This window comes from Roseovarius spongiae, from assembly GCF_003651245.1.
Lineage (GTDB): Bacteria > Pseudomonadota > Alphaproteobacteria > Rhodobacterales > Rhodobacteraceae > Roseovarius > Roseovarius spongiae.
In genome coordinates, this window is sequence record NZ_RAPE01000001.1 from 337,946 (window position 1) to 394,250 (window position 56,305).

Annotated in this window: 52 protein-coding genes and 1 tRNA gene (2 of these 53 cut by a window edge); 25 read left to right on the forward strand and 28 right to left on the reverse strand. The window is 67.7% G+C overall.

Translation table 11 applies throughout. From position 1 onward, the window contains the following. The 4 genes from D6850_RS01565 to argH all read right to left on the reverse strand — a co-directional run. Positions 1–2,481, reverse strand: the 5' portion of a protein-coding gene (locus tag D6850_RS01565) for a TIGR02302 family protein (protein ID WP_121163270.1). The gene continues 99 nt to the left of window position 1, outside the view; only the first 2,481 of its 2,580 coding nucleotides appear in the window; the start codon lies at positions 2,479–2,481; its stop codon lies beyond the left edge, outside the window. Between the two features lie 45 nt (positions 2,482–2,526). Beyond that, positions 2,527–3,792 (reverse strand): diaminopimelate decarboxylase, encoded by a 1,266-nt coding sequence (gene lysA, locus D6850_RS01570; RefSeq protein WP_121163271.1) that lies wholly within the window; start codon positions 3,790–3,792, stop codon positions 2,527–2,529. A 79-nt stretch (positions 3,793–3,871) separates the two neighbouring features. After that, complete coding sequence (locus D6850_RS01575; protein ID WP_121163273.1) at positions 3,872–4,051, reverse strand: argininosuccinate lyase; 180 nt, start codon at positions 4,049–4,051, stop codon at positions 3,872–3,874. Beyond that, complete coding sequence (argH, locus tag D6850_RS01580; protein ID WP_121163274.1) at positions 4,048–5,439, reverse strand: argininosuccinate lyase; 1,392 nt, start codon at positions 5,437–5,439, stop codon at positions 4,048–4,050. Before argH ends, D6850_RS01575 begins: the two co-directional genes overlap by 4 nt. Positions 5,440–5,534: 95 nt before the next feature. On the opposite strand from argH, the gene D6850_RS01585 reads away from it, so the two are divergent. Continuing rightward, positions 5,535–6,077, forward strand: a complete 543-nt coding sequence (locus D6850_RS01585; protein WP_245964113.1) for a TlpA disulfide reductase family protein — start codon at positions 5,535–5,537, stop codon at positions 6,075–6,077. A gap of 34 nt (positions 6,078–6,111) precedes the next feature. Here D6850_RS01585 and D6850_RS01590 read toward each other — a convergent pair whose 3' ends face one another. Together D6850_RS01590 and D6850_RS01595 are read right to left on the reverse strand one after the other, a co-directional pair. Then, positions 6,112–6,549, reverse strand: coding sequence for a MaoC family dehydratase (locus D6850_RS01590; RefSeq protein WP_121163277.1), 438 nt, complete (start codon positions 6,547–6,549; stop codon positions 6,112–6,114). Continuing rightward, the gene (locus D6850_RS01595; protein WP_217510699.1) at positions 6,539–7,735 is read right to left on the reverse strand and encodes an amidohydrolase; all 1,197 of its coding nucleotides are present in this window, start codon (positions 7,733–7,735) and stop codon (positions 6,539–6,541) included. The genes D6850_RS01590 and D6850_RS01595 overlap by 11 nt, the downstream gene beginning before the upstream one ends. 104 nt (positions 7,736–7,839) lie before the next feature. Here D6850_RS01595 and D6850_RS01600 point away from each other — a divergent pair, with 104 nt between their 5' ends. Then, positions 7,840–9,003, forward strand: a complete 1,164-nt coding sequence (locus D6850_RS01600; protein WP_121163278.1) for an alpha-hydroxy acid oxidase — start codon at positions 7,840–7,842, stop codon at positions 9,001–9,003. 100 nt (positions 9,004–9,103) lie between these two features. On the opposite strand, the gene D6850_RS01605 is transcribed toward D6850_RS01600, so the two are convergent. Continuing rightward, entirely contained in the window at positions 9,104–10,144 is a 1,041-nt protein-coding gene (locus D6850_RS01605) for a PLP-dependent cysteine synthase family protein (RefSeq protein ID WP_121163279.1), read from the reverse strand. 60 nt (positions 10,145–10,204) lie between these two features. Then, positions 10,205–10,879: a transcriptional regulator BetI gene (gene betI, locus D6850_RS01610; protein ID WP_121163280.1), complete on the reverse strand. Its 675-nt coding sequence runs from the start codon at positions 10,877–10,879 to the stop codon at positions 10,205–10,207. 127 nt (positions 10,880–11,006) lie between these two features. Here betI and betA point away from each other — a divergent pair, with 127 nt between their 5' ends. From betA to D6850_RS01645, 7 genes are all read left to right on the forward strand, one after another. Next, positions 11,007–12,686 (forward strand): choline dehydrogenase, encoded by a 1,680-nt coding sequence (betA, locus tag D6850_RS01615; protein WP_121163281.1) that lies wholly within the window; start codon positions 11,007–11,009, stop codon positions 12,684–12,686. Positions 12,687–12,737: 51 nt separating this feature from the next. Next, positions 12,738–13,670, forward strand: a complete 933-nt coding sequence (locus tag D6850_RS01620) for a LysR substrate-binding domain-containing protein (protein ID WP_121163282.1) — start codon at positions 12,738–12,740, stop codon at positions 13,668–13,670. Positions 13,671–14,048: 378 nt separating this feature from the next. After that, positions 14,049–15,683 (forward strand): ABC transporter substrate-binding protein, encoded by a 1,635-nt coding sequence (locus tag D6850_RS01625; protein ID WP_121163283.1) that lies wholly within the window; start codon positions 14,049–14,051, stop codon positions 15,681–15,683. Positions 15,684–15,768: 85 nt separating this feature from the next. Then, positions 15,769–16,719, forward strand: coding sequence for an ABC transporter permease (locus tag D6850_RS01630; protein WP_121163285.1), 951 nt, complete (start codon positions 15,769–15,771; stop codon positions 16,717–16,719). After that, positions 16,716–17,639, forward strand: a complete 924-nt coding sequence (locus D6850_RS01635; RefSeq protein ID WP_121163287.1) for an ABC transporter permease — start codon at positions 16,716–16,718, stop codon at positions 17,637–17,639. Before D6850_RS01630 ends, D6850_RS01635 begins: the two co-directional genes overlap by 4 nt. Before the next feature lie 3 nt (positions 17,640–17,642). Continuing rightward, positions 17,643–19,475: an ABC transporter ATP-binding protein gene (locus D6850_RS01640; RefSeq protein WP_121163288.1), complete on the forward strand. Its 1,833-nt coding sequence runs from the start codon at positions 17,643–17,645 to the stop codon at positions 19,473–19,475. A 152-nt stretch (positions 19,476–19,627) separates the two neighbouring features. Further along, on the forward strand, positions 19,628–20,092 hold the full coding sequence (locus tag D6850_RS01645; RefSeq protein WP_121163289.1) for a DUF1772 domain-containing protein: 465 nt from the start codon (positions 19,628–19,630) through the stop codon (positions 20,090–20,092). 361 nt (positions 20,093–20,453) lie between these two features. Here the strand turns inward: D6850_RS01645 and D6850_RS01650 are convergent, their stop codons facing one another. Next, positions 20,454–21,140: a response regulator transcription factor gene (locus D6850_RS01650; RefSeq protein WP_121163291.1), complete on the reverse strand. Its 687-nt coding sequence runs from the start codon at positions 21,138–21,140 to the stop codon at positions 20,454–20,456. A 162-nt stretch (positions 21,141–21,302) separates the two neighbouring features. Here D6850_RS01650 and ribA point away from each other — a divergent pair, with 162 nt between their 5' ends. Further along, positions 21,303–22,394 carry a GTP cyclohydrolase II gene (ribA, locus tag D6850_RS01655; RefSeq protein WP_121163292.1) on the forward strand — a complete coding sequence of 364 codons (1,092 nt, stop codon included), beginning with the start codon at positions 21,303–21,305 and terminating at the stop codon, positions 22,392–22,394. A 14-nt stretch (positions 22,395–22,408) separates the two neighbouring features. On the opposite strand, the gene D6850_RS01660 is transcribed toward ribA, so the two are convergent. From D6850_RS01660 to D6850_RS01675, 4 genes are read right to left on the reverse strand one after another with little or no spacing between them, the layout of a single operon-like run. Next, entirely contained in the window at positions 22,409–23,455 is a 1,047-nt protein-coding gene (locus D6850_RS01660; protein WP_121163294.1) for a serine/threonine protein kinase, read from the reverse strand. Between the two features lie 39 nt (positions 23,456–23,494). Continuing rightward, entirely contained in the window at positions 23,495–24,367 is an 873-nt protein-coding gene (locus D6850_RS01665; RefSeq protein ID WP_121163295.1) for an alpha-1,2-fucosyltransferase, read from the reverse strand. Continuing rightward, on the reverse strand, positions 24,360–25,094 hold the full coding sequence (locus D6850_RS01670; RefSeq protein ID WP_245964065.1) for a glycosyltransferase family 25 protein: 735 nt from the start codon (positions 25,092–25,094) through the stop codon (positions 24,360–24,362). Before D6850_RS01670 ends, D6850_RS01665 begins: the two co-directional genes overlap by 8 nt. Positions 25,095–25,102: 8 nt before the next feature. Next, entirely contained in the window at positions 25,103–26,545 is a 1,443-nt protein-coding gene (locus D6850_RS01675) for an aldehyde dehydrogenase family protein (protein WP_121165009.1), read from the reverse strand. Positions 26,546–26,718: 173 nt separating this feature from the next. Here D6850_RS01675 and D6850_RS01680 point away from each other — a divergent pair, with 173 nt between their 5' ends. After that, the gene (locus D6850_RS01680) at positions 26,719–27,372 is read left to right on the forward strand and encodes a peroxiredoxin (RefSeq protein ID WP_121163296.1); all 654 of its coding nucleotides are present in this window, start codon (positions 26,719–26,721) and stop codon (positions 27,370–27,372) included. Positions 27,373–27,635: 263 nt separating this feature from the next. On the opposite strand, the gene D6850_RS01685 is transcribed toward D6850_RS01680, so the two are convergent. Genes D6850_RS01685 through tsaD form a run of 4 tightly spaced genes read right to left on the reverse strand, consistent with a single transcriptional unit; the run spans position 27,636 to position 30,385 of the window. Continuing rightward, on the reverse strand, positions 27,636–28,058 hold the full coding sequence (locus D6850_RS01685; protein ID WP_121163298.1) for an EVE domain-containing protein: 423 nt from the start codon (positions 28,056–28,058) through the stop codon (positions 27,636–27,638). 1 nt (position 28,059) lies between these two features. Beyond that, complete coding sequence (locus D6850_RS01690; RefSeq protein WP_121165011.1) at positions 28,060–28,329, reverse strand: YciI family protein; 270 nt, start codon at positions 28,327–28,329, stop codon at positions 28,060–28,062. Next, complete coding sequence (locus D6850_RS01695) at positions 28,329–29,288, reverse strand: NAD(P)H-dependent glycerol-3-phosphate dehydrogenase (RefSeq protein WP_121163299.1); 960 nt, start codon at positions 29,286–29,288, stop codon at positions 28,329–28,331. The genes D6850_RS01690 and D6850_RS01695 overlap by 1 nt, the downstream gene beginning before the upstream one ends. Further along, positions 29,285–30,385, reverse strand: a complete 1,101-nt coding sequence (gene tsaD, locus D6850_RS01700; protein WP_121163301.1) for a tRNA (adenosine(37)-N6)-threonylcarbamoyltransferase complex transferase subunit TsaD — start codon at positions 30,383–30,385, stop codon at positions 29,285–29,287. The genes D6850_RS01695 and tsaD overlap by 4 nt, the downstream gene beginning before the upstream one ends. A gap of 49 nt (positions 30,386–30,434) precedes the next feature. On the opposite strand from tsaD, the gene D6850_RS01705 reads away from it, so the two are divergent. The 6 genes from D6850_RS01705 (at position 30,435) to D6850_RS01735 (ending at position 38,823) form a co-directional block, all read left to right on the forward strand. Beyond that, positions 30,435–31,190 carry a uroporphyrinogen-III synthase gene (locus tag D6850_RS01705; protein ID WP_121163302.1) on the forward strand — a complete coding sequence of 252 codons (756 nt, stop codon included), beginning with the start codon at positions 30,435–30,437 and terminating at the stop codon, positions 31,188–31,190. A gap of 46 nt (positions 31,191–31,236) precedes the next feature. Continuing rightward, positions 31,237–32,730 (forward strand): COG4223 family protein, encoded by a 1,494-nt coding sequence (locus D6850_RS19205; protein ID WP_147438841.1) that lies wholly within the window; start codon positions 31,237–31,239, stop codon positions 32,728–32,730. A 21-nt stretch (positions 32,731–32,751) separates the two neighbouring features. Continuing rightward, positions 32,752–34,242, forward strand: coding sequence for a heme biosynthesis protein HemY (locus D6850_RS01720; RefSeq protein ID WP_121163308.1), 1,491 nt, complete (start codon positions 32,752–32,754; stop codon positions 34,240–34,242). Positions 34,243–34,286: 44 nt separating this feature from the next. Continuing rightward, positions 34,287–34,362 (forward strand) — tRNA-Thr (locus tag D6850_RS01725). A 233-nt stretch (positions 34,363–34,595) separates the two neighbouring features. Beyond that, positions 34,596–37,553: an isoleucine--tRNA ligase gene (ileS, locus tag D6850_RS01730; RefSeq protein WP_121163309.1), complete on the forward strand. Its 2,958-nt coding sequence runs from the start codon at positions 34,596–34,598 to the stop codon at positions 37,551–37,553. 118 nt (positions 37,554–37,671) lie between these two features. Beyond that, positions 37,672–38,823, forward strand: a complete 1,152-nt coding sequence (locus D6850_RS01735) for a trans-sulfuration enzyme family protein (protein ID WP_121163311.1) — start codon at positions 37,672–37,674, stop codon at positions 38,821–38,823. 6 nt (positions 38,824–38,829) lie between these two features. Here D6850_RS01735 and D6850_RS01740 read toward each other — a convergent pair whose 3' ends face one another. The 4 genes from D6850_RS01740 to D6850_RS01755 form a co-directional block, all read right to left on the reverse strand. Next, positions 38,830–39,678 carry a class I SAM-dependent methyltransferase gene (locus D6850_RS01740; protein WP_121163313.1) on the reverse strand — a complete coding sequence of 283 codons (849 nt, stop codon included), beginning with the start codon at positions 39,676–39,678 and terminating at the stop codon, positions 38,830–38,832. A gap of 76 nt (positions 39,679–39,754) precedes the next feature. After that, positions 39,755–40,621 carry a C40 family peptidase gene (locus D6850_RS01745; protein WP_121163314.1) on the reverse strand — a complete coding sequence of 289 codons (867 nt, stop codon included), beginning with the start codon at positions 40,619–40,621 and terminating at the stop codon, positions 39,755–39,757. Next, positions 40,618–42,024, reverse strand: a complete 1,407-nt coding sequence (locus D6850_RS01750; RefSeq protein WP_245964066.1) for a leucyl aminopeptidase family protein — start codon at positions 42,022–42,024, stop codon at positions 40,618–40,620. Before D6850_RS01750 ends, D6850_RS01745 begins: the two co-directional genes overlap by 4 nt. A 90-nt stretch (positions 42,025–42,114) precedes the next feature. Next, a complete protein-coding gene (locus D6850_RS01755) occupies positions 42,115–42,495 on the reverse strand; it encodes a hypothetical protein (RefSeq protein ID WP_121165015.1) in 381 nt (126 codons plus the stop codon). A 171-nt stretch (positions 42,496–42,666) separates the two neighbouring features. Between D6850_RS01755 and D6850_RS01760 the strand changes: the two genes are divergently transcribed. Then, a complete protein-coding gene (locus D6850_RS01760) occupies positions 42,667–43,317 on the forward strand; it encodes a carbonic anhydrase (RefSeq protein ID WP_121163315.1) in 651 nt (216 codons plus the stop codon). 158 nt (positions 43,318–43,475) lie between these two features. On the opposite strand, the gene D6850_RS01765 is transcribed toward D6850_RS01760, so the two are convergent. Further along, entirely contained in the window at positions 43,476–45,110 is a 1,635-nt protein-coding gene (locus D6850_RS01765) for a DUF4139 domain-containing protein (RefSeq protein ID WP_121163316.1), read from the reverse strand. Positions 45,111–45,228: 118 nt separating this feature from the next. Here D6850_RS01765 and D6850_RS01770 point away from each other — a divergent pair, with 118 nt between their 5' ends. Beyond that, on the forward strand, positions 45,229–45,714 hold the full coding sequence (locus D6850_RS01770) for a hypothetical protein (RefSeq protein ID WP_121163318.1): 486 nt from the start codon (positions 45,229–45,231) through the stop codon (positions 45,712–45,714). 3 nt (positions 45,715–45,717) lie between these two features. Here the strand turns inward: D6850_RS01770 and D6850_RS01775 are convergent, their stop codons facing one another. The 3 genes from D6850_RS01775 to D6850_RS01785 all read right to left on the reverse strand — a co-directional run bounded on the left by D6850_RS01775 (position 45,718) and on the right by D6850_RS01785 (position 48,919). Next, positions 45,718–46,740 (reverse strand): aspartate-semialdehyde dehydrogenase, encoded by a 1,023-nt coding sequence (locus tag D6850_RS01775; RefSeq protein ID WP_121163319.1) that lies wholly within the window; start codon positions 46,738–46,740, stop codon positions 45,718–45,720. 68 nt (positions 46,741–46,808) lie between these two features. Then, positions 46,809–47,984: an MFS transporter gene (locus tag D6850_RS01780; protein WP_121163320.1), complete on the reverse strand. Its 1,176-nt coding sequence runs from the start codon at positions 47,982–47,984 to the stop codon at positions 46,809–46,811. A gap of 5 nt (positions 47,985–47,989) precedes the next feature. Continuing rightward, a complete protein-coding gene (locus D6850_RS01785) occupies positions 47,990–48,919 on the reverse strand; it encodes a histone deacetylase family protein (RefSeq protein ID WP_121165017.1) in 930 nt (309 codons plus the stop codon). 103 nt (positions 48,920–49,022) lie between these two features. On the opposite strand from D6850_RS01785, the gene D6850_RS01790 reads away from it, so the two are divergent. The 3 genes from D6850_RS01790 (at position 49,023) to rlmH (ending at position 51,465) form a co-directional block, all read left to right on the forward strand. Then, complete coding sequence (locus tag D6850_RS01790; RefSeq protein WP_121163321.1) at positions 49,023–50,387, forward strand: mechanosensitive ion channel family protein; 1,365 nt, start codon at positions 49,023–49,025, stop codon at positions 50,385–50,387. 250 nt (positions 50,388–50,637) lie between these two features. Further along, complete coding sequence (rsfS, locus tag D6850_RS19660; RefSeq protein WP_245964114.1) at positions 50,638–50,994, forward strand: ribosome silencing factor; 357 nt, start codon at positions 50,638–50,640, stop codon at positions 50,992–50,994. Then, positions 50,995–51,465 (forward strand): 23S rRNA (pseudouridine(1915)-N(3))-methyltransferase RlmH, encoded by a 471-nt coding sequence (rlmH, locus tag D6850_RS01800; protein WP_121163325.1) that lies wholly within the window; start codon positions 50,995–50,997, stop codon positions 51,463–51,465. It abuts the gene before it with no gap. An 18-nt stretch (positions 51,466–51,483) separates the two neighbouring features. On the opposite strand, the gene D6850_RS01805 is transcribed toward rlmH, so the two are convergent. Together D6850_RS01805 and D6850_RS01810 are read right to left on the reverse strand one after the other, a co-directional pair. Beyond that, positions 51,484–51,828, reverse strand: a complete 345-nt coding sequence (locus D6850_RS01805; RefSeq protein WP_121163326.1) for a DUF2794 domain-containing protein — start codon at positions 51,826–51,828, stop codon at positions 51,484–51,486. Between the two features lie 54 nt (positions 51,829–51,882). Continuing rightward, the gene (locus D6850_RS01810) at positions 51,883–52,167 is read right to left on the reverse strand and encodes an I78 family peptidase inhibitor (RefSeq protein WP_121163328.1); all 285 of its coding nucleotides are present in this window, start codon (positions 52,165–52,167) and stop codon (positions 51,883–51,885) included. A 139-nt stretch (positions 52,168–52,306) separates the two neighbouring features. On the opposite strand from D6850_RS01810, the gene D6850_RS01815 reads away from it, so the two are divergent. From D6850_RS01815 to D6850_RS01825, 3 genes are all read left to right on the forward strand, one after another. After that, positions 52,307–53,419: an S-(hydroxymethyl)glutathione dehydrogenase/class III alcohol dehydrogenase gene (locus tag D6850_RS01815; protein ID WP_121163329.1), complete on the forward strand. Its 1,113-nt coding sequence runs from the start codon at positions 52,307–52,309 to the stop codon at positions 53,417–53,419. A 152-nt stretch (positions 53,420–53,571) separates the two neighbouring features. Further along, on the forward strand, positions 53,572–54,447 hold the full coding sequence (gene yghU / locus D6850_RS01820) for a glutathione-dependent disulfide-bond oxidoreductase (protein ID WP_121163331.1): 876 nt from the start codon (positions 53,572–53,574) through the stop codon (positions 54,445–54,447). 53 nt (positions 54,448–54,500) lie between these two features. Beyond that, the gene (locus D6850_RS01825) at positions 54,501–55,199 is read left to right on the forward strand and encodes an NYN domain-containing protein (RefSeq protein ID WP_121163332.1); all 699 of its coding nucleotides are present in this window, start codon (positions 54,501–54,503) and stop codon (positions 55,197–55,199) included. Positions 55,200–55,484: 285 nt separating this feature from the next. Here the strand turns inward: D6850_RS01825 and dapA are convergent, their stop codons facing one another. Next, positions 55,485–56,305: the 3' portion of a 4-hydroxy-tetrahydrodipicolinate synthase gene (gene dapA / locus D6850_RS01830; RefSeq protein WP_121163334.1), read on the reverse strand. The gene runs 55 nt beyond the window's last position; only the last 821 of its 876 coding nucleotides appear in the window; its start codon lies off the right edge, out of view — the gene reads right to left on this strand; its stop codon occupies positions 55,485–55,487.

Sequence of the window (56,305 nt, forward strand, 5' to 3'; positions counted from 1 at the left end):
GCGGCGATAGACGTCCTCGCCCTGGAGCAGGCTGTCGCGGGTGCCGGCGCGGTCGCCCTGGCCGGGGGTGCGGCCCAGAGGGTCGCTCTGCTGGCCGCCATCCATGCCGCGCGCCTGTCCCTGGCCTTCGCCGGGGTCGCGGTTGGCCAGCGCCTCGCCGAGGCTGCGCATGCCGTCGCGCAGCGCGTCCATCGCCTCGGCCTGCCGGTCGATCGCCTCGGCGAGATCGTCGTCGCGCAGCGCCTCCTCGGCGCCGTCCATCGCGCGCCCGGCCCGGTCGAGCGCGTCGCGCGCCGCATCGCCCGCCTCGGTCCCGGCGCCGGGCAGGGCGCCGCGCTGGCGGTCGAGTTCGCGGCGCAGCGCCTGTTGGCGGTCGGCAAGCGCGCCGGCCTGACCCTGGCCGTCCTGCCGGGCGCTCTCATCGCCCCCGCCGCCCTGGCCCGGCCGACCCTCGCCGCCCTGGCCCTCGTGACTCTGGCCGCGGCCCTCACCGCCGCTGCGGCCCTCGTTCTGCTGGCTCTGGCCCGACTGGGCGTTCGGGTTGAACTGTTCCTGCAAGTCGCGGAACGCCTGGTCCGACAGGCCCTGCTGCTCGCGCAGGGTGTCGGCGAGGCCTTCCATCGCCTGCTGGCCCTCGCCCTCGCCGCGCTGGCCTTCGGTGACGCGCAGGTTTTCCATCATCCGCTGGAATTCCTCCATCGCCTGCTGCGCCTCGGCCATGCGGCCCTGTTCGATCAACTCCTGGATGCGGTCCATCATGTCCTGAAGGTCCTGCTGGGTGAGCTGCATGCGGTTCTGGTCGCCGCCGTCGGGTTGATCCGCGCCGCTTTCGCGTTCGGCCTGCTGGAATTTCTGACGCAGGTAATCCTGCGTCGCGTCGCGCAATTCCTGCATGAGCTGGGCGATTTCCTCGTCGCTGGCACCGTTCTTCATCGCCTCGCTCAGCCGTTCCTGCGCCGCGCGCATCCGTTCGAGCGCGTCGCCGATGTCGCCGTCCTCGAGCATGACGCCCAAATCCCAGAGCGCCGCGGCGATCTCGTCCTGCGCCTCGGAGGTGATCGGGCCGTCCGCGATGGAGGCTTCGAGCCGGCGCAGGATCACCCGCAGGCGCAGGTAGCTGGCCGATGTCGGGAACAGCCCGTCCTCGGGGCGGTGCGAAATGGCGCGCAGGATCTGCGCCGCCTCGGCGGCGTTGGAGCGCGCCCAGAGCAGCGCCTGGCGCTGCTCGATCACGGATGCGGCCAGCGGGTCGAAGAAGCGGCGAGCGGGCAGGGTCAGTTGCTCGGGCGGGCTGTGGCCGGTCTGGCCGCGCGCGTCCTCGACCTGCAATTCCAGCGTGACGGGCAAATGCGCCCAGGGGTGCTGCGAGAGGTTTTCGACCAGGGTTTCGGTGAACTCCGCGCGGTCGCCGGTGATCGGCATCGGCAGGTCGAGCGTGAGTGGCGCGCGCGGGTCGGGTTCGGCGGCGAGGCCATAGCGCCGCTCGACCCGGTCGAGATCGAGCCGGAACGTCGCCGTGCCGCCGGTCACGCCATAGTCGTCGGAGGCGCGGAACGGGCGGCTCATCCGGCCGTCGAAGGTGGTCTTCGCGCCCTCTGCAAGCAGCGCGACCGAGGGGCGCGCATCCGGCGTGGCGGTGACGCTCCACTTGCGCCCGCCGGGGCCGTCGATGGCGATCGTCCCGTTTCGGGTCACGTCGAAATCCTGTTCAGGATCGGTCGCGACGCCCACGTCCTCGGTGCGGCCCGACACCGTCTCGGACACGCTGAGCGCGCCGGGGGCGCCGTAGAGACGCAGGGTCACGCGGCTTCCCTCGGGGACGCCAAAACGGTTCCCGAGATCGGCGAGGTAGAGGCTCGGCAGCCCGGTATGGGCCGGCGGCTCGATCCAGCCCTCCCATGCGGGGCCAGACGTGGGCGCCGGGCCGCCGCCGGCGATGTGCTGCACGCTGCCGACGCGCCAGACCGACCCGAAGGCGAGCGCGACGACAAGACCCAGAAGCGCGATATAGCGCAGCCCGAAGGGATCGCGCCGCGCCAGCCGCAGATCGGGTTCGATCGCGCGTGCGCGCGCCGCCGCCTTCACCATGCGCGCGCGGTGCGCGTGCCAGAGCGCCTCGGACGCCGGATCGCCGGCGCCGATCGCCTGCCGGTCGGCAAGCGCGGCGAGCGGGCGGCCCGGCAGCGCCGCGTCCATCCGCGCCAGCGCCTCCGCGCGGCGCGGCCAGCGGAACCGGATCAGGCCGAGCCCTGTAAAGACCAGCGCCCCGAGCGCCGCCCCGGCGAGAACCGCGAAGACCAGTTCGATCATCGCCCATTCGTGAAAGCCCAGCATCAGCGCCGCCGCCACCGCCGCGATCAGCGTCCAGAGCGGCCAGAACGCCCGCACCAGCCGCTCGGCCAGCAGTCCCGCCCATGTCAGGGTGAGCGGCAGGCGCAGCCGTGCGGCGATGTCGCGTGTCAGGGGTGTCCGTTCAGCCATCTCCAGCCATTTAACGCTTTGGTGGGGCCGGACACGGGGATCGCGTCAGAGCCATGCGGGCATCGTATCGCGATTTATGATTTCGTCAAAGCTCGGCCGGGGGCGGATGACGGCGAATTGATGCCCATGCACCAGCACCTCGGGGACGAGCGGGCGGGTGTTGTATTCGCTGGCCATCACCGCGCCGTAGGCCCCGGCGCTGCGGAACGCGACCAGATCGCCCGCCCCGAGCGGCGGCATGGCGCGCGCGCGGGCAAAGGTGTCGCCGCTTTCGCAGACCGGGCCGACGATGTCGTAGGGGCGTTTCTCGGCGCCGGCTGCGGGTTCGGTCACGGGAACGATATCGTGCCAGGCGTCGTACATCGCGGGCCGGATCAGGTCGTTCATCGCCGCGTCGAGGATCAGGAAATCGCGCCCCTCGCCGGATTTGGGGTAGATGACCGCACTCACCAGCAGTCCGGCGTTTCCCGCGATCAGGCGGCCTGGCTCGATCTCGATCTCGCAACCCAGATGCCCGACGGTCTCCTTCACGACCTGCCCGTATTCCATCGGCAGCGGCGGCGCGCTGTTGGAGCGCTCGTAAGGGATCCCCAACCCGCCGCCAAGGTCGAGCCGGCGGATGTCGTGCCCGTCCGCGCGCAGGGCTTCGGTCAGCTCGGCCAGTTTTCCGTAGGCCTGCCGGTAAGGATCCAGATCCGTGATCTGGCTGCCGATATGCATGTCGATGCCGATCACCTCGAGCCCGGGCAACGTCGCCGCATGAGCGTACACCTCGCGCGCGCGGGAGATCGGGATGCCGAACTTGTTCTCGGCCTTGCCGGTGGCGATCTTGGCGTGGGTTTTCGCGTCCACGTCCGGGTTCACCCGCACCGCGATGGGCGCGCGCGTCCCGAGCGACAGCGCCACTTCGTTCAGCGCCTCCATCTCCGGCTCGCTCTCGACGTTGAACTGGCGCACCCCGCCGGTCAGCGCGAGGCGCATCTCCTCGCGCGTCTTGCCGACGCCGGAAAACACGATCCGCTCGCCCGGGACGCCGGCGGCCTGCGCGCGCCGGTATTCCCCGCCCGAGACGACATCCATACCCGCCCCGAGCCGCGCCAGCGTCGTCAGGATCGCCTGGTTGCTGGCCGCCTTCATCGCGTAGCAGACAAGGTGGTCGAGCCCTTCCAGCGCCTCGTCGAACAGGCGGAAATGCCGCGTCAGCGTGGCGGTGGAATAGACGTAGAAAGGCGTGCCGACCTCGGCCGCGATCTCGGGGATGGGGACGTCCTCGGCATGCAGCACGCCGTCACGGTAGAGAAAATGATCCAAGCCTCACCCCTGCCGGATCGTCCGGCTTTCAATGTTCCAAGAATACTCGAAATCCAACGTGCGATCGGTGGAAACCGCGTCAGAAGCCCACGCCGACATGCGTGCTGACGCGCCCGCTGATCCAGTCGGTCCCGACGGTGGCGTTGGTTCCGTTCGACCCGACCCCGACCGTGGTGTTGACCGACGGGCGCACGGGCGGGCCGTCCACGCCGCAGGCGGCGAGTGCTGCGAATAGCGCGATTGCCGCTGTCATCCTCATCCCAATATCTCCTGCCAGCGTTGCACCTGGCGGCGCACCTGTTCGGGCGCCGTGCCGCCGTAACTGGTGCGGCTGGCGACCGAGTTATGCACGCCGAGCACGTCGAACACCTCTGCGCTGATGTCGCCATGCACCGATTGCATGTCCCCGAGCGAGAGGTCGGGCAGATCGCAGCCCTTGCCTTCGGCCATCGCCACCAGCGCGCCGGTCACATGATGCGCCTCGCGGAACGGCATGTCCAGCACCCGCACCAGCCAGTCGGCGAGGTCGGTCGCGGTCGAGAACCCGGCGCTGGCCGCGGCCTCGAGTGCTGCGCGGTTGGCGCTCATGTCGCGCACCATGCCCTCCATCGCGGCCAGCGCCAGCATGAGGTTGTCAGCGGCGTCAAAGACCTGTTCCTTGTCTTCCTGCATGTCCTTGGAATAGGCGAGCGGCAGCCCCTTCATCACCAGCGTCAGCGCCACGTTGGCGCCGAAGATGCGCCCGATCTTGGAGCGGATCAGTTCCGCCGCGTCGGGGTTCTTCTTCTGCGGCATGATGCTGGAGCCGGTCGAGAACCGGTCGGACAGCGTCACGAAGCGGAACTGCGCGCTGGACCAGATCACCAGCTCCTCGGCCAGCCGGCTCAGGTGCATGGCGCAGATGCTGGCCATGCCGAGAAATTCGAGCGCGAAATCCCGGTCGCTCACCGCGTCGAGCGAGTTGGCGCAGGGCCGGTCGAAGCCCAGTTCGGCGGCGGTCATGTCGCGATCGATCGGAAAGCTCGTCCCGGCGAGCGCCGCGGCGCCAAGCGGGCATTCGTTCATCCGCGCCCGCGCGTCGCGCACCCGCCCCAGGTCACGGTTCAGCATCTCGACATAGGCCATCATGTGATGCCCCCATGTCACCGGCTGCGCGGTTTGCAGGTGGGTAAAGCCCGGCATGACCCAGTCGGCCCCCGCCTCGGCCTGCGACACAAGCGCGCGCATCAGCGCGATCAGCGCGGCGTCGGCGGCGTCCAGCTGGTCGCGCACCCAGAGCCGGAAATCGGTCGCCACCTGGTCATTGCGCGACCGGCCCGTATGCAGACGGCCTGCGGGCGCGCCAATCAGCTCCTTGAGGCGCGCCTCGACGTTCATGTGGATGTCCTCGAGCGCGGCGGAAAACGCGAAGCTGCCGTCCTCGATTTCTGACAACACCGTGAGAAGCCCTTCCTTCATCGCGGCGGCATCGCTATCACTCACGATGCCGGTGCTGGCCAACATGGCCGCATGGGCCTTGGAGCCCGCGATGTCCTGCGCCGCCATGCGTCGGTCGAACCCGATCGAGGCGTTGATCGCCTCCATGATCGCATCGGGTCCGTCGGCGAAGCGGCCGCCCCACATTGCGTTCGAGGATGAGTCTGCCATTCGCCTGTCCCTTCGGAGGAAAGATGCCCCTGTCACGTTCCGCAATCGTCTACATCGCCGCCGGCGCGGTTGCAATTGCAGCCGTCGCCACCGTCATGCTGGTGCGCCCGTCGGGCGAGGTTCTGGCGCAGGACGCGCGCGATTACAGCGCCTATCAGCAGATGCTCGAGGGCGACATGAAGAAGCTGAGCTTCCACGCCGCGCCCAAGGCGGCGAGCGCGCTTGCCTTCACCACCGGCGACGGTGGCGAGGGCACGCTGGCCGATCACCGGGGCAAATACGTGCTGCTCAACTTCTGGGCGACATGGTGCGCGCCCTGTCGCAAGGAGATGCCGATGCTTTCCGAGTTGCAGGCCGAGTTCGGCGGCGAGGATTTCGAGGTGCTGACGCTGGCCACCGGGCGCAACCCGGTCCCGGCGATCAAGGCGTTCTTCGACGAGATCGGCGTCGACAACCTGCCGATGCACCGCGATCCCAAGCAGCAGGTCGCCCGCGAGATGGGCGTGCTGGGCCTGCCGATCACCGTGATCCTCGACCCCGAGGGGCGAGAGATCGCGCGGATGCAGGGCGACGCGGAGTGGAACAGCGACAGCGCGAAAGCGATGCTGCGCGCCCTGCTGGACGGCGAAACGGGCTGAATCCGCGCGCCGGAGATTTTTCGACGAAGAATCGTCACCCCGCGCGGCGCAGGATATGCGTCGCGCGGTAGGTCATCACCACCACGTCGTCCTGGTTGATCACCTCGTAATCGATGTCCGAACGCCCGCGATCCGGGCGGCTGCGCGAGGGCGTGACCGACGCGACCGTGCCGCGACAGCGCAGCACGTCGCCCGGACGCACCGGATGCAGGAAGCGCAGCGCGTCCATGCCGGGCGAGCCGAGCGACGCCTCGGTCCAGATGTCGGCCTCGAGCGTGAGGGTGAACGCGGTCAGCAGCGTGTGAAACCCGCTGGCGATGATCCCGCCGAAGGGCGTCGCGGCGGCGGCCTCGGCGTCGATATGGAAGGGTTGGGGATCCCACTGCCGCGCGAAGGCGAGGATATCCTCGAGCGGCAGCGCCTTGGCGGCGGTCTCAAAAGTGAACCCCTCGTGAAGATCGTCAAGATACATGGCCGTTCCTTTCCGCCGTGCGGGGCGCGAGCTCCTGCTCGACCAGGGCCGCCCACCAGGCCGAACCGGGCGTTAGCGCCGCGTCGTTGAAGTCGTAATCCGGTGAATGGAGCGGGCGCGCGTGCGCGCCCTCTGCGCCGTTGCCGATCAGCATGAAACAGCCCGGCGCCGCGTGGGCGAAATGCGCGAAATCCTCCGAAAAGAGCTTGGGCGGGCCGGCGTCGTCGACGTCACCTGATACACGCGCGGCGGCGCGGACGGCGCGCGCGGCGCTCTCCGCATCGTTCATGGTGGCGGGAAAGATCGTCTCGTAGCTCACCTCGGCCCGCACGCCATGCGCCGCCGCGACGCCGTCGACGATCCGGCGCATCGCCGCCTCGATGCTTGCGTTGGTCTCGGGGTCGAGCGCGCGGCAGTCGCCGCGCAGCACCGCGCGCCCGGGCAGCACGTTGCGCCGCCCGTCGGTTTCGAACGTGGTTAGGGAGACGACCGCGTGGCGCGCCGGATCGATCTTGCGCGCGACGATGGTTTGCAGCGCGAGCGCGATTTCCGCCCCAACGGTGAGCGCGTCCACCCCCATATGCGGCAGCGCCGCGTGCCCGCCTTGTCCGGTGATGGCGATCTCGAAGAGCGCCTCGCTCGCCGTCATCACGCCGGGGCGGGTCTGGAAGGCGCCCACGGGCAGCCCCGGCATGTTGTGCGCGCCGTAGATCGCGTCGACCGGGAACCGGGCGAACAACCCGTCGGCCAGCATCGCGGCGGCGCCTTCGCCGTGTTCCTCGTTCGGCTGGAAGATGAACACCGCGCGTCCGTCGAACCGCCCCTCGTCGGCGAGGTGTTTCGCCGCGCCCAGCAGCATCGCCATGTGCCCGTCATGGCCGCAGGCGTGCATCCGCCCGGGTGTCTTGCTGGCGTGCGCAAGCCCCGTCGCCTCCTCGATGGGCAGCGCGTCCATGTCGGCGCGCAGCCCGATGGCGCGGGGGCCGTTGCCGCGCTGCAGGACGCCGACCACGCCCGAGCCGCCGACGCCTTGATGCACCTCGAGGCCGAAACCTTCCAGCAGCTCGGCCACCCTTCGGGCGGTGCGCGGCAGATCGAAGCCGAGCTCCGGATGGCGGTGGAAGTCCCGCCGCCACGCCTGCATCTCGGCCCAGAGCCCCGCTGTCGGAAGCGCGCTCGCGTCCATACTTCCCTCCGTTTCACGCCGCGCCCAGCATGGGGCGGAATCGCCCATTGCTCAAGCCGGCGCGGAGCCGGTAAGACTCGGGCGCGCCAGCCGAGGGAAATCCCATGCCCGTCATCACCGATATCGAGGATCTGCACCGCATCTACCGCCGCCGCGCGCCGCGGATGTTCTACGACTACACCGAGTCGGGAAGCTGGACCGAGCAGACCTTCCGCGCCAACAAGAGCGATTTTTCCGAGATCCTGTTTCGTCAGCGCGTCGCCGTCGACATGTCGAACCGTACGACCGCGAGCCGGATGATCGGGCAGGACGCAGCGATGCCCGTCGCGCTCGCCCCCGTCGGGCTGACGGGGATGCAATGCGCGGATGGCGAGATCAAGGCGGCGCGGGCGGCGGAGAAGTTCGGCGTGCCCTACACGCTTTCGACCATGTCGATCTGTTCGATCGAGGACGTGGCGGAGCACACCGAAAAGCCGTTCTGGTTGCAGGTCTACACGCTCAAGGACGACGATTTCATGCAGCGCCTGTTCGACCGGGCTCGGGACGCGAAATGCTCGGCCGCCGTCATCACCGTCGATTTGCAGGTGCTCGGCCAGCGCCACAAGGATATAAAGAACGGGTTGTCCGCCCCGCCGAAACTGACCGCCAAATCCGTCGCCAACATGGTGACCAAGGTGCAATGGGGCCTCGGGATGCTGGGCACGAAGCGGCGCTTCTTCGGCAATATCGTCGGCCACGCCAAGGGGGTGAGCGATCCGTCCTCGCTGAGTTCCTGGACGTCCGAAGCCTTCGACGAGGCGCTCGACTGGGACCGCATCCGGCAGTTCCGCAAGATGTGGGACGGACCGCTCATCATCAAGGGGATCATCGATCCGCGCGACGCGAAGGAGGCGCTGAACGTGGGGGCGGACGCGATCGTGGTCTCCAACCACGGCGGGCGGCAGCTTGACGGGGCGCTCAGTTCGATCCGCGCGCTGCCCCTGATCATGGACGCGGTGGGCGACCGGATCGAGGTGCATCTCGACAGCGGCATCCGCTCGGGGCAGGACGTGCTGAAGGCGCTCGCGCTGGGGGCGACGGGAACCTATATCGGGCGCGCCTATGTCTATGGCCTCGGCGCGATGGGGGAGGCGGGGGTGACCCGCGCGCTCGAGATCATCCACAGGGAACTGGACGTGTCGATGGCGTTCTGCGGGCATCGCGACATACGCGGCGTGGATCGTGATATCCTCATGGTGCCGAAGGGGTTCTCCGACGGCTGGGAGTGAGGGGCGAAGAAAATTATGGATTTTCTTGGGCCAGTGTCGGGTGTCGTGGCGCCGGGGCCTTCAGAGGATATTTTAGGCAGGAAGAAGGGGGTGCGGGCGCTCAGAGCCAGTCTTGCAGCGTCCGGTCATGGGGCGCGGTGTCGCCGATGCATCGCGCGACCCAGGCGGGGTCGTAATAGGTGTCGAGGTAGCGCTCGCCCCCGTCGCAGAGCAGGGTGACGATCGAGCCGCGTTCGCCCCTCTCCATCATCTGCCGGGCGATTTTCAGCGCGCCCCAGAGGTTGGTGCCGGTCGAGCCGCCGGCCTTGCGTCCGATCAGGCCCTCGAGCCAGTGGATCGTGGCGATGCTGGCCGCATCGGGGACGCGGATCATGTCGTCGATCACGTCCGGCTGAAAGGATTTCTCGACGCGCGGGCGTCCGATTCCCTCGATCCGGCTGGAGCAGTCGGCGGTGAGGCTGTCGTCGCGGCTCTGCCACGCGTCGAAGAAGACCGAATTTTCCGGGTCCACCACCACCAGTCGCGTGTCGTGGCCGCGATAGCGCACGTAGCGGCCCAGCGTGGCCGACGTGCCGCCGGTGCCTGCGCTCATCACCAGCGTGTGCGGGACCGGGTGGGGTTCGCGCTGCATCTGCTCGAAGATGCTCTCGGCGATGTTGTTGTTGCCGCGCCAGTCGGTCGCGCGTTCGGCATGCAGGAACTGGTCCATGAAATAGCCGCCCGTATCGGCGGCCAGCCGCGTGGCGGCGTCGTGCATCTGCGGGGCGCTGTCGACGAAGTGGCATTTGCCGCCGTAAAGCGTGATCTTGTCGATCTTGCTCTGCGCGGTCGAACGCGGCATGACCGCGGTGAAAGGCAGGCCGAGCATCTGGGCGAAATAGGCCTCGGAAACCGCGGTGCTGCCCGAGGACGCTTCGATCACCGGCGTGCCTTCGGTCACCTTGCCGTTGCAGAGCGCGTAGAGGAATAGAGAGCGCGCGAGGCGGTGTTTCAGGCTGCCGGTGGGGTGGGTGCTTTCGTCCTTGAGGTAGATGTCGACGCCGTCGAGCTTGGGCAGCGTGAGTTTCAGCAAATGCGTGTCCGAGGAGCGGCGCACGTCGGCCTCGATCCGCGCGATCGCGTCGGCTATCCATCTCGCCATGTCGGTCCCTCCCTTGCCGGTCGCTAAGGGTTAGCGCGGCGGCGCGCCCCTGTCCAACGCTCAGCCGATCATCGCGCGTTCGCGGAAGGCGCGGGTAGTCAGCATGACGGCGGCGAGGGTCTCCATCTTGTCGCGCGCGGCGCGCATCAAGGGGGGGTCCGCGGGCAGCAGGCGACGGGCGGCGTAGTCGACCTCGTCCACGCCGCGCGCGCCGGGCATGGGCTGCGCCTGGAAGCTGGCGCGCAGCCAGATGCCGTCCATCACCGTGCGCAGCTGAAAGGCCACTCGGCGCGCTTCGGGTTCCGGCAGCAGCGGGCGCAGCGCGCTCATCAGGTTCGAGCGCATCCGCGCGTGCACCGCCGTCTGGATGCGCTGGCTGGCGCGGTGGTGGGGCACGTCCGAGCACAGGCTGATCCAGGCGTGACAGATCTCCTGCTGGAACACCGGCTCGGCGAAGTTGCCGGCGATGATCGCGTAGAGCCGTTCATGCGGGGTTTCGGCGTGGCGCAGCAGTTCGGTCACGCATTCGCGCAGCACCGTGTAGGTCTTGCGCTGCACCGCCTCGAAGAGCGCGTCCTTGTCGCGGAAATGGTGCAGCACGACGCCCTTGGACACGCCGGCGAGCGCGGCCACCCGTTCGAGCGTGGCGCCGCGAATCCCGTGTTGCACGAGCGCGTCGAAGGCGGCCTGGCTCAGTTCGGCCCGCCTGATCTCGCCGATGCTCTGCCGCGCCATGCGCCTGTCCTCCGGTTGCCCCGGTCCAATCTAGGGGCGCGGCGAGGAAGGCTCAATATTTACCTTTTGACATGAAAACTGACCGTTGGTAAGTATTCGGCTGCTCAAGCCTCGGGAGACCTGAAAGATGCAAGCCGATTACGTGATCGTCGGGTCCGGGTCCGCCGGGTCCGCGCTGGCCTACCGGCTCTCGGAGGACGGTAAGCATTCGGTGCTGGTGCTGGAATTCGGCGGCAGCGACGCGGGGCCATTCATCCAGATGCCCGCCGCGCTCAGCTACCCGATGAACATGCGACGCTATGACTGGGGCTACCGGACCGAGCCCGAGCCGAAGCTCAACAACCGCCGGCTCGCCGCGCCGCGGGGCAAGGTGATCGGCGGGTCGTCCTCGATCAACGGGATGGTTTACGTGCGCGGACATGCCGGCGATTTCGACCATTGGGAGGAAAGCGGCGCGGCGGGCTGGGGGTTCCGCCACGTGCTGCCCTATTACAAGCGCATGGAGACGTGGCATGACGGCGGCCACGGGGGCGATCCGGCCTGGCGCGGCGTCGACGGGCCGCTGCACGTCCAGCGCGGATCGCGCAGCAACGCGCTGTTCAAGGCGTTCGTGGAGGCCGGGCGGCAGGCCGGTTACGAGGTCACCGACGACTACAACGGAGAGAAGCAGGAAGGCTTCGGCCCGATGGAGCAGACCATCTGGCGCGGGCGGCGCTGGTCGGCGGCCAACGCCTATCTTCGACCCGCGCTGAAGCGGCCCAATTGCGACATGCTGCGCTGTTTCGTGCGCCGGGTCATCATCGAAGAGGGCCGCGCCGTCGGGGTCGAGATCGACCGCGGCGGGCGAATCGAAATCGTGCGCGCGAACGCGGAGGTGATCCTCGCTGCATCGGCCTTCAACTCGCCCAAGATCCTGATGCTGTCGGGGATCGGGCCGGGCGCGCATCTGGGCGAACATGGCATCGACGTGATTGCGGACCGCCCCGGCGTCGGGCGCAACCTTCAGGATCACCTTGAGCTTTACATCCAGCAGCAGAGCCTCCAGCCGATCACTCTCTACAAGCATTGGAACCTGATCTCCAAGGGGTTGATCGGGGCGCAGTGGCTGCTGACCGGCCGGGGGCTCGGCGCGTCGAACCAGTTCGAGAGCGCGGCCTTCTTGCGCTCGCGCGCGGGCGTCGAATATCCGGACATCCAGTATCATTTCCTGCCCATTGCCGTGCGCTATGACGGCAAGGTCGCGGCAGAGGGGCACGGCTACCAGGCGCATGTGGGGCCGATGCGCTCGAAGTCGCGGGGCGCGGTCACGCTGGCCTCGGACGACCCCGGGGCCGCGCCGCGCATCGCGTTCAACTACATGAGCCACGAAGAGGATTTCCCCGATTTCCGCCGCTGCATCCGCCTGACGCGCGAGATCTTCGCGCAGGACGCCTTCGCCCCCTATCGCGGCGCCGAGATCCAGCCGGGCGAGGCGGTGCAGAGCGACGCGGCGCTCGACGATTTCATCCGCGAACACGCCGAGAGCGCCTATCACCCCTGCGGGACCTGCAAGATGGGGGCGCCGGACGACCCGCAGGCGGTGGTCGATCCCGAATGCCGGGTGATCGGGGTCGACGGGCTGCGCGTCGCCGACAGTTCGATCTTTCCGCGCATCACCAACGGCAACCTCAACGCGCCCAGCATCATGACCGGCGAGAAGGCCAGCGACATGATCCTCGGGCGCGACCCGCTGCCGGCGTCCAACCGGCAACCCTGGGTGCATCCCGAATGGAGGACGAGCACGCGGGCGGCGGCGGCGCAGGCTTGATCCAACGCGTGTGAGCGGCGACAAGGGACGGGTGACCGCCCGGAGGCCTTGATGTCCACCCGTCTGCCCCCCTTCAAGTCGCTCGAGGCGTTCGAGGCCGCCGGGCGGCTTGGCAGCTACAAGGCCGCCGCGGCGGAGCTGAACGTGACCCCCTCGGCCATCAGCCATCGGATATCGGCGCTGGAGAAGGCGCTTGGCGAGACGTTCTTTGCGCCGCAAGGGCGCGGCACGACGCTGACGCAGGCGGGGCGGACCTACCTCGGGGCGGTGCAGCGGATGTTCGACCAGCTTCGGACCGCGACCGACCGGCTCAAGCACAAGGGCGTGGCCGGGCCGCTGGGGGTGCAGGTTTTCTCGACGATCCTGCGCGGCTGGCTGATCCCGCGGCTGCCGCGCTTCACCGAACGGCACCCGGAGGTGGAGCTGAACCTGATGACGCCGCAGAACCCCTTTGACCACCCGTTCCAGGTACGGGATCTGTCGGTCGAATACCTGCGCGCGCCGATGTCCGGCGTGGTGTGCGACCTGCTTTGCGAGGACCGGATTCACGCGGTATGCAGCCCCGCCTACGCTGCGCGGCACGGCCCGTTTAACAGCCCCGCCGACCTGGCCGAGGCGACGCTCATCCACACCATGTATCGCCCGGACGAGTGGGCCTTCTGGCAGGAGGTGGTGCGCGCCGAGCATGGCCACCAAGGCCGGAACATGCGCGTGTCCACCCGCAACGCCGCGATCGACGCTGCGGCGGCGGGGCTGGGATTCGCGCTGGTGCACTGGCCGGTGGCCGAGGGGCTGTTGCGTTCGGGCGCGTTGGTCGCGCCGCTCGACGTGCCGGTGGAGACCGGGCATTCCTTCTATCTCGTCTCGACGCCGGAGCGCGCCGCGCTGCCGCGGGTCGCGGCGTTCCGCGAATGGATGCTGTCGGAATTCGCGCGGGATGCCGCCGGGCAGGGCGACGCCGCGGGCGAAAAGCGCCGGGTGTGAGAAATCATCATCAATCCGTGAGGTTTTTTCACTAGACCGCAGGGATCGCATGCAGCATCCTCATCTGACCGCTATGGGGTTTGTCAATGCCATCCGACGTCACGACACGAGTTCATCCTGCCTCCGCACCCAGGCGGACCGAGTGCCGCAGCATGGAAAAGCATCCTTGAGCGCCGCTGCGCCACGCCGGATTCCGGTCGCGATGACGCCCAGCGCCGCATTGTGCGGTCGAAACGCCCCGGATCGACAATTGCCCTGAGGAGCCGCGCCAATCCCTGCTTCCCGAGCGAGAGACATGGCGGCAGCGCCGCCCCGTCAAACATCCAGGCGAACCGCCGAGACCAGATAAACGGCGGACGCTTCCAACAAGGAGAAACCATGACCCTTTTCAAACGCAACGACCCGACCCTGCAGACGCTGAGCCACAGCGATCGTGAATTGCTGCTCAGGATGAACCGGCAGGGCGCATCGCGCCGGCAGGTGCTGGGCATGCTGATGGGCGCAGGCGCGACCTTTGCGGCGTCCAACGCGCTCTTTACCGGGGTTGCCCGCGCGGCGGCGGAAACGCCGAAGGTCGGCGGGCGCCTCATCATGGCGGGCGATCAGCACGGGCCGAACGACACGCTGGACCCGATCCTGGCCACCTCGGCGGTGGATTATTTCCGCATGCGGATGTTCTATGGCTCGCTGACGCGGCTGACCGATACTCTCGGCTACGAACCCGAGCTGGCCGAAGAGATCATGTCCAACGACGACGCGACCGAGTGGACCTTCAAGATCCGCAAGGGGGTGGAGTTCCACGACGGCAAGACGCTGACCGCGGATGACGTGATCTACACGATGAACCGCCACATGGGCGCGGATTCGGTGTCGAAATCCGCATCGCTCGTGTCGATGGTCAAGGAATGGGTCAAGGTCAACGATTACGAGGTCAAGGCGGTGCTGGATTCGCCCAACGCCGACCTTCCCATCGCGCTGGGTACGTTCCATTTCAAGATCCTCAAGGATGGCACGACCGATTTCTCGACCGCGATCGGGACCGGCCCCTACAAGGTCAAGGAATTCAAGCCCGGCGTGCGCACGATCGGCGCGCGCTACGAGAATTTCTGGACCGAGGGCGGCTATCTCGACGAGCTCGAGCATTACGGCATCGGCGATTCAGTGTCGCGTCTCAACGCGTTCCTCGCCGGGGACGTGGACGCGATGGTCAACCTGCCGCCCAAGGCGATCAAGCAGGTCGAGGCCGCCGAGGGCAAGGAAATCTGGGCGCTCGTTTCCGGCGCCTATGTCAACATCGCGCCGCGGCTCGACATGAACCCGTCCGGCAACATGCACATGTGGAAGGCGATGCAGCAGCTCCAGGACCGGCAGCGGCTGGTGAAGGGCGTGCTCAAGGGGCAGGGGACGCTGGGCAACGACCAGCCGATCAACAAGGCCTATTTCGACTATTGCGAGGACATCCCGCAGCGCGAACTCGACCCCGACAAGGCCAAGTGGCATTGGGACAAGTCCGGCGTCGGATCGACCGCCGTGCCGGTGGTCTGCTCCGAGGTGGCCCCCGGGGCGGTCGAACAGTGTCTCTTCATGCAGCGCGAAGGCAAGAAGATCGGCGCAAATTTCGACGTGAAGAAGGTGACGACCGACGGGTATTGGGGCGCGGTGTGGCTCAAGGAGCCGATCGCGGTGTCCTCGTGGAACATGCGCCCGACGGCCAACATCCACATGACGCTGGCCTTCAAGAGCGACGCCGCCTGGAACGAGACGCGGTGGAGCAACGAGAAGTTCGACCAGACGCTTCTCGCGGTGCGCGGCGTGACCGATCCGGCAAAGCGCAAGCAGATGTATTGCGATCTCCAGACCATGATCCACGAAGAAAACGGCATGTCGATCCCGATGCACCGCAACTACGTCGACGCCGCCGCGAATTACGTGAAGGGGCGCACCTTCGTGCCGCTCAACAACTTCGGCGGCGCGGAATCGCCCGTGACGCTCTGGCGGGACGACAGCGCCTGAGCCTGTCTTTCCGGCCTGACCCGGCCCCTGGCGCCTTGGCGGGCGGCAGGGGCCGGGTTCCCGCACCGCACCCGGAGGCGCTTGTATGCTATCACTGATCCTGCGGCGGCTCGGGATCGGACTGATCACGGTCCTCGCCGTTTCGATCATCATCTTTTTCGGCACCAAGATCCTGCCCGGCGACGCCGCGCAGATCCGTTTGGGCCAGGAGGCGACCGAGGCCAACGTCGCCGCCATGCGCGAGCGTCTCGGCCTCGATCAGCCGGTGCCGATGCAGTATCTCAACTGGCTGGGCGATTTCATGACTGGCGATCTCGGCACATCGCTGGCCAGCGACGTGCCGATCGTCAACCTGATCTCGGACCGCTACAAGAACACCGTGATCGTCAGCGCGCTGACCGCGCTGATCGCGGTGCCGGTCTCGCTCTTGCTGGGAATCATGGCGGCGATGTTCCCGGGCAGCATCTATGACCGCATCCTGACCTTCGTATCGGTGTCGCTGGTGGCGGCGCCGGAATTTTTCACCGCCACGCTTCTGGTTCTGATCTTCGTCTTCGCGCTTGGCTGGGGCAACGCGGTGGTGGTGGGCAGCATCGAGGGCAAGGGCTTTTTCGAACTGATCGCGCATTTCGCGCTGCCGGTCACCACGCTCGGCTTCGTCATCGCCTCGCAGCTCATCCGGATGAGCCGGGCGGCGGTGCTCAACGTGATGAATTCGCCCTATATCGAAATGGCGATCCTCAAGGGCGTGCCCAAGAAGCGGATCATCTTTCGCCACGCGCTGCTCAACGCCATCGGTCCCATCGTCAACGTGATCGCGCTCAACCTCGCCTATCTGGTCACGGGCGTGATCGTGGTCGAGATCTATTTCGGCTATCCGGGCCTCGCCACTCTGATCGTGCAGGCGGTGCAGACCCGCGATTTCGTGCTGATCCAGGGGCTCGGCATGATCTTCTGCCTGACTTACGTGATCCTGATGCTGATCGCCGACATCGCGGCCTTCGCGTCCAATCCCCGCCTGAGGCACCCGAAATGAGCAACCCGTCCAACACCGAGCATTTCGTCGCCCCCTTCGAGGAGGGCGTCGCGTTCGAGGAATTGCAGGACGCGCCGCCGCGCACCGGCTACCGGCCCTCTCTCACCGGGTGGATCGGGATCGCGGTGGTGACCTTCTGGGCGGTGATCGCGCTGGCCGGCCCGTGGCTTGCGCCATATGGCGAGAACGCGCTGCCATTTCCCGACGCCTACGAGGAATTCCAGGTTCCCCAGGCCGGCGCGCCGCTGGGCACCGACGTGGCGGATCGCGATATCCTGTCGCGCATCATGTACGGCGCCGGGCGCACCATCGGCATATCGCTGGCCGCGACGCTGCTGGCCTACACGCTGGGCGTGGTGCTGGGGATCGGCGCGGCGGTGTCGGGGCCCAAGGTCGACATGGTGATGAGCCGGATCAACGACGCCTTCCTGTCGCTGCCGACGATCATGCTGGGTCTTGTCGTTGTCGCCGCCATCGGATCGTCGATCCCGGTGCTGATCGCGACGGCGGGGCTGATCTACGCCACGGTGGTGTTCCGGCTCGCCCGCGCCATCGGGATGGAGATCATGGTGATGGATTTCGTCGAGGCCGCGAAGGCGCGTGGCGAAGGGCGGTGGTGGATCATCACGCGCGAGATATGGCCCAACGCGCGGATGCCGCTGATCACCGATTTCGGGCTGCGGCTGATCTACGTGATCCTGTTCACCTCATCGCTGAGCTTCCTCGGCCTTGGCGTGCAGCCGCCGCAGGCCGACTGGGGCAGCATGGTGCGCGAGAACCTCGGCGCGCTGCAATATGGGCAGTCCATCGTGCCGGTGCTCGCGCCGGCGCTTAGCATCGCGACGCTGACCGTGGCGATCAACCTCATCGTCGACGACGTCTCCGCACATGGCGGCGGCAGGCTCTCGGGGAGAATGTAGCGCATGCCAAAGGACAGCCGCACGCAGGACGTGATCTTCGAGGCGCGCGATCTGCATATCTCGGCCCGGCGCGAGGACGGCGCCGAGGTTCCCATCGTCAAGGGCGTGAATTTCACCGTGCGCCGCGGCGAGGTGGTGGCGCTGATCGGCGAGAGCGGTTCGGGCAAGACGACGATATCGCTCGCCGCGCTGGGATATACCAAGCCGGGGCTGGAATTCACCGGCGGGCAGGCGCTCTTGCTGGGCGAGGACGTGACGGGCAAGACAACCGACCAGTTGCGCCCGGTGCGCGGCGAAAGCGTGGCCTACCTCGCGCAATCCGCCGCCGCGACCTTCAACCCGTCGATCAAGATCAACGAACAGGTGACCGAGGCCCCGGTGCTGCACGGCACCAAGACGCAGGGAGAAGCCAACGAGAAGGCGCTCGCGCTCTACCGCGCGCTCGAACTGCCCAACCCCGAGAGCATCGGCGCCCGCTACCCGCACCAGGTTTCGGGCGGGCAGTTGCAGCGGCTGATGGCGGCGATGGCGCTTTGCGGCGATCCCGATCTGCTGGTGCTGGACGAGCCGACCACCGCGCTGGACGTGACCACGCAGATCGAGGTGCTGAAGGCGTTCAAGCGCGTCATCAAGGAAGAAGGCGCGGCGGCGATCTACGTCACCCACGACCTCGCCGTGGTGGCGCAGATCGCCGATCATATCGTCGTGCTCTACAATGGCGAGGTGAAGGAGGCCGGGCCGACCGACGTCATCATCAACCGCCCCCGGCATCCCTATACCAAACGGCTGATGGCCGCGATCCAGCCGCTGCCCGAGCCGGGGCAGGGGAATATCGCGCTTGACGAGCATCTGCGCGACGACCCCGCGATCGAGGTGCGCGACGTGGACGCGGGCTATGGCATGGGCGTGGGCGGGCAGCCCGCGGTCAAGATCCTGCGCGACATCAACATCAAGATCGAACGCGGCCAGACGATGGGGATCATCGGCGAGTCGGGCTGCGGCAAGTCCACGCTGGCGCGGGTCATCGCCGGGCTGCTGCCCGCCTGCGAGGGCGAATTGCTGCTCGACGGGCAGCCGCTGCCGCCGGCGCTCGCCGATCGCACGCGCGATCAGTTGCGCCGGGTGCAGTTCGTCTACCAGATGGCCGACACCGCGCTCAATCCGCGCCAGTATATCCGCTACATCCTCGGGCGGCCGGTCGAATTCTACACCGGCCTGCGCGGCAAGAAGCGGCGCAAGCGGGTGGAAGAGCTGCTCGAACTGGTCGAGCTGCCGGCTTCCTTCGCCGACCGTTTCCCGCATGAATTGTCCGGCGGGCAGAAACAGCGCGTGAACCTCGCCCGCGCGCTGGCGGCGGAACCCGAGGTGGTGCTCTGCGACGAGGTGACATCGGCGCTCGACACCATCGTCGGCGCCAACGTGATCGACCTGCTGACCCGGTTGCAGAAGGAAACCGGCGTCAGTTTCGTGTTCATCAGCCACGATCTCAGCACGGTGGCGAGCTTTGCCGACGAGATCGTCGTGCTCTATGCCGGCCGCGTGGCCGAACAGGGGCCGACCGACATGGTCCTGGCCGCGCCCCATCATCCCTATACGCGGCTGCTGATCTCATCGGTGCCCGAACCGCGGATGGGCTGGCTCGAGGAGGCGGCGCAGACCCGCGCGGCCAGAAGCGGCATCGCCGGCGGCGTGGAGATGACCGAGGTCGGCTGCCCCTTCTTCGAGCGCTGCCCGCTGGCCATTCCGGGCACCTGCGACAAGGTGGACCCGCCGCGGCTCGACGATGGGCATGGGCACGTCATCGAGTGTCACCGGGAGTTGTCGGAGTTGGAGTAGCCTCGCCGCGGCTCGATAGCCGCCGCCCAGACGCGACGCAGCGAGAGCCGGTCACACATTCTTGACGCTGCCGGACCCAAGGCTTGGGAACAATGCCACTTGGCGAACATTTTCGGCCTGACCGGTCGGATACCAAGAGGCGAGGCGGTTCCGTGAGCTATGGTGGCGGACATCTTGTCAGGGACATAAGTTTCTTTGTCGCTATCCTGGCGACCGCAATCGCGTTGGGCGGGGCGCTCGCCCACGCATTCGAATTCTTCAGCAAGATGCGCCTGAGCCGCGAAGACTATTTCGTCGTGCAGACGATCTATGCCGGCTGGAATCGCTTGGCCTATGTCCTGCTGCTCGAACTGCTCGGCATCGTCGCACTGATCGTTCTCTATCGGAAGGAGCCGACTGTCATGTGGCCGGCGGTCGCGGCCCTGGCGTTCCTGCTCGCATCCCAAGCCATTTTCTGGATCTGGACCTACCCCGCGAATATCGCAACCAACAATTGGACCCAACAACCTGAGAACTGGCAAGAATTGCGCCAACAATGGGAGTATTCCCATTTCGCGGGCGCGATCTTTCAGGGCTTGACCATGACGGCGCTGATCGTCGGGGTTCTCCGCCGTTAGCCGGTACCGTCGCCCCCAGAAATGACCGCGCGGCGACTGTCCATATCTTGGCATTTGCCCCCTCGGTCGTGCAGTTGAATATGGCCGGTTCTGCACGCCACGATTCAGCTTTGGCCGGGAAATTGGAACCCAGCGAGAGCGCATCCTGTCCCGCATAACGGACGCTACCGCACGCAGCAGCGAACTGTCGCGATCCGCTCGTCACACAGTACCCCTGCGACGAAAAAGGGCCCCGGTCGAAACCGGGGCCAGTTGAGGCAGGGACATGCACATGATTTCCCGCATGTGCGACGGTCTATTAGGGCACGGGGACACGTGCCTTGTGCAGACGAAACCCAACCGGCGGCGAAAGGTTCCCGGCTCAGGCCATTAATCTGTAACCGCCGCTTTCGGTGACCAGCAGTCGCGCGTTCGAGGGATCCGGCTCGATCTTCTGGCGCAGGCGATAGATGTGGGTCTCCAACGTGTGCGTGGTGACGCCCGCGTTATACCCCCAGACTTCGTGCAGCAGCGTCTCGCGCGCGACGACGCCTTCGGTCGCGCGGTAGAGGAACTTCAGGATGTTGGTTTCCTTCTCGGTCAGACGAATCTTGCGCTCGTCCTCGTCGATCAGCATCTTCATCGCCGGCTTGAACGTGTAGGGGCCAAGCTGGAACACCGCGTCCTCGGACTGCTCGTGCTGGCGCAATTGCGCGCGGATGCGCGCCAGCAGCACGGGAAACTTGAACGGCTTGGTGACATAGTCGTTGGCGCCTGCATCCAGCCCCAGGATCGTGTCCGCGTCGCCGTCATGCCCGGTGAGCATCAGGATCGGCGATTTCACCCCCTGCTTGCGCATCAGGCGGCAGAGCTCGCGCCCGTCGGTGTCCGGCAGGCCCACGTCGAGGATCACGAGATCGTAGAGCGTGTCCTTTATGTGCGCCATCGCCTCGGCGCCGTCGCCGGCCTCGAACACGTCGAAATCCTCGGTCATGATCAACTGTTCGCCCAGCGCCTCGCGCAGGTCTTCATCGTCGTCCACCAGCAGTATCTTCTTGAGTTGCGCCATCTTTCGCTCTCCTCGGCCTCGTTCCCTCACACATGCGTCAGGAGGCGTGATCCGGCAAGGAATGCTACATCCGGATCACGCCCAAGTGTCACCACGCGGCAGTTTGTTTCATTCCCCGCAGAAACGCATTAAACGGGATCAACCACGAGGATACCCGCGCATATGCCCCTTTCTCCCGACCTTTCCGAACTGCTCGCGCGCGCGCGCGCGGACCTGCGCATGGGGTTGCCGGTTGCGCTCCTGAACGAAAGCGGCGGGGCGGTGATGCTGGCGGCGGAAACCGCGCGGGCGCACCGTCTGGCGGGCCTGCGCGCCCTCGGCGGCGCGCCGGTACTGGCGGTGACCGCGCGGCGGGCCGCCACGCTGAAGGCGCGGGCCTATGACGGCGCGCTGGCGCGCATCGAACTGCCAGACGACGCCGACATCGCGTGGGTTCACGCGGTCGCCGACCCCAAGGACGATCTGCGCGCGCCGCTCAAGGGGCCGTTCACCACCGCACGCGGGGGCGACGCCGGGTTGCACGCGCTCGCCATCGATCTCGCCAAGGCCGCGCGCCTGCTGCCCTCCGCGCTGGTGGTCGAGATTGCCGACGCCCGCGCGCTTGCCGATACCGCGCGTCTCACCGCCATCCCGGCCGCTGCGGCCCGCGACATGATGCAGGGCGCCAGCCCGCTGCGCGCCGTGGTCCACGGGCGTCTGCCGCTTGCCGTATCGGAGGCGGGCCGGCTGCATGTTTTTCGCCCCGAGGACGGCGGCGAAGAGCATTACGCCGTCGAGATCGGCCAGCCCGACCGCGCCGCGCCGGTGCTGGCGCGGCTTCATTCCGCCTGTTTCACCGGCGACCTGCTCGGCAGTCTCAAATGCGACTGCGGCCCGCAACTGCGCGCCGCGCTGGCCCAGATGGGGGCCGAAGGGGCGGGCGTGCTGCTTTATCTCAACCAGGAGGGACGTGGCATCGGACTCGCCAACAAGATGCGCGCCTACAGCCTCCAGGACCAGGGATTCGACACGGTCGAGGCCAATCACCGCCTCGGCTTCGAGGATGACGAGCGCGATTTCCGTCTCGGCGCGGAGATCCTGCAACAGATGGGTTTCAAATCGGTGCGGCTGATGACGAACAACCCGGCCAAGATCGACATGATGCGCCGCTCGGGCGTCGAGGTGGCCGAGCGCGTCCCGCTCAGGGTCGGAGAGACGCCGCAGAACCGTGCCTACCTTGCGACCAAGGCGGCGAAATCCGGTCATTTGTTCTGAGCCGCTCCGGACATCTATGAGCGCAGCACCCTGTCGGTCAGGTTCAGCCGGTCCGCGACGATGGGCGCGATCGCGCGGTCGAGCTCCGGGTCGTCGCGGCAGAGCAGCTCCAGTTCGTCCAGCCGGTTGGCGGCGACCAGGTGCAGCGCGTCCTCGCGCACCCGGCCGGCGTCGTCGCGGGGCAGGGCGGTGACGGGCTGGATCAACTCGGGGCGCGGCGCGGGCGCGAGGCTGGCGAGCGTCGCGGCGTCGAGCGACGTTTCGACAAAGGCGTAAAGCCCGACGCCCTTTGCCGGCAGCGCGTAGGTGGCGAGCGCCACCTCGCTTACCTCTGGATGCGCCATGAGCGCGGCGCGCAGGGCGGGGCCGTCGCGGGCGACGCGGTCCTCGGTGCCTTCGCCGTCGGACCAATTCATCAGGCGGCGGGTGATGAAGTTATATGCGGGCTTGGCCGTGGCCATCCAGATACGCGCGGGCAGCGCCTTTTGCGCCAGCATCCGGCGCTCGGACGGCGTGAGCAGGTGGGGCGCATAGGCGCGCTTCTGCTTCAGCAGGTGGCGCAGGTCCTCGCGCGCCATGACGCGAAAGAGCCGCCCGCGCCTGCGATGCACCGAGGCGAGTTGGAAGTCGATCACCGCCGCGCGCCCCTCTGGCGTCATCAGCCAGTTCTGCGGCTTGGCGATGTCGTTATGTGTCACGCCCTTGCGGCGCATCTCGCGGAGCAGGCGGCGGGCGTCGCGATACCATGCCGCATCGGTCGGCTTGGCGAGGTGCAGCGGCGTGCCGCGCGTCCAACTGCGCAACAGTCCGGTGCGGTCGACCCGGACCAGCGTCGGGCACCCCTCGATTCCCTGCACCGCGCGCAGGCCCCGGATCTCGCGCCGCGCCAGCAACCACGCCAGCGGGCGGGAATAGAGCGGCAGCGCGTCAAGCTTGCGCAGCACGACGGGGAAATCGGGCACGCCTTCGAGCCTCCCCGAAACGGTTTCCGAGAAGATGTCGCGCTTGTGCACCGTGCCGGGCACGAAGGCGGCGTCGGCTATGGCGGGTGGCAGGGTCATGGCCCTCTCTTATCGCGTTGCGCGTCCCGTGCAAGCCGCTCAGAGCCGCAGCCAGCCTGGCGGACAGAGGTCGGGATTGTGCAGCTTCGCCTTGGCGAACCAGGTCCTGGGCGCGATCACGGTCTTGTCCGCGTTCGGGTTGAGCCACGCGCCCCACCAGGAAAACGTCGAATTGGCGATCACGTTATGCGCGCAACGCGCCATCAAGGCCATGTCGAAGTGGCCGGTCGCTTCGTCGTTGATGTCGACGATCACCGTCTCAAGCCCGAGCGCGAGGTTGGCGCGCGCCCAGCCGGGATCGTTGGAGAAGACGAAACAGGTGGGCGCGGCACTCGCACCTTCGGCGATGCGCGCAGCCGCGCGGCGATAATAGTCGGGCGGACAGGCGGCATAGCTGTCGCCCGCTACGTAGTCGCCGCGGCGCACATGCAGCGCGACGGGCAGGGCGGCGGCGTCGATCCGCGCGGCCATCTCGGCGTTGGCGGGATCAAGCGGCGTGGTAAAGGCCAGGTCGCGCCGCAACTGGTCCTCGATCTGCGCGAAATAGCGCGGCGATTGCCAGTAGCCGTGCAGATACGTGCCGGGTTTAAGATCGAAAAACACCGGATCAAAGCCCTGCCGCCGCTCGCGAAAGATGCGCGGATCGCGCCCCAGCGCGCGCCAGAGCGCATAGCGGACCATGCCGTCGGATTTCGCAGGAGGCAGCGCCACGTCCCGGCGGAACCGCGCCTGCGCGAAATGCGCGAAAGCGTCGCCACGGTCCCGGCTTGCGGCCACGTAGCGCGAATCGAGCGCGAGGGCGCAGCCCAAATGATCGGCCAGCGCCCGGCCAGCCGCATACTGGAACAGCTGGTTGCCCGCGCCCCCGAACAGGCGGACGGTGATCGCGTCTGCGGGATCGGCCTCAGCCATCCGGGCGCGCCTTTGCCGAGGCCCGCCGCACGGCGGCGCGGTAGCGGGCGCGCAGCACCTCGCGCCGCAGCTTTTCCCATGGCGATTTTCGCGCGCCCTGGATGGTGGAGCCGTCCAGTTCACCGGCGATCTCGCGCACGCCGGACGGGGTGATGGCTGCTGGCTGAATCCCGGTGCGCCAGTGGCTCTGCACGAAGGTGTCGACCGGGCGGTCGAAGGGATCGGAGAGTTCCAGCAGCCGCGCGGCGGCGCGTTTGCTCACGACCTGCGCGGTGGTGCGCAGGCCGGCCACGCGCGGCAGGATCAGCGTGCAGGGTCCGGTCTTGTCGATCAGGCGGGCGGGGCCGGGCAGATCCCGCGTCTGCAACTGGATATAGCCGAGTTCCTCCACATGCGCGCCCGCCAGCCGCAGCGCGGTGGGAAAGAGGTCGGGGTCGAGCCCCGCGTCGTCCTCTATGATGAGCGCGGCGTCCTCGGCGCGGTCCTGCATGTCGGCCCAGATCTGGCGGTGGCTTAGGAAGCAGCCGATCTCGCCGGTGCGCAGCGCGAAGGGATAGTAGGGGCGAAAGAGCTTGCCGCCATAGCTCGCCTCAAGCTCCGCGCTCGCCATCGCGGCGCCGTCGACGGCGGGCCAGATCTCTCCGGCCACGCCGCAGGAGCGAAGCAGGCTGCGCGCGTTTTCCCGGCGCGCATGGGCGCGCAGAAGATGCAGGACATACGCGCGCATCGGCCCCGTCAGCCGGCCTTGGCCCAGCCCGAGATCGATTTGACCTCGGTGAAGTCCTCGATCCCCCACTTGCCGCCCTCGCGCCCGTTGCCGGACTGCTTGGTGCCGCCGAAGGGCGCACCCTTGCCCCGGCTTTCGCCGTTCATCTCGATCATGCCGGCGTTGAGCGCGCGCGCCAGCCGGTTGCGCCGGGCGCCGTCCTGCGTCTGGACATAGTTGGTCAGGCCGTAGGGCGTATCATTGGCGATCCGCACGCCTTCTTCCTCGGTGTCGAAGGGGATGATCGACAACACGGGGCCGAAGATTTCCTCTTGCGCGATGGTCATGTCGTTGCTCACGTCCGCGAACACGGTGGGCTTGACGTAGAAGCCGCGGTTCATCCCGTCGGGCCGCCCGGCGCCGCCGGTGACAAGGCGCGCGCCCTCGTCGATGCCCTTCTGGATGAGATCCTGGATCTTGTTGAACTGCACCTCGTTGACCACCGGGCCGATATGCTTGCCTTCCTCGCTCGCCGGGCCGACCTTGACCTGGGCCGCGACCTCGCCGGCGGTCTCGACCGCCTGGTCATAGATGTCGCGCTGCACCAGCATCCGGGTCGGCGCGTTGCAGGACTGGCCCGAATTGTTCATGCAGTGCAGCACGCCGCGCTTCACCGCCTTGTCGTCGGCGTCGGCAAAGATCAGGTTCGCGCCCTTGCCGCCCAGTTCCAGGCTCACGCGCTTCAATGTGTCGGCGGCCGCCTTGGAGATGAGCTTGCCCGCGCGGGACGAGCCGGTAAAGCTCACCATGTCCACGTCCGGGTGCGCGCTGAGTTGCGAGCCGACGCCGGCGCCGTCCCCGTTCACGAGGTTGAAGACCCCGGCGGGAATGCCCGCCTCGTCCACCATTTCGGCAAAGACCATCGCGGAGAGCGGCGATTCCTCGCTCGGCTTCAGCACCATCGTGCAACCCGCCGCGAGCGCCGCGATCACCTTCAGCGTGACCTGGTTCATCGGCCAGTTCCACGGCGTGATGAGCGCCGCAACCCCGATCGGTTCATGCGCGATCATGGAGCCGGGCGTGTCAGGGTCCATCTCGTGGATGAAGGGAAACTTCTTGGCCTCGTCGATGAAGGACGCGATATGCCCGCTGCCCGCCGCGGCTTGCTGGGCGCGGGCCATGTCGATGGGCGCGCCCATCTCGAGACTGATGGCCTGCGCCATGTCCTCGGTGCGGGAATCATAGACCTCGCGCAGCTTCTCGATATGGGCGATCCGCTTTTCCGGCGGGGTCGCGGCCCAGGCCGGAAGCGCCGTCCGCGCGGCGGCGACCGCGGCGTCGGTGTCGGCCTGCCCGCCCAGGGTGATGACGGCGCAGGATTCCTCGTTCGAGGGGTTGATGACGTGGTGGTCGTTCGCGCTGGCCGGGTCGGTCCAGGCGCCGTCGATGTAGAATTGACGTTTCTCGATCATGTCATGCTCCTTCACGTCGCAAAATTCCATGCCCTTCATATAGGAGGGCGGCGGCTCACGCGCCACCTTGTCACCGGCGGCGGGGAGGGGCAAGTGACGGGGGTGCAATTTCGCCGCGGCGGTCTTATCTTGCGTGGTGAGTCGGATAACAACAGCAGCAAAGGAGAGCCGTCATGGGTCTGCGCATCAACGACATCGTCCCCGATTTCAAGGCCGAGACCGACCAGGGACCGATCAGCTTTCACGAGTGGATCGGCGACAGCTGGGCGATCCTGTTTTCGCACCCCAAGGATTTCACCCCCGTCTGCACGACCGAGTTCAGCGCCGTGGCCAAGCTGGCGGATGAGTGGAAGAAGCGCGGCACCAAGGTGATCGGCGTTTCCGTCGACGGGGCCGAGGATCACCGGAAATGGAAAGGCGATATCGAGAAGGTCGCCGGAACCGAAGCGGATTTCCCGATCATCGCCGATGAGGGGCTCGAGGTGTCCAAGGCCTTCGACATGCTCCCCGCCGAGGCCTATCTGCCCGATGGCCGCACCCCGGCCGACAGCGCCACGGTGCGCGCGGTCTATATCATCGGCCCGGACAAGCAGTTGAAACTGTCGATGACCTACCCGATGAACGTTGGCCGCAACTACGGGGAAATCCTGCGCGCGCTCGACGGGTTGCAGACCGCCGCCAAGGCTGGCGTCGCAACGCCGGTCGATTGGCAGGTGGGCCAGGACGTGGTGATCCCGACATCGCTGAATGACGACGAGGCCAAGGAGAAGTTCGGCGAGTTCGAGACCGTTCTGCCCTATCTGCGCATGGCGAAGCTCCCCTCCTGAAGGCGGCCCGCCTCAGTTGAAAAAATCCCGGCCGGTGTCGAACCGGCCGGGGTTCGCTTTTCCAGCAAGACACCGATTTTAATAGATTTCTATGCACTCGAGAATTGCGGTTCGCGCCCGGGACGCCTAAGGTGATCCCATCGAGACCAGGACGGTCGAGACCTATTCCAGAAAGACACGTGTGGTGCGTAGGGAGCACGTGGGGTAACGGAGGGTTTCGGCCAGGGCTGGAATCCTCCGTTTGTTTTGGCGCACCGGAAGGCTCAGTCGGCCGGCACGCCCGCCATTTCGCAGACGATGCGCCATTCCTCGTCACTCACCGGCTGCACCGACAGGCGCGAATTGCGCACCAGCACCATGTCCGACAGGCGCGGATCATCCTTGATCTCCTGAAGCGTGACGGGCCGCTCGACCCCGCGCACGGCGCGCACGTCCACGCATTCCCAGCGGTCGTCATCCGTGGTGCTGTCGGGATGCGCGGTCGCGCTGACCTCGACGATGCCGACCACCGCCTTTTCCGTCTGGCTGTGATAGAAGAAGCCGCGCTCGCCCAGCTTCATCTCGCGCATGAAGTTGCGCGCCTGGTAGTTGCGCACGCCATCCCATTCCTCGCCCGCGTCGCCCTTGGCCACCTGGTCGTCCCAGCTCCAGGTGGCGGGTTCGGACTTGAACAGCCAATAGGCCATCTCAGATCACCTTCTTCCATGCGATCAGTTTCACCTCGGCGAAGAGATCCGCCCTGGCGTAGGGGTCATCCTCGGCCCAGGCCTCGGCCGCGGCCATGTCGGGCACGTCGAGAACCACCAGTGAGCCGGCCATCTCGCCCCCCTCGTCGAGCAGCGGGCCGGCCTGGGCAACCACGCCGGTCTTTTCGATATAGGCGAGATGGGCGTCGCGGTTGTCGACCCGGATCTGCAACGCGCCCGGCTTGTCCCGGGCCATGAGAACGATCAGCATCATTCCTCCTTCAATGGTCGTGACAGCAGCCTATCGAGGGCCGCGTCAACACGCAATTCGCCCGCGACCAGCAGCGCCACGATTTCCGTGATCGGCATCTCGACCTGCAACGCGCGGGCGCGCAGGGCGGCGGCGCGCGCGGTGGCCGCGCCCTCGACGGTAATGTTCGGGTCGAACCCCTCGCCGCGCCCGATGCTGAGGCCGAAGCGCATGTTGCGCGACTGCTCGGAGGTGCAGGTCAGGATCAGGTCGCCGAACCCCGACAGGCCCGACAGGGTTTCGGGCCGCGCCCCGAGCGCCTGCGCCATGCGCTGCATCTCGGCGTAGCCGCGGGTCATCAGCGCGGCGCGCGCGCTTTCGCCGAACCCTGCGCCGATGGTGGCGCCGCAGGCGATCGCCATCACGTTCTTGAGCGCGCCGCCCAGTTCCGCGCCGATGGTGTCGGTGGTCCGGTAAAGCCGCAAATTGCCGGTGCTGAGCGCATCCTGAAGCGCCGCGCCGATCAGCGCGTCGGCGCAGGCCAGCGTCATCGCCGTGGGCAGGCCGCGCGCGATGTCGTTGGCGAAGCCGGGGCCGGTCACGATGGCCGGCGTCGCGTCGGGGACGGTCTCGGCGATGATCTGCACCGGCCCCTGCTGCGTGTCGAGCTCGACCCCCTTGCAGCAGGCGACGAGCGTCTTGCCGGCAAGGGTTCCGGCGTGCTCTTCCAGCACCGCGCGCAGCCGCTGCATCGGCACCGCCAGCAGTACCGTCTGCGCCAGCCGCAACGCCTCCACGTGCTCGCTTACCCGCACCCCGTAGGGGAAGGCGGCGCCGGGCAGGCGGCGGGCGTTCTCGCGCGTGCGCGCCATTTCTGTCACGTGATCCGCGTCCCGCGCCCAGAGCGTGACCTCCCCCTCGCGCCCCAGCGTTAACGCTAGCGCGGTGCCGAACGCGCCCGCGCCCATGATCGCGATCATGCCTTCGCCCCCTTTTTTCCCGAGCCCAGCATCGCCGGGCTGGTCGCGTCCAGCGGCCAGCGCGGCCGCGCGCCAAGGTCCATCCCGTCGCGGTCCCCCTTCATCAGGCGAAAGCTGCCGGCATAGGCGATCATCGTGGCGTTGTCGGTGCAATAACGCAATGGCGGCGCGGCAAAGGCGCAGCCCGTGCCGGCCGCCGCCTCTTGAAGCGCGGCGCGGATCGCCCGGTTGGCCGCCACGCCCCCGGCCACGGCGAAGGCGCGCACATCGACGCCGCGCGCCGCGCAGGCCTCGAGCGCGCGGCGCGCCTTGGTCGCCAGCACGTCGCGCATCGCGGCCTGGAACCCGGCGCAGAGGTCGGCGCGGTCGGCGCGCCACAGCCCGCCCTGTTCGGCCACAAGCGCATCGCGGGCGCGTAGCACGGCGGTCTTGAGGCCCGAGAAAGACATGTCGCAACCCGCGCGGTCCGTCAGCGGGCGCGGAAAGGCAAAGCGCGTCGGGTCCCCGTCCCGCGCCGCCGCCTCGACCGCGGGCCCGCCCGGTTGCGGCAGGCCCAGAAGGCGCGCGACCTTGTCGAATGCCTCGCCCGGCGCGTCGTCGATGGTGCCGCCAAGCCGGGTGAACCGGTCCGGCCCGTGCACGATCAAGAATTGGCAATGCCCGCCCGACACCAAGAGCACGAGATAGGGAAAGGGCACATCGTCGCTCAGCTGCGGCGACAGCGCGTGTCCGGCAAGATGGTTCACCCCGACGAGCGGCAGGCCGGTTCCCGCCGCCAACCCCTTGGCGCACATCACGCCCGCGATCACCCCGCCGATCAGCCCCGGCCCGGCCGTCACGGCGATGCCGTCGAGATCGGCGAATGTCAGCCCCGCCTGGGCCACCGCCCCGGCCACGCAGGTATCGAGCTTTTCCGCGTGCGCCCGCGCGGCGATCTCGGGGACGACACCGCCGAACGCCGCATGGGCGGCCTGCTGGTCGGCGGTGACTTCGGCCAGCGGCGCGGGGCGGGCGCCGCCGGGCGCGCAGCGCAGCAGCGCCGCCGACGTGTCGTCGCAGCTGCTCTCGATGCCGAGGATGGTCCATGTGCCCTTCATTGCCCTGCCCGTTGCGGCCCGCGCCCCCGGCAGGTAACACCGGGAGGTCATGCAAACAACTGCGCATCCATCCCGCCGGCCGATCGTCCTCGTCACCCGGCCCGAACCCGAGGGCGCAGCCTTCGCCGCCGAACTCGCCGCGCGGCACGGTGACGCGGTGCGCCTCATCCGCGCGCCGATCATGGAGATCGTGCGCGATGCGGACCTGCCCGACCTCAAAGGAATCGAAACGCTGGTCTTCACCTCGCGCAACGGGGTGCGCGCCTACGCGGCGGCCACAGCGCGGCGTGAAATTCCCTGCTATGCCGTGGGCGACGCCACCGCCGAGGCCGCGCGCGCCGAGGGGCTCAGCGCCATTTCCGCCGAAGGCGACGCGCGCGCGCTCGTGGCGCTGATGATCGCAGACCGGGTGCGCGGCCCGGTGATGCAGCTTCACGGCACGCACCGCGCGGGCGATATCCCCGGCGCGCTGCGCGCCGCGGGGATCGAGGCGCGGGCGGTCCCGATCTACGATCAGCGCGCGCGCCCGCTCAGCCCGGAGGCGCGCCGCGCGTTGCGGGGCGACGCGCCGGTGGTGCTGCCGCTCTTTTCGCCGCGCAGCGCGGAGCTTGTCATCAATGACACCCCGCCTACCTGTCCGCTGGTGGCCGCGGTGATCAGCGAGGCGGCGCGCGACAGGCTGCCGGACCCGCTGGCGCGCGACGCGATCGTGGCGGCGCGCCCGGACGGCCCGGCCATGCACGACGCCGTGACGCAGGCGATCGCGACGGCCAAGCGGCTTGAGGGCGCAAAAGGCACGCAGTAAGGTGTTTCGACGAGCGAAAGTGGCAGATTCGAAAAGGGTTTAGAAAGTGGCGGACAAGAAGAAGCCCGCGAAGGGCGAATCAAAGCCCGAAGACGGGGCCGCCAAGCCGGAAACGGCTGCGCCCGGCGCCGGCAAGAGTGAACCCGGCGGCGCATCTTCGAAACCGGGCGACGCGCCGTCCAAGCCGGGCGCCAAACCCGCGGGCAAGCCGTCCGAAGCCTCCGCGCTCGCCCGCGCGCCGGAGGGCAAGAAGACATCGAAGGCCGCGGCCGCGGCCCCGTCCTCCAAGGGGACCGCGAAAGACCCCGCCAAGCCCGGCGCGGCGTCAAAGGACAGCGGCAAGACGAACATCCCCGCGACTGCGCCGAAGACGGACGGCGCCAAGTCGGACGCGGAAAAGACCGGCTCGGACAAGGAGGCCCCGGCGAAGCCCGGCGCCACGACACCCGACCCCGTGAACTCCGACTCACCGAAAGATGCGCCGGCGTCGGCCAGCCCCGCGAAACCCGCCGCAACCACCAGCGAATCCGCGGCAAGATCCGCGCCGTCGCGCACCGCGCCCGAAAGCCCGCCCGCGCGCAAGGGCGGCTTCGGGGGAATGGTGCTCGGCGGCGTCATCGCGGCCTGTCTCGGCGGGGCGCTGGTCTATTTCCTGCTGCCGCAGGTTTTCGCGCCCGATACCGCATGGCGCGACCAGGTCGTCGACACGCAAGAGGCGCAGGCGGGCAGGATTGACGCGCTCGATGCAAAGCTCGCCGAACTGCCGCCGCCTGCCGAGATGCCCGATCTCGGCCGTCTCGAAACCGGGCAGGAAGAGCTGCGCGCCACGCTCGAGGAACTGACAGGACAGATCGCGACCCTGCAATCGCGGCTGGGCGCGCTGGAATCGCGCCCCGTCGCCGAGGGCAGCGGCGTGTCGGAGGGTCAGATCACCGATCTGCAAGCGGCGCTGGACGCGCAGCGCGCCGCCCTGGCCGAGCAGAAACAGCGGATTGACACGCTGATCTCTGCTGCCGACGCGCGCGAGGCCAAGGCGGAATCGGCGGCCACGGCGACGCTGCAACAGGCGGCGCTGACCCGCATCCGCACCGCGCTCGACACCGGCGCGCCGTTCGAGGACGCGCTGGCCGATCTGGCGCAGACCGGCGCCGACGTGCCTGACGATCTGCGCGCCGCCGCCGCCGATGGCGTCCCGACCCTCGCCACGCTCCAGGCCGAGTTCCCGCCCGCCGCGCGCGTCGCACTGCGCGACGCGCGCAAGGAACGCGCGGATGCCGGCGAGGGCGAAACCGGCGTGATGGCGTTCATTGGCGAACAGCTTGGCGCGCGCTCGCTCGAGCCGCGCGAAGGCGACGACCCCGACGCCGTGCTGTCGCGCGCCGAGGCGGCGCTGCGCGAGGGACGGCTGGCCGACGCGCTGGCCGAGATCGAGGCGCTGCCGCCCTCCGGGCAGGCCGCGTTGCAAAGCTGGGTCGACAGCGCCCGCGCCCGGATGAACGCGACCGACGCCGCCGACGCGCTCTCTGCGCAACTGAACTGACACCGAAAAGGGTCCCGCCACATGCTATGGTCAATTGTCAAAATCGCGATCTTCCTCGCGCTTGTCGTCGGAGCCAGCTTTGGCGCGTCCTATCTCCTGGACCTCGACGGCGGCGTGCGGATCGTCCTGGGCGGGATCGAGCTGAACCTCACGCCGCTCAAGGCGGTGATCGGTTTCGTTCTCCTGCTGCTGGTGGTGTGGCTGCTGCTCAAGCTGGCGTCGCTGCTGATCGCAGTGCTGAAATTCATCAACGGCGACGAAACGGCGATCTCGCGCTATTTCGACCGCAACCGGCAGGAAAAGGGCTATCGCGCGCTGAGCGAGGGGATGATGGCGCTCGCCTCGGGCGAGGGCGGCGTCGCGCTGGCCCGCGCGAACAAGGCGGAACGCTACCTGCGCAAGCCGGAACTCACCAACCTGGTGATCGCGCAGGCCGCCGAGATGTCGGGCAACCGCGCCAAGGCCGAGGCGGTCTACAAACGGATGCTCGCGGACAGCCGCACGCGTTTCGTGGGCGTGCGCGGCCTGTTGCAGCAGCGCCTGGAGGACGGAGAGACCGACACCGCGCTGGAACTGGCCAAGAAGGCCTTCGGGCTCAAGCCTTCGCATGCCGAGGTGCAGGACACACTGCTCAGGCTGCAAACCGACAAGGCTGACTGGTCGGGCGCGCGCGCGACGCTCAACGCCAAGCTCAAGCACGGCAACCTGCCCCGCGACGTGCACAAGCGCCGCGACGCGGTGCTGGCGCTCTCGGAGGCGCGCGAGGTGGCCGAGGCTGGCCGCGACATCGAGGCGCGCGAAACCGCGATCGAGGCCAACCGCCTGTCGCCGCACCTCGCGCCCGCCGCCGTCATGGCCGCGCAGAGCTATATCGACCAGGGCAACAAGCGCCACGCCGCCCGCGTGCTGCGCAAGGCATGGAGCGCGCAACCCCATCCCGACCTCGCCGCCGCCTTCGCCCGGATCGAACCCGACGAGACGCCCGAAGAGCGGTTGAAGCGGTTCAGGCCCCTGATCAAGGCCATGCCCGACCATCGCGAGACCAAGCTGCTGGAAGCCGAATTGCATATCGCAGCCGAGGATTTCCCCGCCGCCCGCCGCGCGCTGGGCGATTTGCCCGAAACCGACCCGGACGCGCGTGTGCTGACGATCATGGCCGCCGTTGAGCGCGGCGAGGGCGCGCCGGATGCGGTGGTCAAGGGCTGGCTCGCCCGGGCGCTGAGCGCGCCGCGCGGCCCGCAATGGATCTGCGACAACTGCCAGCATATCCACGCCGATTGGCTGCCCGCCTGCGAACATTGCCATGCCTTCGACACGCTGGAATGGAAATCGCCCCCCGCGCATACGGTGACCACGCCCACCGGGGTCGAGATGCTGCCGCTGATCGTCGGCCAGATCGAGGGACGCGGCAACGCCCCGGAGGCCGGGGATCCGGACAAGCCGGACGTCCTCGACGCCGAGATCGTGACCGACGCCGAAGCCGAAAAACCGGCCGCTCCGACGACGAATTAGGCTTGGAACGCCCCGGTCGCGATGCTATAGCGCCGCGATACCGGGCCGCTGTAGCTCAGCTGGTAGAGCACGTCATTCGTAATGATGGGGTCGGAGGTTCGAGTCCTCTCAGCGGCACCAGTAACATCTTTCTCCGGCATGTTTCACCGTGAACCCGCGACGCATCGGCCGCGCGGCTCTGGACGCCGGGAAACGCGGCCCCTATAAGGCCGGGCATGACGCGGTTCATGGCGATCATCTTCCGAATTACATGCCCGGCGCTCTGACTGTCCGAGCCGCCGGGAAAAGGCGTTTGACCCGTCGCGCCGCCCAAGCCCTTTTTGCCACGACCTGACTGACGAAGGACGCCGCCGATGTGCGCCGACACGACCCAGACAACCGAATACAAGCAGACGCTGAACCTGCCGCAGACCGACTTCCCGATGCGCGCAGGGCTACCCAAGCGCGAACCCGAATGGCTGAAACGGTGGGAGGAGATCGGCATCTACGACCGCCTGCGTGAACGGGCAGGGGACCGGCCGCCCTTCACCCTGCATGACGGCCCTCCCTACGCCAACGGGCACCTCCATATCGGCCACGCGCTGAACAAGATCCTCAAGGACATGGTCGTGCGGTCCCAGCAGATGATGGGCCGCGACGCGCGCTACATCCCCGGTTGGGATTGCCACGGTCTGCCCATTGAATGGAAGATCGAGGAACAGTATCGCGCCAAGGGCCGCAACAAGGACGAGATCGACATCGTCGATTTCCGCCAGGAATGCCGCAAGTTCGCCGATGGCTGGATCGACATCCAGCGCGAGGAGTTCAAGCGCCTCGGCGTCACCGGTGCCTGGGACCGTCCGTATCTCACGATGGATTACCGCGCCGAGCGGATCATCGCGGAGGAGTTCCAGAAGTTCCTGATGAACGGCACGCTCTACCAGGGCTCCAAGCCGGTGATGTGGTCGCCGGTTGAGAAGACCGCGCTGGCCGAGGCGGAGGTCGAATACCACGACAAGGAGAGCTTTACGGTCTGGGTGAAGTTCGAGGTAGTTCAGGCCGGCGCAAGCGGAACAGAGCCCATGGACCTCGCCGCCAGGGCTGATGATCTGCTGAATTCTTATGTGGTGATCTGGACCACCACACCCTGGACCATCCCGTCGAACAAGGCTGTGGTTTACGGGGAGGATATTTCGTACGGACTTTACGAAGTCACGAAAGCACCCGATGAATGTTGGGCGAAGGTCGGCGAAAAATACATCCTTGCGGACAAATGCGCGGAAGATGTCATGGGCCGTGCACGGTTGGACGATGACATGTATCGTCGATTGCGCGATGTAACCGTCGACGAACTTCTGCATATCAAGCTGATGCACCCCTTGGCCCACGCCGAAGGCTCCAACGGCGAATGGGACGCCCCCCGCGATTTCCGCGCCGCCGATTTCGTCACCGACGAGGAAGGCACCGGTTTCGTCCACTGCGCCCCCAGCCACGGGATGGAGGAGTTCGAGCTTTACCGCGATCTCGGGATGCTCGCCGATGTCATTACCTACAACGTGATGGACGACGGCGCTTTCCGCGAAGATCTGCCGTTCTTCGGGGGCAAACGCATCCTCAAGCCCAACGGCAAGGAAGGCGACGCCAACAAGGCCGTGATCGACAAGCTGGCCGAGGTCGGCGGCCTGCTGGCGCGCGGCAAGATCAAGCACAGCTATCCGCATAGCTGGCGCTCCAAGGCGCCGATCATCTATCGCAACACGCCGCAATGGTTCGCCGCCATCGACCGCCCCGTGGGCGACGGGCAGGACGACTACGGCAAAACGATCCGCCAGCGTGCGCTGACCTCCATCGACGAGCTGGTGACATGGACCCCGCAGAAGGGCCGCAACCGCTTGTATTCCATGATCGAGGCGCGCCCCGACTGGGTGCTGTCGCGTCAGCGGGCCTGGGGCGTGCCGCTGACCTGTTTCACGCGGGCGGGGGGCAAGCCGACCGATGACGACTACCTGCTGCGCAACAACGAAGTGAACGCCCGCATCCTTGAGGCGTTCGAGGCCGAGGGCGCGGATGCGTGGTACAAGGACGGCGCGAAGGAGCGGTTCCTGTCGGGCATCGTCGATCCCGCCGACTGGGACCAGGTGACCGACATCCTCGACGTGTGGTTCGATAGCGGCTCCACCCACGCCTTCGTGCTGCGCGACCGCGAAGACGGATCCGACGACGGGCTGGCGGATCTCTACCTCGAGGGCACGGACCAGCACCGGGGCTGGTTCCATTCCTCGATGCTCCAGGCCTGCGGCACGCTGGGCCGCGCGCCCTATCGGGGGGTGCTGACGCATGGCTTCACGCTGGATGCGAAGGGCAACAAGATGTCCAAGTCGCTCGGCAACACGGTCAGCCCCGAGGACGTCACGAAGCAATACGGCGCCGATATCCTGCGCCTTTGGGTGGCGCAGTCGGATTATACCGCCGATTTGCGCATCGGGCCGGAAATCCTGAAAGGGGTCGCCGACAGCTACCGCCGGCTGCGCAACACGATGCGCTACCTGCTGGGCAATGTCGTGCATTACACCGACGCGGACCGCATGGATGCGGCGGACATGCCCGAGCTTGAACGCTGGGTGCTGCACCGCCTCGCGGAACTCGACGCGCGCGTGCGCGAAGGCTACGCCGCCTATGATTTCCAGGGCGTGTTCCAGACGCTGTTCAACTTCTGCACGCTGGATTTGTCGGCCTTCTACTTCGACATCCGCAAGGACGTGCTCTATTGCGACGGCGACAGCCCCGAGCGCCGCGCCGCGCGCACGGTGCTCGACCTCTTGTTCCACCGGCTGACCACCTGGCTCGCCCCGGTGCTGACCTTCACGATGGAGGAGGTCTGGCTCGAGCGGTTCCCCGGCGCGGATAGCTCGGTGCATCTTCAGGACATGCCCGCAACCCCGCAGGACTGGCGCGACGACGCGCTCGCCGCGAAATGGGCGCGCATCCGGCAGGCGCGTCGCGTGGTCACCGCCGCGCTCGAAGTGCAGCGCACGAACAAGGTGATCGGCTCCTCGCTCGAGGCCGCGCCGTGCGTGCATGTCGAGGATGCGGATACGCTCGCCGCGCTGCGCTCGGCGCCGCTGGCGGACGTCTGCATCACCTCGCAGATCGCGCTCACCGACGCCGCCGCACCCGAGGGGGCCTACAGCCTGCCGGAAACTCCCGGCATCGCCGTCGCCTTCGCGCGCGCGGCGGGCGACAAGTGCGAGCGCTGCTGGAAAATCCTGCCTGACGTGGGCGCCCACGCGCACCCCGGCGTCTGCGCGCGCTGCGACGCGGCGCTAGAGTGACCCCGGCCCGGGGCGGCCCCGCACACCGCCCCGGGTTTTTCTTGGCGAAAATACCCTCGCCGAAGGCCGAAACGCGAAGACGCCCGCCCGGGTGGATGAGCAAGCCAGGACGCATCCGATGAGAAACCGCCCCCTGTCCCCCGCCACCCGCGTCGCGCAGGCGCTGCGCTATCTCGACCCCGATACCGGCGCGATCACCCCGCCGATCCAGCCCTCGGCGACCTATGCGCGCGCGCCCGATTACACGCTGCGCGACGCCTACATGTATCGCCGCGACAGCAACGAGACGACGGATCACGCCGAGGCGATCATCGCCGATCTCGAAGGGGCGGCCGATACCATGCTCTTCGCCTCCGGCATGTCGGCGGCCAACGCGGTGCTCGACGCGCTGCCCGCCCGCGCGCATGTGGTCGCACCAGACGTGATGTATCACGGCATCCTCCACCGGATGCAGAAGCTCGACGCGCTGGGCCGGCTCGGATTGTCGTTCTACAAGACCGCCGACCTCGCCGCGATGCAAGCCGCCATCCGCCCCGGTGAAACCGCGCTGGTCTGGGTCGAGACGCCCAACAACCCCGATTGGGACGTGACCGATATCAAGGCCGCCGCCGCCATCGTCCATGACGCGGGCGCGCGGCTGCTGACCGATTGCACCGGCACGCCGCCCTGCTGCACGCAGGCGCTCGCGCTTGGGGCCGATATATCGTTCCATTCCGCGACCAAGTATCTCAATGGCCATTCCGACGTGACCGCCGGGGCGCTGTCGGTGCGCGATACCGGCGACTGGTGGGAGAGCGTTTCGGACATCCGCAAGCTTGCCGGGACGGTGCTGCACAGTTTCGACGCCTTCCTGCTGATCCGCGGCATGCGCACGCTGATGCTGCGTGTGGAGCGCGCGACGCAGAACGCGCTCGCGCTCGCCAGCCATTTCGAAGGGCATCCGCTGATCGAACGCGTGCTCTATCCCGGCCTGTCGTCGCATCCGGGGCACGAGATCGCCAAGCGTCAGACCGGCGGGCTTTACGGCGGGATGCTGTCGCTTATCACCGCCGGGAATGAGCGGACCGCCATCGACACGGCCCGGTTCTGCGAACTCTTCTACCCCGCCACGTCGCTGGGCGGGGTCGAGAGCCTGATCGAGCACCGCAAGACCGTCTCGGGCGAAGGGTTCCGCGTGCACCCGAACCTGCTGCGCCTCAGCATCGGGATCGAGGATGCGGACGACCTCATCGCCGATCTCGAACAGGCGCTGAGCCGCGCCGCGGGCTGACCCTGCTCAGCCCGCCGTGCGCGCGGTGCAGAGCTGGATCGCGGCCGGGATGCGGATGCCTTCAGGCGTTTCGAAATTCGCGAGCGCGTCGCGCAGCGCCTTCTGAATCGCGGCGATGTCCTCGGCGCTGCCGTTCTTCTCACGGATGATGCTCGCCGCGGGACCGATCCGCGTCGACAATGCCGCGACATCCACCGCCGTGCCCGGCGGCGTCAGCGCAACATCCGCGCGCGCGACCTCGACGTCCTGCAAACCGGCTTTCTGCAAGAGCTCTGCGACATAGGTTTCATCCTCGAACGCCATCGGCCCCGGCGCGCGGGGCGGCGTCGGAGACGCGTCGCCCAGCCGCTCCCTGGCCGCCTTGGCGGGGATGGCGAACCACGGGTTCTCGGCGACGCTACGCCAGGCGGTGAAGACCAGCGGCGCGCCCGGCTTGAGCGAGCTCGCGATGTTGCGGAACGCCTGCGCCGGATCGGCGAAGAACATCATCCCGAACCTTGAGACCGCCACGTCATGTGCGGCAAGCTCGAACGGGTGAATCTGCGCGTCCCCTCTAGTGAAATGAGCGTTGGTCACAGCGTCGCCGCGGGCGCGGGCCTCCTCCAGCAGCGTTTCGGAGATATCGACGCCAAGGACGCGCCCGCCCGGCGCGATGCGCTCCGCAATGGCGAGCGTGCTGGTTCCCGTGCCGCAGGCGACGTCGAGCACGCGCATCCCCGGCGCCGGCGCCGCGCGCTCCAGCATGAGGTCGAGCACCGGCGCAAGCGTCGCGTCCAGCGCCTCGCGCTGCTCCACCCATTTGCGCCCCGGTCCGCTGGTCCAGTATTCCGCCTGGTCGGTGTTGTCGTCGCTCATCGTCGCTCATCCTTTCGCCAGTTGCATTGGTCGGGCCGCAGGATACGGGGGGACGGCAGGGCGGAGCCCTCGCGTTTCAGCCGATCGGCCCAAGCCGCCGGTGCGCCCGCACCTGTCCTTCGCCCTGCGCCGCGATCCGCGCAAGCGCGGCCTCGAGCGGCTCCTGGGCGACGGCCATGTGATATGCGTTGGCATGCAGGATCGCGCCCGGATCCGCAACCCATGCGACGTGCCCTTTCCAGAATAGCAGATCGCCGCGCCGGGGCGGCGCGCCCGCAGGCAGGAGCGTGCCGAGCGCGGCCTCCTGCTGGTCGCTGTCGCCGGGGCAGGGCAGCCCGCAGGCGAGGCAAGCCGCCTGCACCAGCCCCGAACAGTCGATCCCGAGGCTCGAATTCCCGCCCCAGAGATAGGGCGTCCCGAGATAGAGCGCCGCCACCGCCACGGGATCGGCCGCGGTGACGCTGAGCGGCGCGATATGCGCGGCGGGAACGTATAGCGGCGCGGCTCCATCCGGGCCGGGCATGTCGACCTCGGCCCACGCGCCTTCGATCCCGCGCACATGCAGGCGCGCGCCATGGCAGAGGAGCATCACCTCGTCACGCGATTTCAGTTGCGGCGTGGCCTTGGCATGGCTTTGCCGGACATGCACCGCATGGGTGGGCGGCGCCCCTTGCGGCGCCAAGCGGAGCGTACTCACCCAGCCGACATACCCGTCGCGCGCGCAGAACCCGAAGGCGTGACCGTCCTGCGTGTCGAGCACCGTAAAGGTTTGGCCGAAGATCAGTTCGCGCTCCCGCCGCCCGTCCGGCGCATCAAGCACCGCGGCGACGCGCGCGGTGACGCAATGCGGCGCGCCGGCGACGAAACGCTCCGCCTTCACCCGGCCTCGCAGGCTTTCATGCGCGACGCGCCCGTTGCTGCGCAGGTCGCGCCGATCGCTCACAGCTTCAGCGCACGCGGCAGCGCCGCCAGCAACGCCCGCGCCCCCATGCCGACGCCGCCCTTGGGCCGCGCCGGGGCAGGTGTCGGGTTCCAACCGTAGATGTCGAAATGCAGGTAATTGGCGCCCCCGGCGAACCGCCGCAGGAAGAGCGCCGCAGTGACCGAGCCGGCAAAGCCGCCTTTGGGCGCGTTGTCGAGATCGGCGATCCCCGGCTCTATCATCGCCTCGTACGGGGCGTGGAACGGCAGCCGCCAGACCGGGTCGGCGGCCTCGGCGGCGCCGGCCTCGAGCGCGGCGACCACGTTCGCGTCGTCGCAGTAATAGGGTGCGAGATCCGGCCCCACCGCGACCCGCGCTGCGCCGGTCAGAGTGGCCATCGACACCATCAGGTCGGGCGCGTCCTCGGCCCCAAGCGCCAATGCGTCGGCCAGCACCAGCCGGCCTTCGGCGTCGGTATTATTGATCTCGACCGTCTTGCCGTTTCGCGCGGTCAGGATGTCGCCGGGGCGGAAGGAATTGCCCGCGACCGCGTTCTCGACCGCCGGGATCAGCACCCGCAGCCGCAGCGGCAGATCGAGCGCCATGATCATGTGCGCCAGGCCCAGCACCGTGGCGGCGCCACCCATGTCCTTCTTCATCAGCGCCATGCTGCCGCCCGGCTTGAGGTTGAGCCCGCCGGTGTCGAAACACACGCCCTTGCCCGCCAGCGTGAGCGTCGGGCCACTATCGCCCCAGGTGATGTCGATCAGCCGCGGCGCATCCGCCGCCGCGCGCCCGACCGCGTGAATCAACGGGAAGTTGCGGTCAAGCAACGCCTCGCCGCGGATCACTTCCATCCGCGCGCCATGCGCGGAGGCCAGCGCGCCGCAGGCCGCCTCGAGATCGGTCGGCCCCATGTCGCTTGCCGGCGTGTTGATGAGGTCGCGGGTCAGCGCCTCGCCCGCCGCGATCGCCTCAAGCCGCGCCGCATCGACGCCCTCGGGCGCGATCAGCCGCGCCTTGGGGCGGGTCTGATCGGCGTAGCGGTCGAAGACATAGCCGCCCAGCAGCCAGCCCAGCGCCTCCTCCTCCGCGCGATCAGCCGGGAGCCCGGCCAGACGATAGACGCCTTCAGGCAGGGCTGCGGCGCATCCCGCAAGGTGAAACCGGCCGCGCGCGCGCGCCTCGGCCGTGCCATAGCCCGCCAGCGCCAGCGCGATCCCGCCCGCATCGTCCGGCACGGGCAGGGCGCCGCCCAGCCTGGCCGTGAACCCGCTGGCGCGCACCCAGTTGGCGACGCGGGCCGGCTGCCCGTCGAGCCAGCGGTCAAGGTCGTCCTGCGCGATCACATGCAGCGTGATCGCGTCACCGTCCGGGTCGGCGAATGTCAGCTGCGCGGCGGTCGGGGCTTGGGGTGTGGTCACGGGGCATCCCTTCGGGCTCGAACGGTCGATTGGCGTAACCTATCCGACCCGGCGCGACCTGCAAGCCCCGGTGACGCGCGCGTCCGCCGCTCAGACCGACATGTCCTGCAAATCCCATATTTCGCTCAGGCTGCGTTCGCCGATCCGCAGAAGACGCGCCAGCGTCGCGGCCAGCGCGACCGGATCGCCGCTGTCGGCGCAGCGGGTCACGTCATTCGCGACGCGGCCCAGCATCTGCATGCCGATCTGCTCTGCGATCGCGACGAGGCTGCGAGCGGATTTGCGCATGTCGGGGCCGCGCCCCTCGCGATAGCAGCGTTCGGTATGCGAAAGCCGCACGGCGATCTCCTCGAGCGCGCGGCAGACGATATCTTCCGCCCCCGCCTCGCCCAACTGATCGTAGAGGGATTCGAGCCGCTCGGGATCGAGCTGCGCCGATTCGTTCTGTTTCAGCAAGGTCACGTGTTCCACAATCTCACCCCAGGTATCATGCCGACGCCGGGCGGTCCCCACGCCGCCGGGCAGGGGCAAGGTGACAGGAAGCGCCTTCCAAAAGGTTTCGGGGCGGCGCATTTCTCGCTCGAATTCGTTGTGAATTCCCACTATTCACCATGCATATCATACCGCGCGAAAGGGATTGAAATGCACCGCACCCATCCATTGCCGCCCTACCTGATCAATCGCTATCACGGCTGGAAAGCCACGACTTACGCCGACAACAAGCCGTGGTATCGCCTGCTTGCCGAAAAGGGCCAGCGTCCGCGCGCGATGATCATTTCCTGCTGTGACAGCCGGGTGCATGTGACTTCGATCTTCGGCGCCGACCAGGGCGAATTCTTCATCCACCGCAACATCGCCAACCTGGTGCCGCCCTACGACGCCAGCGGCGGGCAGCACGGCACGTCGGCGACGATCGAATACGCGGTGATGAACCTCAATATCGCGCACCTTATCATCATGGCCCACTCTCACTGCGGCGGCGCCGCGGGTTGCGACCAGATGTGCGCCGGCACCGCGCCCGAGCTCGAGGACAAGTCGAGCTTCGTCGGTCGCTGGATGGACATCCTGCGCCCCGGCTACGACCGCGTGGCCCATATCGAGGACGAGGCCGAGCGCCTGCGCGCGCTCGAAAAGGAAACCGTGCTGGTCTCGCTCGACAACCTCACCACCTTTCCCTTCGTGGAAAGCGCCATCGACGAGGGGCGACTGACGATGCACGGCCTCTGGCTCGACATCGGCAGCGGGGAGCTCGAGCAGTATATTCACTCGACGGGCACGTTCACGCCGGTCTGAGACGAACCTCGCAGGCAGCCGGTGACCTCTGGCCGCGGGGAACGCGCCCGGACCCCTTCAATGGTCCGATAGATACGCAAACTCTGCGGCTCCCGGCCAGGCGTCGCCGGATGGCACGATGCGGGGCGATTGCAGCCCCTGCTTCGCCCCGCCGCGGCTCAGCGCAGGATCATCCCCTCCGGCCATTCGAGGTCGGACTTCAGCCCGATCTTCTGCGTCTCTCCGGCGGGAAGGTCGAACTCCCAGGCGAGCACGCCGCGCTTGCCGTCGATATCGGTCTCGGTTGGCTCGGGGTCCGCGCTCCAGGTGATCGTCAGCTTCTCCTGCTCAGAATAGGCGACGCGGTCCAGCAGGCGCACCGGCCAGGTCTCCTTGGTGAGGTTCTCGACCTCGATGCGGACCTCTTCGCTGAGGTCGTTGGATTTCGAGATGACGCCGCTCGCGCCCTGTTCGCGGACCAGCACCGTGCGGGTCAGACGCAATCCCTCGATCGGACCGAAGGACAAAGTTTCCTCGGCCCCCGCCGCGATCAGGGCGATGCCGCGTTGCCCCTGGTAGGCGCCGTCGAGGTAGAAATTCGCCTCGGCCGAGGGCAGGATCAATTCGCCCATGTCGTTGGTGAATTTCGCCATCAGGAACGCGGTTTCATCCAGCAGCGGAACCGCCTCGGCAAAGACATCCGCCCCGGTCTCGAGCGTGTCGAGCGTGAGACGCATGTAATCGGCGCCGCTGGCGATGGAAACCGGTTCGGGGTAGGTGTAGGTTACGGCCAGTCCGTCAAATTCGGCCTCTGCGGTCACACGCTTGAACGCGGCGCCGGCGGCCATGTCCTGCGCCTCTTCGGCCATCACCATCGGCGCGGGCGCGGCGGAGGCCAGCGGAACGGGGCCGTCTTTCGGCTTTTCCATGACCCAGCGCCGCTCGGGCGGGAGGTCGCTTGGCGTGGTCTGTTCGGACGGGCGCACCGTCGAGAGGCGCAGCGCGACATCCTCCCAGTTCTCGCCGGTCGATTGCGCGACGAAAGCGCCGCGCTCGATCGCGAGCGCGCCGCTCGCGCGGTCGAGCCGCAGGTCATAGACCGGCCGCCATGAAGCGCCCGGAACCATGTAGGTGATCGTCATCATGCCTTCCATCGCCTTGTCGCCTGCGATGGCGACGGACAGCATCGCGCGTTCCTCGGGTTCGGGAACCAGGGCCGCCAGCGCCTGTCGCGCGGCCTTCAACTCTTCGGAGAGGTCCCTCAGCGCGCGCTCCGCCGCGTCGGCGCGGCGCAAGGCGTCATGGGCGTCGCGTTCGGCGGACAGGGTTTCCCGGCCGATCAGGCCGACGAGATCGCGCAACGCCGAGATGTCGAGGCCGGCGACCCCTTCGCCTTTGCCGATCTGCTCGAGGAAGGCGACCCGCGCCTTCGCCGCCCCCGCCTCGAGCCGGATATCCTGCACTTCCGCCTGCCGGTTGCGCATCTCCTCCTCGAGCCGCTCGACCTCTTCCTCGGCGGCCTTGATCGCGGCGCTGTCGGTGTCGCCCCGCGGCGGCACGAAACGGTTTCGCGCCGTCACGCCGCCCATCTCGGCGCCGTCGACCGCGACTCGGACACTCGACAGTGGCGTGCCGAGCGGCAGGTCGGTGAGGATCAGGGCGTGCCGCCCGGCGGGGGCGGCAAAGGGCGCTTCGCGGGTGATCGTGGCGCCCTGCGGATAGAGCGTGACCGCGCTCACGTCGCTGCCGAGCGGAATGTCCTCGGCGAAGAGGGCGGTGGGCAGAATGGCGAGAGCGAGGGACAAGGCGCGCATGAAATTTCCTCCGGTTGGATGCGCACAATCTTTGCCGGGTATGAGAGCATTGCAAGCGCGGCGCGGAAAATTGTGCGGATTCACGCTAAATTAACCGTGATCGGGCCAGCGTGGCGGCATGAGAACCGAACACGTCACATTGCGACTGCCGACCGAGGCGGTGCAGGCCGTCCGGCGCCTGGCGCACGCGCGCGACATCACGCCGGGGCAGTTCATGCGCGAGGCGATCGGCGCGGAAATCAGGCGCTCCACGCGCAACGCGAAGACGCCCAACCGGGCGGATGAGCAGCTCCTCGGCCCCTTGCGGGTCCTCCTCGCCTCGGATTTCGCGCGCGCCACGTCATGGGAGGACCTGAACGACCGCCTGTGCGCCAAGGGCTACGCGCTGCGCGAGGCCGGCGGCGGGCTCGCCCTGCACGAGGCGCCGGGCGGCGCGCGGCTCTGCAAGGCGTCCGAGCTCGGTCACGCGTACGGCGCGCTCATGCGCCGCTTCGGCGCGCCCCTTCCGGGACACGCGCATCGTCACCTGGCCGACCGTATCCTTGGCACGGCGCGCCCGCGCGACGCGCCGCCGGATGATTTCGACGTGATCGAACCGTTCTGACGTTCAGGCCTTCTTCAACACCCGGTTGCCCAGCGTCTCGGCAATCTGCACCGCGTTCAATGCGGCGCCCTTGCGCAGGTTGTCACTGACGCACCAGAGGTTCAGCCCGTTCTCGATCGTGCTGTCCTGGCGGATGCGGCTGATGAATGTGGCGTAATCGCCGACGCATTCCTTGGGCGTCACGTAGCCACCGGATTCGCGCTTGTCGATCACCATGATGCCGGGGCTTTCGCGCAGGATGTCGCGGGCCTCGTCCTCGTCGAGGAACTCCTCGAACTCGATGTTGATCGCCTCCGAGTGGCCGACGAAGACCGGCACCCGCACGCAGGTCGCCGTGACCTTGATCGCCGGGTCCACGATCTTCTTGGTCTCGGCCACCATCTTCCATTCCTCCTTGGTCGATCCGTCCTCCATGAAGACGTCGATATGGGGAATGACGTTGAAGGCGATTTCCTTCTGGAACTTCTTGGGCGCCACCTCGGCCGTGGGATTGTAGACGGCCTTGGTCTGCTCCCAGAGTTCGTCCATGCCGTCCTTGCCCGCGCCGCTCACCGATTGGTAGGTGCTTACCACCACGCGCTTGATCCGCGCGCGGTCATGCAGCGGCTTGAGCGCCACCACCATCTGCGCGGTCGAACAGTTGGGGTTGGCGATGATGTTCTTCTTCGCACAATCCTCGACCGCCTCGGGATTCACCTCGGGCACCACGAGCGGCACGTCCGCGTCGTAGCGGTAGAGCGAAGAGTTGTCGATCACGACGCAGCCCGTCGCGGCGGCCTTGGGCGCGTATTGCTTCGTCGCGTCAGAGCCGACGGCAAACAGCGCGATGTCCCAGCCAGTGAAGTCGAACGCGTCGAGATCCTGCGTCTTGAGCGTCCGCTCGCCGAAGCTCACCTCGGTTCCCAGCGACCGGCGGCTCGCCAGCGCGGCGATCTCGTCGACCGGGAAATGGCGCTCGGCCAGGATGTTCAGGATTTCGCGGCCCACGTTGCCCGTGGCGCCGACGACGACGACGTTGTAGCCCATGATGTCCTCTCCGGATCGAATTGCACTGGCCTCTTAGACGCAAAGCGCGGGGGTTGGAAGGGCTTCGATCAGCGCGGGGCGTCACGGCTCAGCAGGTAGATCAGCGTCCCGGCGAGGATCACGATCCCGAAGAACGCGAACAGCGTCGCATAGGCGGCCCCGGTCCCGCCGCGCGCGAGCGCCGCCGCGTGCAGCGGGCCCGAGCCGAACTGCATGACGCTGACCCCGCCGATGCCGAAGAGGTTCATCAACGTCACGCCGCGTCCGGCAAGGTGCGGCGGCAGGAAGCTGCGCCCGTGCGCCACCACCAGCGGAAAGCTTGCCCCGAAAAGGCCGATCACCGCGCAGAGCGCGACCGACAGTCCGACGCCATGCCCCACCAGCAGTGCGAGCGCGAGCGTCGCCGCCGCGCAGACGAGGTTGCCGCCGAAACACACCCATTTCTGCGTGCCGAGCAGCCGGTCGAGCGGACCGTACAGGAACGTCCCCGCGATCATCGCCGCGCCCATCACCAGGGTCGCCTGGCCGATCTGCCCGGTTCGCAGGCCGAAGACATCGCCGAGATAGGGGCCGATCCAGAGGCCCCGGATCGCCGCGGCGGGCGCGTAGGAGACGAACATCAGGATCAGGATCGGCCAGAGCGCGCGCATCCGCAGCAGATCGAGGATCGAGCCGCGCGCGCCGCCCTCGACCGCGTCGGGGTCGCGCAGCACAAGCGCGATGCCGCCCGCCACCGCGAAGGCGATCACCGCCAGCCCCCAGAGCGAGGCGCGCCAGCCGAAGGTTTCGGCGGCAAACGCCATCGGCCAGGACGCCACGAGGTTGCCCGTCGATCCCACGCTCAGCATCACTGCCGCCAGCGTGGCGAAACGCGCCACCGGGAATTGCCGCGCGAAGATGTAGTAGGAGGCCATCAGGACCGGCGCGCAGCCGATCCCGATCAGCATCATCGCCAGCGTCACATGCCCCGGCGCCGCGGCCATCGCGAACAGCGCCGATCCCCCGCCGCCGCCGAGCGCCAGCAGCACGGCGGCCGTGCGCCGCGGCCCCACCCGGTCGAGCGCCCAGCCGATGGGCAGCTGCATCGCCGCGAAGCCGAGGAACCACATCCCCGAGGCGAAGGCGAGATCCTCGGCCGTGGCGCCGAGGTCGCGGCCCAGCACCCCGCCCAGCACCGCGAGGAAGGCGCGGAAGAACTGGCTCAGCACATAGGCGAGGCAGAGCAGGACCAGCCCGGCGCGCATTTCTCTCAGTCCGCGCCGCGCGCGATCAGCACGTCGACATGAGCGGCGGCGCAGCGCGCAAGCGCGGCGAGGTCGTAGCCGCCTTCGAGGTTTGAAACCAGCCTGCCGCCGCAATGCTTGTCGGCGAGGTCGCAAAGCCGCTCGGTGATCCAGGTGAAATCACTGTCCTCCAGCATCAGCCCCGCGAGCGGGTCGTCGCGATGCGCGTCGAACCCGGCGGAAACGAGCAGAAGTTCGGGCGCGAAGGCGTCGACGGCGGGCAGCACCTGCGCCTCCATCACCTGCCGGAACGCGCTGCCGCCCGCGCCGTCATGCAGCGCGACATTGAGGATGTTGCCGTCCACCCCGGTTTCGCCCGGGTCGCCAGTGCCGGGGAAAAGCGGCATCTGGTGGGTCGAGCAGAACAGGATGCGCGGGTCGTCCCAGGCGATGTCCTGCGTGCCGTTGCCGTGGTGCACATCGAAATCGACGATCGCCACGCGGCCAAGTCCGTGGCGCTCCAGCGCGTGCTTCGCCGCGATCGCGACCGTGCCGAACAGGCAGAACCCCATCGGCGTGGCGCGCTCCGCGTGATGGCCCGGCGGGCGGCAGGCGACAAAGGCGTTGGCGGCTTCGCCGGCCAGAACCATGTCGACCGCGCGCACCGCGCCGCCCACCCCGCGCAGCGCCGCGTCCAGTGAGCCGGGCGAAATATACGTGTCCGGGTCCAGTTGCGCGGCTCCCGCCGCGGGCTCCGCCGCGCGGATCGTTTCGACATGCTCGGCGGAATGCGCCAGCAGCAGGTCGGCCTCTTCGGCCAGCGGCGCCTCCATGCGCTCCAGAACTTTGCCTTCGAGCGCGGCCAACAGATGTTCGAGCCGCGCGACCCGCTCGGGGTGGCCCGGCGGGGTGGCGTGGCGCAGGCAATCGGCGTGGGTCAGGAGGGCTGTGGTCATGTCGGGCACCTTCGACGGCAAATCGCGGGCATGTGACGCGAATCCGCCGCGGCTGTCCAGTGCAGGCTTGCCGTGATGGAAAGCGCGGGGCATTCTGGTGCGAATGGCGACAGACGCGCAATCAGCGAGCGGGGCCGCCGCTGCGGCCGATCCGGCCCAGCAGGTGCAGGACATCGCGCTTGGCATCTTGGGGCAGACCAACAGTTTCATTCTCGGCCTGATGCGGCCGTGGAACGCCTATCAGATCGGCATCATCCTTGCGTTGTTCGTCGTGGCGCACCTGTTGCGCGCCATTTTCGGCCCAAGGCTGCACGACTGGATGCGCACCCGCGAGGGCTGGCCGAAGTGGCGGATGCGCCTTCTGGTCATGCTGCACCGCCGCTTGCGGCTGGTCTTCTTCGTGCTGACCGCCTGGCCGACCTACTGGATCATGCAGGAGGCGACATGGCCCAGCCGGTCCTACCTGATCGGCATCGCCGGGAGCCTCGCGCTCGCCTGGCTGGTGATCGCCATCGTCACCCGGCTGATTACCAACGGGTTCATCCGCGCGGTGGTGCGTTACGCGGGCTGGACATGGGCCACGCTGATCATCCTCGATCTCACCGACGAGGCGCAGAGCCTGCTCGATTCCCTTTCGGTCACGATCGGCGAGACGCGCCTGTCGGCCTGGCTCGTGGTGCAGGCGGTCGCCGTCCTCTGGGCGCTGATTTTCGTGGCGCGGCTGGCGTCGAGCACGGCCAGCGGCCAGATCCGACGCAACGAGGAAATCAGCCCCTCGATGCAGGTGCTGGCGGTCAAGTTCGTGCAGGTCGCGCTTTACGGGGCGGCGTTCTTCATCGGGTTGCGTACGGTGGGGGTCGACCTGACCGGCCTCGCGGTCCTGTCGGGGGCCATCGGCGTCGGCCTCGGCTTCGGTCTGCAAAAGGTGGTCTCCAACCTCGTGTCGGGGGTCATCATCCTGCTGGACAAGTCGATCAAGCCGGGCGACGTCATCAGCCTGGGCGAGACGTTCGGCTGGATCCAGACGCTGGGCGCGCGCTATGCGAGCGTGCTCACCCGCGACGGCAAGGAATACCTGATCCCGAACGAGGATCTGATCACCGGGCAGGTGGTCAACTGGTCCCATTCCAACGAATTCGTGCGGCTCGACATCTATTTCGGCACCGCCTACGGCGACGATCCGCACGAGGTGCGCCGCATCGCCATCGGGGCGGCGGCGAGCGTCGATCGGGTGCTGCGGATGAAGGCGCCCGTGTGCCATATCGTCGGTTTCGGCGACAGTTCGGTGGATTACATCCTGCGCTTCTGGATCCGGGATCCGACGGCAGGGCTGACCAATATCCGGGGCAACGTCTATCTCGCGCTCTGGGATGCGTTCCGCGAGAACGGCATTTCCATCCCCTTCCCGCAGCGCGAAGTGCGGATGCTAAACGATGCCGAGGACGGCGCCGCGCCGACGCGGGCCTGACGGCGCAAGACGTTTCGCGCGTGTCCGGCGGTCCCGGGTCAGGGGCGAGCGCCATATTGGGCACGATCCTGCAAAATGCGCCGAAATTTCTGCGCCTTTCATTGAAACGGGCCGCGCCGATTGCTACCTTCGGGGCAGGCCCGGCACCCCGGCTTGCTTGAGGCGGTGCGCGACAGAGGAGGACATCGTCCTGTCTTTTACGACCCACGCGGCGCATGCCGCCGACACCGGGAGGCCCGCTGCGGCCTCCATCGCGGGCGCATCCGGCGAGGAGCAACTGGCCCGCATAATTTCATCCCTGAACGAAGACAAGGCCGAGGATATCGTCAAGATCGACCTGCGCGGCAAGTCCGCCATAGGCGATTACATGGTGATCTGTTCGGGCCGGTCGTCGCGCCAGGTTTCGTCCATCGCGGAAAAGCTGGCCGAGCGGCTCAAGTCTGATCTCGGCACGCGGGTCGAGGGCAAGGACGCGGGCGACTGGGTGCTGATCGACACCGGCGACGTGATCGTCCATGTCTTCCGCCCCGAGGTGCGCGACTTCTACCAGCTGGAAAAGATGTGGCTGCCCGCCGGCGAACAGGCGGCCGCGACCTCTTCGGGCTGAATGCGGCTGCATGTCTGCGCGGTCGGCCGGGTGCGCCCCGGTCCTGAACGCGCTTTGCTGGACGACTATTTCAAGAGGTTTGAACGCACCGGCCGGGCGCTCTCGCTCGGGCCGCTCGGCGAACACGAGGTGGACGAGCGCAAGGGCGGCGGCATGACCGGCGAGGCTACCCTGCTTGAACGCGCCATCCCCGACGGCGCGCTGCGGGTGATGCTGGACGAGCGCGGCGCGCTGCTGAGTTCCCCGAAACTCGCCCGCCGCCTGGCCGACTGGCGCGACGACGGCGCGTCCGACGTGGCTTTCGTCATCGGCGGCGCGGACGGTATCGACCCCGCGCTGCGCGCGACTGCGCGGTTCACGCTGTCCTTCGGGCCGATGGTCTGGCCGCACATGCTCGCCCGGGTGATGCTGGCCGAGCAGCTTTACCGCGCCGCGACGATCCTGGCGGGCACGCCGTATCACCGCGAATGACGCAGGTCCGCGCGGCGTTCACTCCACCGCGCGGATCATCTTGCGCTCGAGCACGCGCAGCACGGTCCTGAGATCGCCGCCGCGTTTCAGGATGCGCCCGTCCATGCCGATCACCGCGTATTGTCCCTGCCTGCCGCGCAGGCGGGGCCGCTTCTCGATCCGGTAGAGCGGATGTTCCGCGGTGCGCCGGAAGATCGAAAACACCGCCACGTCACGCAGGGAGGAAATGCCGTAATCCCGCCACTCCCCGGCGGCGACCATGCGCCCGTAAAGCGACAGGATCGGGGCGAGCTCAGTGCGGTGGAACGCGACCCGCTCGGCGTCGCCTCGGCCGGCGAGGGGGGTGGGCGATTGGTATGTCATGCTGCCAGAGTTGCCCCGAAGTGCGCGCAAGGCAAGAGAATTCGCGAGCTGCGACTATCCGCACCAGACCCGGGTGACGATCCCGTCCTCGTCGATGTCGACGTTGAGCCGATCGGCGCGGTAATCCATCGTGACGGCGGAATCGGGCGGGATGATCCGCAGCGGGCGGTCGCCATCGGTGAAATCATGGTCCGCGCGCGGCGTGCCGACCGTGTCCGCATAGGCCGAGGCGCCGCAGGCGTCCGGGCCGGGGTTGGTCAGGTTGGCGTCCCGCGGTGCGGACTCGGGCACGCAGGCGGCGCTGAACAGCGCGGCAGTGAGGATCATCGGGTATTTCATGTCGGTTCGCTCTCCGGTCCTTTCCCCTCCACTTTGGCGCGTTCCGCGCCGCTTTCAACCGCAGGTCGCCAAAGGCTGTTGAAACTGCGCGGGCTTTCGCCCAGAGTCGCGCCGGATCAAGGTTGAAAGGAAGCCGGACATGCGCACCAAAGCCGCCGTCGCCCTCGAGGCGGGCAAGCCGATGGAAATCATGGAAGTGAATCTCGACGGCCCCAAGGCGGGCGAAGTGCTGGTCGAGATCAAGGCCACGGGCCTCTGCCATACCGACGATTTCACCCTGTCGGGCGCCGATCCCGAGGGCGCGTTCCCCGCCATTCTCGGCCATGAGGGCGCGGGCGTCGTGCTCGAGGTGGGCGAGGGCGTGACCAGCCTTGAGCCCGGCGATCACGTGATTCCGCTCTACACGCCGGAATGCCGGGAATGCGAATACTGCCTCAACCCCAAGACCAACCTCTGCCAGGCGGTCCGCGCGACGCAGGGGCAGGGGGTGATGCCCGACGGCACCAGCCGCTTCTCGATGCTCGATGGCACGCCGATCCTGCATTACATGGGCTGCTCGACCTTCGCCAACCATACGGTGATGCCGGAAATCGCGCTCGCCAAGGTGCGCAAGGACGCGCCGTTCGACAAGATCTGCTACATCGGCTGCGGCGTGACCACCGGCATCGGCGCGGTCATCAACACCGCCAAGGTCGAGATCGGCAGCAACGCGATCGTCTTCGGGCTGGGCGGCATCGGGCTCAACGTCATCCAGGGGCTGCGGCTGGCGGGCGCGAACCAGATCGTCGGCGTCGATCTTAACGACGACAAGGCGGAAATGGCGCGCCATTTCGGCATGACCGATTTCGTCAACCCCAAGAAGGTCGACGGCGACATCGTCGCGCATCTGGTGGAACTGACGGGCGGCGGGGGCGACTACACCTTCGACGCCACGGGCAACGTCACGGTGATGCGCCAGGCGCTGGAATCCGCGCACAAGGGCTGGGGCGAGAGCATCATCATCGGCGTCGCCGGCGCGGGGCAGGAGATCGCGACCCGTCCCTTCCAGCTCGTCACCGGGCGCGTCTGGCGCGGCACGGCCTTCGGCGGCGCGCGCGGGCGCACGGATGTTCCGAAGATCGTCGACTGGTACATGGACGGCAAGATCGAGATCGACCCGATGATCACCCACACGCTCACCCTGGATGAGATCAACAAGGGGTTCGACATGATGCATGCGGGCGAATCGATCCGCTCGGTCGTCGTGTATTGAGGCGGGCGCATCCCGCGCCCCGCCCGCGGACCTGATCCGCTCCGGACAGGCCATGAGACCCCGGCGCGGAGGCCGGGGTCCGACGCGCCCTCTTGCGCGCGGCGTCGCGCGGCTTAGGTATCCGCCAGACATCAATTTCAGGAGCCCGAGACATGGCCGACGATAACTACACCCCGCCCGAGGTCTGGACCTGGGACAAGGAAAGCGGCGGCGTCTTCGCCTCGACCAACCGGCCCATCGCCGGTCCTACGCACGACAAGGATCTGCCGGTCGGCGAGCATCCCCTCCAGCTCTATTCGCTTGCCACGCCCAACGGCGTGAAAGCGACGGTGATGCTCGAGGAACTGCTCGAGGCGGGGCATGACGCGGAATACGACGCCTGGCTTATCGACATCGGCGAGGGCGACCAGTTCGGCAGCGGCTTCGTCGAAATCAATCCCAACTCCAAGATCCCGGCGATGGTGGACCGCTCGGGCGCCTCGCCCGTCCGGGTGTTCGAGAGCGGGTCGATCCTGCTGCACCTCGCGGAAAAATACGGCGCCTTCCTGCCCGCATCGGGCAGCCAGCGCACCGAGGTGCTGAACTGGCTTTTCTGGCAGATGGGCAGCGCGCCCTACCTTGGCGGAGGCTTCGGACATTTCTACGTCTATGCGCCGGAGAAATACGAGTATCCCATCAACCGCTTCGCGATGGAGGTGAAACGCCAGCTCGACGTGCTCGACCGGCAACTGGCCGAGCGCACCCATATCGCGGGCGAGGATTACAGCATCGCCGATATCGCGATCTGGCCGTGGTACGGACAACTGGCGCTCGGCCAGGCATATGACGATGCGGATACGTTCCTCGACACCGGCAGCTACGAGAACCTCCAGCGCTGGGCGAAGATGATCGCCGCGCGTCCGGCCGTCAAGCGCGGCCGCATGGTCAACAAGAGCTCGGGCGCGCCCGAGGGCCAGTTGCGCGAACGCCACGCCGCGAGCGATTTCGAAACCCGCACGCAGGACAAGATCGGCGGCGACGGAGCGTGAACCGCTTTCGCCGGCGCGCGGGATCGGGCATGTAGGGGCAAAGGAGACCATTCATGTCCGAACGCACGCCGCTTCTCGCCGTCCTGATTGACGCCGACAACACCTCGCCCCGCTGGACCAAGGCCGTCTTCGACGAGATCGCCAGCATCGGAGAGGCGTCGGTGCGCCGCTGCTACGGCGACTTCTCCTCGCAGCAGATGAGCGGCTGGAACAAGGTGCAGGCCGAGTTCGGTCTCGTGCCGCACCACCAGCCCGCCAACACGGTGGGCAAGAACGCCAGCGACATCGCGCTCGTGATCGACGCGATGGACCTGATGCATTCGGGGCGCTTCGACGGCTTCGTGCTGGTGTCGTCCGACAGCGATTTCACCCGGCTGGCCAGCCGCATCCGCGAACAGGGGCTCGACGTGTTCGGCATCGGTGCCAAGAAGACGCCCGAAGCGTTCCGCAAGGCGTGCAAGCGATTCATTTACCTCGAGAATCTCGGCGGCCAACCCGAGGAAACCCCGCAGCGCCGCACCGCCCAGAACTTCAACGAGGCGCGCGACCTGCTCTTCAAGGCGATGGATAGCATCGACCAGGACAGCGACTGGTATGCGTTGGGGCGGCTGGGTCAGCAGATCACCACCGCCAACCCGGATTTCGACACCCGCAGCTATGGCCACAAGAAGCTGAGCGATCTGATCGCGGCGATCAAGGTGCTCGAGACGCGCCGCGAGGGCAACCAGTTGATGGTGCGGCGCGTCGACTGAACCGATCGCCCGGTCACGCCCGCGGGATTGGAGTATTTGCACAAAGAAGAAGGACTGGTCGGGCGCCCCGCCTCCGCGCCGGACCACTGATCCTATGGGCGGCAGGCGGGGCGCCTTCTCCTTTGGCGGTCATCGGCTCTCCAGCCTGTACCGCGACACCCTTGAACCACGCCAAGGTTAAGGAACCGTTGCTTCTTCTTTGTGAAAATACTCAAGCCGCCACCTGCCGCCCGCGCCGCCCGGATCGGGGGAGCGCGCAGAAAATTCGCAGGATTTTCTCGTCGTTCAGTTCAGCAGCCCGGCGTGGCGCAGCCCTTCCTCGACCAGCGCCTTGGTATTGTCCGAAAGGCCGGTCAGCGGCGAGCGGACTTCTTCGCTGCAAAGATCGAGCCGCGACATGGCGTATTTGACGCCGACGAGTCCCGGTTCGGCGAAGATCGCCAGATGCAGCGGCATCAGCCGGTCCTGGAGTTCGAGCGCCTTTGAATAATCGCCCGCAAGCGTCGCCTCCTGCAGTTGCCCGCAGAGTTTCGGCGCGACGTTGGCCGTGACCGAGATGCAGCCCGTTCCCCCTTGCGCGTTGAAGCCGTGCGCCGTCGGATCCTCGCCTGAAATCTGGATGAAATCGGTCCCGCAGGCGATGCGCTGCTGGCAAACGCGGGCGAGATCGCCGGTCGCGTCCTTCACGCCGATGATCCGCGGCAGCTTCGCAAGTTCGCCCATCGTCGCGGGAGCCATGTCCACGACCGAGCGGCCGGGGATGTTGTAGATGACGATCGGCAATTCGCAGCAATCGTGCAGCGCGCGGAAATGCGCGATCAGCCCGCGCTGGGTGGGCTTGTTATAATAAGGCGTGACCACCAGCGCGGCGGTGGCGCCAACCTTCTCGGCGTGCTTCATGAAGCGCATCGATTCGACGGTGTTGTTGCTGCCCGCCCCGGCGATCACCGGGATGCGGCCGCGCGCGGCGCGCACCACTTCCTCGACGACGGCCTCGTGTTCCTCGTGGCTGAGCGTCGGGCTTTCGCCGGTGGTGCCGCAGGGCACGAGGCCGTGGCTGCCTTCCCCGATATGCCACTCCACCAGTTTTCGCAGCGTCCCGAAAT

Coding starts and splice junctions, on each gene's coding strand:
- D6850_RS01815 (WP_121163329.1), top strand. CDS start 52,307: ATGCGCACCAAAGCCGCCGTCGCCCTCGAGGCGGGCAAGCCGATGGAA.
- D6850_RS01600 (WP_121163278.1), top strand. CDS start 7,840: ATGCCCGTCATCACCGATATCGAGGATCTGCACCGCATCTACCGCCGC.
- D6850_RS01650 (WP_121163291.1), bottom strand. CDS start 21,140: ATGGCGCAACTCAAGAAGATACTGCTGGTGGACGACGATGAAGACCTG.
- D6850_RS01690 (WP_121165011.1), bottom strand. CDS start 28,329: ATGCTGATCGTTCTCATGGCCCGGGACAAGCCGGGCGCGTTGCAGATC.
- D6850_RS01635 (WP_121163287.1), top strand. CDS start 16,716: ATGAGCAACCCGTCCAACACCGAGCATTTCGTCGCCCCCTTCGAGGAG.
- D6850_RS01695 (WP_121163299.1), bottom strand. CDS start 29,288: ATGATCGCGATCATGGGCGCGGGCGCGTTCGGCACCGCGCTAGCGTTA.
- D6850_RS01780 (WP_121163320.1), bottom strand. CDS start 47,984: ATGCGCGCCGGGCTGGTCCTGCTCTGCCTCGCCTATGTGCTGAGCCAG.
- D6850_RS01785 (WP_121165017.1), bottom strand. CDS start 48,919: ATGACCACAGCCCTCCTGACCCACGCCGATTGCCTGCGCCACGCCACC.
- D6850_RS01665 (WP_121163295.1), bottom strand. CDS start 24,367: ATGGCTGAGGCCGATCCCGCAGACGCGATCACCGTCCGCCTGTTCGGG.
- D6850_RS01770 (WP_121163318.1), top strand. CDS start 45,229: ATGAGAACCGAACACGTCACATTGCGACTGCCGACCGAGGCGGTGCAG.
- betA (WP_121163281.1), top strand. CDS start 11,007: ATGCAAGCCGATTACGTGATCGTCGGGTCCGGGTCCGCCGGGTCCGCG.
- D6850_RS01760 (WP_121163315.1), top strand. CDS start 42,667: ATGCACCGCACCCATCCATTGCCGCCCTACCTGATCAATCGCTATCAC.
- D6850_RS01720 (WP_121163308.1), top strand. CDS start 32,752: ATGCTATGGTCAATTGTCAAAATCGCGATCTTCCTCGCGCTTGTCGTC.
- D6850_RS01765 (WP_121163316.1), bottom strand. CDS start 45,110: ATGCGCGCCTTGTCCCTCGCTCTCGCCATTCTGCCCACCGCCCTCTTC.
- D6850_RS01625 (WP_121163283.1), top strand. CDS start 14,049: ATGACCCTTTTCAAACGCAACGACCCGACCCTGCAGACGCTGAGCCAC.
- D6850_RS01735 (WP_121163311.1), top strand. CDS start 37,672: ATGAGAAACCGCCCCCTGTCCCCCGCCACCCGCGTCGCGCAGGCGCTG.
- argH (WP_121163274.1), bottom strand. CDS start 5,439: ATGGCAGACTCATCCTCGAACGCAATGTGGGGCGGCCGCTTCGCCGAC.
- D6850_RS01675 (WP_121165009.1), bottom strand. CDS start 26,545: ATGATCGAGAAACGTCAATTCTACATCGACGGCGCCTGGACCGACCCG.
- rlmH (WP_121163325.1), top strand. CDS start 50,995: ATGCGGCTGCATGTCTGCGCGGTCGGCCGGGTGCGCCCCGGTCCTGAA.
- tsaD (WP_121163301.1), bottom strand. CDS start 30,385: ATGAAGGGCACATGGACCATCCTCGGCATCGAGAGCAGCTGCGACGAC.
- yghU (WP_121163331.1), top strand. CDS start 53,572: ATGGCCGACGATAACTACACCCCGCCCGAGGTCTGGACCTGGGACAAG.
- D6850_RS01825 (WP_121163332.1), top strand. CDS start 54,501: ATGTCCGAACGCACGCCGCTTCTCGCCGTCCTGATTGACGCCGACAAC.
- D6850_RS01670 (WP_245964065.1), bottom strand. CDS start 25,094: ATGCGCGCGTATGTCCTGCATCTTCTGCGCGCCCATGCGCGCCGGGAA.
- D6850_RS01810 (WP_121163328.1), bottom strand. CDS start 52,167: ATGAAATACCCGATGATCCTCACTGCCGCGCTGTTCAGCGCCGCCTGC.
- D6850_RS01575 (WP_121163273.1), bottom strand. CDS start 4,051: ATGAGGATGACAGCGGCAATCGCGCTATTCGCAGCACTCGCCGCCTGC.
- D6850_RS01705 (WP_121163302.1), top strand. CDS start 30,435: ATGCAAACAACTGCGCATCCATCCCGCCGGCCGATCGTCCTCGTCACC.
- D6850_RS01605 (WP_121163279.1), bottom strand. CDS start 10,144: ATGGCGAGATGGATAGCCGACGCGATCGCGCGGATCGAGGCCGACGTG.
- D6850_RS01595 (WP_217510699.1), bottom strand. CDS start 7,735: ATGGACGCGAGCGCGCTTCCGACAGCGGGGCTCTGGGCCGAGATGCAG.
- D6850_RS01620 (WP_121163282.1), top strand. CDS start 12,738: ATGTCCACCCGTCTGCCCCCCTTCAAGTCGCTCGAGGCGTTCGAGGCC.
- D6850_RS01805 (WP_121163326.1), bottom strand. CDS start 51,828: ATGACATACCAATCGCCCACCCCCCTCGCCGGCCGAGGCGACGCCGAG.
- D6850_RS01590 (WP_121163277.1), bottom strand. CDS start 6,549: ATGTATCTTGACGATCTTCACGAGGGGTTCACTTTTGAGACCGCCGCC.
- D6850_RS01740 (WP_121163313.1), bottom strand. CDS start 39,678: ATGAGCGACGACAACACCGACCAGGCGGAATACTGGACCAGCGGACCG.
- D6850_RS01790 (WP_121163321.1), top strand. CDS start 49,023: ATGGCGACAGACGCGCAATCAGCGAGCGGGGCCGCCGCTGCGGCCGAT.
- D6850_RS01640 (WP_121163288.1), top strand. CDS start 17,643: ATGCCAAAGGACAGCCGCACGCAGGACGTGATCTTCGAGGCGCGCGAT.
- D6850_RS01680 (WP_121163296.1), top strand. CDS start 26,719: ATGGGTCTGCGCATCAACGACATCGTCCCCGATTTCAAGGCCGAGACC.
- D6850_RS01775 (WP_121163319.1), bottom strand. CDS start 46,740: ATGGGCTACAACGTCGTCGTCGTCGGCGCCACGGGCAACGTGGGCCGC.
- ribA (WP_121163292.1), top strand. CDS start 21,303: ATGCCCCTTTCTCCCGACCTTTCCGAACTGCTCGCGCGCGCGCGCGCG.
- ileS (WP_121163309.1), top strand. CDS start 34,596: ATGTGCGCCGACACGACCCAGACAACCGAATACAAGCAGACGCTGAAC.
- D6850_RS01585 (WP_245964113.1), top strand. CDS start 5,535: ATGCTGGTGCGCCCGTCGGGCGAGGTTCTGGCGCAGGACGCGCGCGAT.
- D6850_RS01630 (WP_121163285.1), top strand. CDS start 15,769: ATGCTATCACTGATCCTGCGGCGGCTCGGGATCGGACTGATCACGGTC.
- betI (WP_121163280.1), bottom strand. CDS start 10,879: ATGGCGCGGCAGAGCATCGGCGAGATCAGGCGGGCCGAACTGAGCCAG.
- D6850_RS01685 (WP_121163298.1), bottom strand. CDS start 28,058: ATGGCCTATTGGCTGTTCAAGTCCGAACCCGCCACCTGGAGCTGGGAC.
- D6850_RS01660 (WP_121163294.1), bottom strand. CDS start 23,455: ATGACCCTGCCACCCGCCATAGCCGACGCCGCCTTCGTGCCCGGCACG.